The following is a 57,671-nucleotide window of genomic DNA, read 5'->3' as shown; positions in this document are numbered from 1 at the left end:
TGTAGCGTGCTACGATGACGCAAATGCCTTACTGGACGGAAAACCATTCGTTTCCAGAAAAGGCGGAACCTGGCACAGAACCTATCTGATGCAGCGTTATCTGAAAAAGAACATGAAACGACTGACATGGAACAAAACAGAAAATGACAGCATCATCTATTTCACCGCGAATAACCGGAGAATCCAATTCTATTCCAGAAAGAATCCGGAACGCCAGATTTATCATACGATACTCGTGGAGCGAAACGGATATATTCAATCTGTATTTTCCGGTACCAAGTATGAAGGAGCAAGATACCAGTTTATGGGGAAAAGGGCCTACGATGCTTATCGTCAGGACTCAATAGCGAAACCTCACATTTTCCAGTTTCCTCCCCGAAACAAAGGAGCTGTCACAGGAAGTGGGTTTGTCCGCCAAGTCATGAATATGACGGCGGAAGAACGTGATTCTGTGGCCTATAAAGAGATTATCCAAGGTAATGTTCCGACATCCTTTCGGCAGCCTATATATCTGACAGATAGTCTGCAGGACTCTAAAGGGATATGGCATGAAGTTACACTTTGCGTATTATCCGACTTTCTGGCGATAGGCACAGATACGGATTTTCTTCGTATCCCGATGTTACCGCTTACAGCCCAGAAGCTGGCAGATTCATTTGGGGCGACATTGCCCACGCGGAAACTATCCAATCTGATCCATCGTCACAGTCCGGTTAAGTTAGAGCCTCAACCTATGACTCCGGATGCTACAATGACTACGATCCCTGTATTTGCCCGCCATGATTCTATCATTGAAGCAGCCCGTCAAAAGGCCGGCGAAGACTTGGACAGACTGATTTCCGGACATAAAAAAGACATTGTCATCACTAACCGGATAGCCAATGAACCGGGCAGACTATTTATTTACGGCTGGCATTATCCTGACGGGAAGCCCATTCAACCATTGAGTGCAGCACATGGTATTGGCTATGTGGACTACAGCCACGGGGTCCGGTTAATACGTGACGAGGTCCTGGTAGATGGCAAACTATATTCATTGAAAGCCTTACTCCAGGACCCCGTATTTTACAAATTATTCAGTGATGAAACCGGTCCGATGACAATCACAAATTATATTCCTGATTAATCTTGCTCACCACCTCCAGTTTGCCGTCTTTCAGCAAAGAGCGTGCATTAAAGAAGTTCACTCCGTCTGCACCTGCTTCAACAGACAGCTTTGCAGCTTTATATAATTCTTCGGCAGTAATATCGGGAACAAATAATCCTGATACATATTTATTCTTGTGGAAAGTCTCGCGCAAACCGTTCTCAATGCTAAACGGTATCCATTCCAGGTTTTCCGAATAGAATGACTGATAATTCATCGGACAGACAATATCTATCTTCCAGGTAGGCCAGTCCTGATAAACCGTCATACGGGCACGGGTAGGGTAAGGGAATACAGCCGCTGAAACCAGTTTTCCTTCGGCATGGGTGGCTTCCACAATTTCATTCACCAGAGAAGTAACCTCATTCAGGCGGAACTGCAACCATTCCGGGCTCATCCATGGGTCCTGTAAATCCAACGGAGAATAACCGAATATTTTTTTGAACTTCTCTATCGCTACCGGATGATACCCGAAATCATACTCAGCCCGATAGGTGTCTTGCTGAATCTTGAATTTATGCTGTTGCAAACGCCGTCCCAGCACAGCATCATTATAACGGATAAAATCCAGATGCACAGAAGCCAGCCCGTCCAAAGCGGCATAAGAAGCCGCTTTATTTTTCATGAACTGCCGGGCTTCCGGCACCGAAGGGCTCAACCATTTGTAATGTTTCACATAAGGATCGTATTCATGACTGTTATACCCTATCCGGTTCACGTCAAACCATTCGGGATGTGCCAACGCCACCGAATCTCCGGGAGCGTTCACCGTAAACATCCAGGCATGTACCTTCGCTCCTTTATAAGATTTAGCCGCTTCAATATAGCGTGCTACCACTTCCGGCGAGCCACACATATAATAATTCTTGATACCAGCCTCATCAAAAGGCTTCATCCAAAGAATCAGAGATTCGACCGAGGCATTCGTGTCCACATCGTCCCAGACGCCCAAAGCAATCTTTTGTTCCTGGTTCTGAACTTTTTTCTTTTTACCGGCCGACAATGGCTGAACAGCCAAACTGAAAAAGCACACAAGTGCTACAAATAAATTAGTAAATTTCATGATGATGATTTTTTTAGGTTCACAGCAAAGATAACACTTCTTCTATATAAATAAGGTGAATGACCAATTATTTGCAAATTATTAATTATAATGCTAAAAATAATAAAATAAGTGTTTTTGATATTAAAATAAAGTCTATCTTTGTTGCAACGAACATCCCCTTAACAATAATACTATTATGAAGAAATTTCTGCTACTTATCTTTGTATTGTGCAGTGCCTCATTATGTTGTCAAGCGCAAAAAGACCGGGTTATTTTGGGTGACGAACAGACTTCCGAGTATTTTCCTCTCCTGAAGGGTAAACGGATTGCAATATTCTCCAATCATACAGGAATGATAGGAGACAAACATCTGCTGGATATTCTCCTGGAAAATAAATTTAACGTCGTTGCCATCTTCTCACCGGAGCATGGTTTTCGTGGGGATGCAGATGCAGGCGAGCATGTATCCAGTTCAGTAGATTCGAAGACAGGTGTACCCATCCTTTCCCTTTACGATGGCAAAGATAAAAAGCCAAGCAAAACATCCATGCAGAAGTTTGATATCCTGATAGTGGATATCCAGGATGTCGGTCTGCGTTTTTACACCTATTACATCACCATGTGCCGACTGATGGATGCTTGTGCGGACTACAACAAGAAAGTATTGATACTGGACCGTCCTAATCCGAACGGACATTACGTAGACGGTCCTATTCTGGACATGAAACATAAATCAGGTGTAGGCTGGCTGCCAATTCCCATTGTTCATGGAATGACTTTAGGGGAACTTGCATTAATGGTGAACGGAGAAGGCTGGCTTCCCGGCTCACGCAAGTGTGATTTATCAGTTATCAAATGTAAGAATTACACACACCAGACCAAGTATCAGTTGCCAATCCCCCCATCTCCCAACCTGCCGAATATGAAGTCGATATATCTGTATCCGGCTACTTGTTTCTTTGAAGCAACTCCCGTCAGCCTGGGCAGGGGAACTTCACTTCCATTCCAGGTGTACGGACACCCCAATATGACCGGCTACAGTTATAGTTTCACCCCGAGAAGTATTCCCGGAGCAAAGAATCCGCCTCAACTGAACAAATTATGTCATGGAGTAGACCTTAGTAATATGAGCGATGAGGAAATCTGGAAGCGTGGAGTGGATTTGAGCTACATTATCGACGCATACCGTAACCTGAATCTGGACGACCATTTCTTCCGTCCTTTCTTTGAGCTATTGGTAGGCAGGGATTATGTGCGGAAAATGATAAAAGAAGGAAAGAGTGCTGATGAAATCAAAGCAATGTGGAAAGACGATGTGGAAAAATTCAAGGTACAGCGTAAACCGTATCTCCTTTACGATGAGAATTAAATATTGAGAATTCACCAATAATAATTAATCCATAATTAACATGAGCCCGATATCCGTAATCATCACCATCGCCGCCTACTTCGTGATACTGTTCACCATATCCTACATAGCCGGCCGAAAAGCCGACAATGCAGGTTTCTTTGTCGGCAACCGTAAATCATCCTGGTACGTCGTGGCATTTGCCATGATTGGTTCCAGCATCTCCGGAGTGACGTATGTATCTGTGCCGGGTATGGTAGCCGCCAGTAGTTTCGGCTATCTGCAAATGGTGTTAGGTTTCGTTGCGGGACAGCTCATCATAGCTTTCGTACTGACGCCGTTATTTTACCGGATGAACCTGGTGTCCATCTATGAATATCTGGAAGACCGCTTTGGAATGTCCTCTTACCGGACGGGGGCATGGTTCTTCTTTATCTCCAAAATGCTGGGTGCAGCAGTTCGCCTGTTCCTGGTATGTCTGACACTACAATTGCTGGTGTTCGAGCCCTTCGGATTACCTTTCATACTGAATGTCGCAATTACGGTGGCATTAGTGTGGCTTTATACCTTCCGGGGCGGAGTGAAATCCCTGATTTGGACAGATTCATTGAAAACATTCTGTCTGGTGGTATCGGTAGTGCTCTGCATCTGTTACATCGCATCCGACTTGAACCTGTCATTCAGCAGCATGATCAGTACGATTGCAGACAGTGACATGTCCCGCATCTTCTTCTTCGACGATGTAAACAGCAAACAATATTTCTTCAAGCAGTTCTTTGCCGGAGCATTCACCATGATTGCCATGACCGGACTGGACCAGGACATGATGCAACGCAACCTCAGTTGCAAGAACTTCAAAGATTCGCAGAAGAACATGATAACAAGTGTTATTTCCCAATTCTTCGTAATCCTGTTGTTCCTGATGCTGGGCGTATTGCTCTATATCTTTGCAAGTAATCAAGGCATCCAAGTGGATAAGAGCGATGAACTCTTCCCATTGATAGCTACCGGCGATTATTTCCCGGCCATCGTAGGTATATTGTTCATCGTCGGACTGATATCTTCGGCTTACTCCGCAGCCGGCTCGGCATTGACGGCTCTGACTACTTCATTCACTGTGGACATTCTGGGAACAAAAGGCAAGACGGAAGAAGAAATCGTAAAAGTGCGTAAACGCGTACACATCGGTATGGCGGCAATCATGGGTATCACGATTTTCGTATTCAACCTACTGAATAATACAAGCGTAATCGATGCCGTATATATCCTTGCAAGTTACACTTACGGCCCCATCCTCGGTTTGTTCGCATTCGGTATCTTCATGAAACAACAGGTTCGCGACAAATATATTCCACTGGTGGCCATCCTCTCCCCCATCCTTTGCTTTGTTCTGCAAAAGAATTCGGAGGCATGGTTCAACGGTTACCAGTTCAGTTACGAACTGTTGATATTCAACGCCCTGTTCACATTCATCGGACTCTGCTTGTTGATTAAAAAAGATAAGTAGTAATAATTAACTTAATACATCATCATGAATGTAAGACTTCATTTTTTGTTCACTTTGCTCACCGCCTCCCTCATCCCCCTGACGGGAGGCGCGCAAGAGCTTTCGACGGAGGTCCGCCAGGAGATCGGTCGATTTCTGGATGCCGCCGCACGGAAAGAGGTTTCCATTGGGCGTATCCGTATCGACTCTGTTGCCGTGGAAAGAAATACCTTGCAACTGTTCGCTAATATGAACTGCGCTTATATTCCTTTCCGGGAAGATAACGTATCAGAGATTTATCAAGGCGTGAAGGCACTGCTTCCGGCAGAGTATTCCAGCTATGACTTGCAAATCCGCACGAACAAACGTAGCATTGAAGAATTAATTCCCCAGGCGCTACGCAGCAAGAAGGACAAAAAATCCAGAACATTCACCCCCGCCGGTACAAAGCCTTTAGTGACGGCTCTTTCCGTGCCATACTCTCCCACGAATGGGCTAAAGAACCGCCACATCGCTTTGTGGCAAAGCCACGGTTTCTATTATGAGTCCAAACTGACACGTTGGGAATGGCAACGTGCCCGCATCTTCCAGACAGTAGAGGATTTGTACACGCAAAGCTATGTACTTCCTTTCCTGGTTCCTATGCTGGAGAATGCAGGTGCCAATGTGTTGATGCCCCGCGAACGGGACATCCAAATGACTGAAATAATTATAGACAATGACGGATGTCTCAACAGCCGTTCCGTTTATATCGAAAAGTCAGGTGATAAAAACTGGATGCAAGGTGCAGGTAAAGGTTTTGCACACTTGCGCAATCAGTATGTTGATTTCGAGAACCCGTTCCGCGAAGGAACCTTCCGTGCCATTGAAACTGTGAAAGGCAAAAAAGACAAAGAAAGTACTGCCGAATGGATACCGGAACTTCCCGCCACCGGACGGTATGCCGTATACGTTTCCTACAAATCACTGCCTAATAGTACGGACGATGCACTTTACACCGTTTATCATAAAGGTGGTGTGTCCCAATTCAAAGTCAACCAACAGATGGGTGGCGGAACCTGGATTTATCTGGGAACATTCAGTTTTGATGCCGGAAAGCATGATGCTTACAAAGTCGTCTTAAACAACCGCTCCGATAAAGCCGGACGCATTGTCACTGCCGATGCCATAAAAATCGGTGGAGGTATGGGAAATATCGCCCGCTGCATTTCTGATGAAGGCGCCACAGAGAATATAAAAAGTTCTCAAGAATCGGGAAAAAGCGTAGCTAACCTTCAACTCCCAACTCTCAGCTCTCAACTGAATAACTACGAAGTCAGCGGTTATCCCCGCTTCTGCGAAGCTGCACGCTACTGGCTGCAATGGGCTGGGATCCCCGATAGTGTTTACTCCGAAAGCCATGGAAAGAATGACTATACCGACGATTACAAAAGCCGTGGCATCTGGGTGAATTACCTTGCCGGTGGTTCTTCCGTCAATCCTACGGAGGCAGGACTGAATATCCCGGTAGATATGGCCTTTGCCTTTCACTCCGATGCCGGGACTACATTGAACGATTCGATCATCGGAACACTGGGTATCTACTACACCAATGCCTACAACGAAGAATATGCCAACGGTGCATCCCGCTACCTAAGCCACGATATGACCGATTTGATTCAGTCAAACATCGTGCGGGATATCCGCACCCTATACGAGCCCAACTGGACACGCCGCGGCATGTGGAACCAGTCTTACTACGAAGCACGTGTCCCCCGCGTACCTACCATGTTATTGGAGTTACTGTCACACCAGAACTTCGCCGATATGCGTTATGGCCTGGATCCGCGCTTCCGTTTCACAGTGAGCCGTGCTATCTATAAAGGTATGTTGCAGTTTATCTGCTCACAGTACCATATGGACTATATCGTCCAGCCTCTGCCAGTAGATAATATGGCACTGCGCATGGTAGGCGAAAATGAAATAGAACTGACCTGGCAACCCGTTGCCGACCCGCTGGAACCGACAGCGAATGCAGAGAAATACATTGTCTATACCCGTATCGGAGATGGTGATTTTGACAATGGTGTACTGGTGGATAAGAACACCTACCGCACCGCCCTACCTGCCGGAGTGGTATGTAGCTATAAAGTGACCGCCGTCAACAAAGGTGGTGAAAGTTTCCCATCTGAAATTCTTTCTGCCGGACGTGCATTTAATAGTAATAATCGATTAGTGATGATAGTAAACGGATTCGACCGCATCAGTGCCCCGGCGGACTTCGTTGCCCCCGCTCCGGCCGAGTCTTTACTTGCAGGCTTCCTGGACGATTTAGACCACGGAGTGCCTTATCTTAACGATATTAGCTACATTGGTAAAATGAAAGAATACCGCCGTTCTATTCCCTGGATGGATGATGACGCCTCCGGTTTCGGTGACAGTTACGGCAATTATGAGGATAAGGTAATTGCCGGAAACACATTCGACTATCCCGCCGTTCATGGAGCCGCTATTTTGAAAGCCGGATATTCTTTCATATCTTGCAGCGACGAAAGCGTGGAGAACCAAACAATGAATCTGAACGACTATACATACGTAGACCTGATACTCGGCAAAGAATGCCAGACCAAGATGGGACGTGGCGGTATACGGCCTTTGGAATTCAAGACATTCAGCCAGCCCATGCAGGAAGCTATCACTGCATATTGCAGACAAGGCGGAAACATTTTCGTCTCAGGAGCTTATGTCGGTACCGACCTCTGGGACAACCGCCTGGCTCCGGCTCAGGATGCCGACAAGAAATTCGCAACAGAAGTCCTGAAATATAAATGGCGTGTGGGACAAGCGGCTACAGAGGGTAAGGTGAAATGTGTAGCTTCTCCGTTCCCCGCCCTTTCAGGCAACTATACGTATCATAACGAACTGAATGCCGACAGCTACGTGGTAGAATCACCCGACGCCATCGAGCCTGCCACTAAAGACGCGTACACCGTAATGCGTTACTCTGAGAACAACCTGAGTGCCGGAGTAGCCTACAAGGGTGACTATAAGACTTGTGTACTAGGCTTCCCATTCGAAGCTCTGCGCACTACTGCTGAAAGAGAGACATTAATGAATGCCATCCTCACTTTCTTCAGTGAAGGAACAAACCTATAACACACTAAACCAATCATCATTTATGAAGCGAAGATTATTAATAAACATTTTGCTCCTGGCTGTAGGATTTATACAAAGTGCTGCGTTGTATGCGGATCACGGAACATTCCGTTTTGCCCAGATAACGGACATTCATTTCAGCCCCAACAATCCCAATCCTACAGAAGACCTGCTGCGCACCGTAGCACAGATTAATGCGACAGACAGTATCGACTTTGTATTGGTGACGGGCGATATTGCCGAAGAAGGTGATCGCGCCACCATGCTGAAAGTAAAAGAAACGCTGGATTTGCTGAAAGTCAAATACTATATCATCCTCGGCAATCACGAAACGAAATGGAGTGATTCCGGCTGCACAGCTTTCGAAGAAATCTTCGGTGGCGAACGTTTTGAATTCGAGCATAAGGGCATCCTGTTCCTCGGTTTCAACTCCGGCCCTCTGATGCGTATGGCAAACGGTCATGTAGTTCCACAGGATATCCGTTGGATGACGGAAAGAATGAACCTGTTCAACACCGGCAACTCTCAACTTAACAAGCCCGTAATCCTCGTCACCCACTACCCGCTGATAGAAGGAGATGTGGACAACTGGTATGAAGTGACCGACGCGGTACGCCCTTACAACATCCGCCTATTTATAGGCGGACACTACCACCGCAACCGCGACTTACGATACGACGGTATTCCCGGTATCCTGATGCGCAGCAACCTGCGCGACAAAGACGGTAAACCCGGATATGGAATCTATGACATCACCCAAGACTCTATCCTCGTCTATACACAACGTATCGGCGAACCGAAACAGCAATGGGCTTCCTTCTCCCTGACCAAACAATACTACGACCACAACGGGAAGGCAGAGAAGTACCCCGATTTCTCGGTAAACAAAGAATACCCCAATGCAAAGGAACAGTGGATCGTACAGACCGGTGCAGGTATCTATTGCTCTCCTGCGGTAGAAAAGAATAAGGTATTCGTAGGAGATGATATGGGAGTCCTGACTTGCTATGCTTTGAAGAATGGTAAAAAGTTGTGGAGTTTCCAGTCCGGCAAACGCATTGTCGGTACTCCGGCAGTGGCGGAGGGTATCGTCGTATTCGGCTCTGCCGACCGCAACATCTATGGTTTGAACAGTAAAGACGGCAGTCTGCTATGGACTGTGAAAGCCGGAGAACCTGTATTGGGTGCAGTAACCATCGAGAACGGCATTGCCTACATCGGCGCCAGCGACCACACTCTCCGCGCCATCGACGTCCGCACAGGTAAAGTGATATGGACATACAACGGTGTGAAAGGGTACATTGAAACCAAACCGTTGGTAACGGCAGACAAGGTTATCTTCGGTGCATGGGACAATACCCTCTATGCGCTGAACAAGTCAGATGGCAAGGAACTATGGAAGTGGACAGGCGGACTGACCCGCATGCACTTCTCCCCTGCCGCCGTATGGCCCGTAGCTGCAAACGGCAAAGTACTTATCACCGACCCGCAACGTGCAATGACAGCCATCAACCTGGAAAACGGCGAAACCGTATGGCGCACGTTCCAGTCTATAGTACGTGAAACTATCGGCTTGTCGGAAGATGGCGAACAGGTGTACAGTAAGACGATGAACGACAGCATTGTCTGCTACGCAACCAAAGGCGACAAGCCCCGCGAATTGTGGGCAAGCAATGTCGGCTTCGGTTACGAACATGCTCCGTCCATGCAAGTTGAAAAAGACGGCGTCATGTTCGGCAGTACTAAAGAGGGACTGATATTTGCCCTGGAGCCCAAAACCGGTAAGGTACTGTGGAAACATAAAATAGGCAACTCCCTCATCAGCACAGTAGTGCCGCTGAATGCCCGGCAAGTGCTGTTCACCGCCACCAGCGGAGAGGTAGGCCTTTTGACAATTGACAATTGAGAATTGACAATTGACAATTATTTGATAGACATGGAAAATATTAATATAACAATTAGAATATGAAAAACGAAAAGACAGAAAATAGCGCAGCTTATCATCAAGCACCAATTGTCAATTGTCAATTGTCAATTGTCAATTGTTTTATTCCCTTTGCGGGAACTGCTCAAGCGGAAAAGACAGTAAAAGGGTTGCAAGAAAGCGGCTTAGTGAATAACATTTACCTAATGGCTATGCCGGATGTTACCGAGAAGTTGCCCGGATGTCGCGTCTTGCATACGGACTCCATTCTATCCAGTGGAAACATCCGTAACATTGCCGGACATGCCGATGCAAAATATACGCTGATTTATACTAAATACACTACGCTCGAACTGGGGTTGTTTGCCTTGGAACGTATGATACACATTGCCGAAGACAGTGGTGCAGGCATGGTTTATGCCGACCGTTACCAGGTGAAAGAAGGCAAACAAACGAATGCTCCGGTCATCGACTATCAGTTCGGTTCACTGCGTGATGATTTCGACTTCGGCTCTGTGCTCCTGTTCCGTACGGACGCCTTCCTGGAAGCCGCTTCCCGTATGGCCGAAGACCAATATAAATTTGCCGGTCTCTACGACCTGCGTCTGAAAGTAAGCCAGAAAGAAAGCCTGGTACACATCAACGAATACCTCTACAGTGAAATCGAAGACGACACCCGTAAGAGCGGTGAAAAGATATTCGACTATGTAGACCCGAAGAACCGTGACCGGCAGATTGAAATGGAACAGGCTTGTACGGAACATCTGAAAGAAATCGGCGGTTATCTGGCTCCTGACTTCAAACAGATAGAATTTTCCGCCGGAGACTTTGAATATGAAGCATCGGTTATCATTCCCGTACGCAACCGCATCCGTACCATCCGTGATGCCATCAGCTCAGTCCTGAAACAGAAGACGGACTTCAAATTCAATCTGATTATCATTGATAACCATTCAACAGATGGCACTACGGAAGCTATCGACGAATACAAGAACGACGAACGCCTCATCCACATCATCCCCGAACGCAACGACCTGGGTATCGGCGGTTGCTGGAACATAGGCGTACATCACCCGAAGTGCGGCAAGTTTGCCGTACAGCTGGACAGCGACGATGTATACAAGGATGAGAATACCCTGACAATCATGGTGCGCGCCTTCTACGAGCAGAATTGTGCCATGGTAGTAGGCACGTATATGATGACGGACTTCAACATGAATATGATCGCCCCGGGCATCATCGACCATAAAGAATGGACACCGGAGAACGGGCGCAACAATGCGCTGCGCATCAACGGCCTGGGTGCTCCGCGCGCTTTCTACACTCCGGTGCTGCGTGAGGTAAAAGTCCCCAATACCAGCTATGGTGAGGACTATGCGTTGGGACTGAACTTCTCCCGCCACTATCAAATAGGCCGTGTGTACGATGTGGTTTATCTGTGCCGCCGCTGGGACGACAATTCGGATGCTTCGCTGGACATTGTGAAGATGAACGGTCACAACCTGTATAAAGACCGCATCCGCACATGGGAACTACAGGCACGTGTAGCGATGAACAAGAAAATACAACTCTTATGAATCAGACCATAAACGACCTCCTGACCAGCCAACTTGACACTTGGGAAATGGCGCGTAACAATTACGCCGCCCTTTCCGGCGTGCAAGTGAGAGAACTGGACGTAAACGGTATTCCCTATAAAGTACAGTTCAACCCTGCGCGTATCGTTTCTTCGGGAGCTAAAGTAGATGCCAAGTCCATCAAGGAACGCAAATGTTTCCTCTGTCCCGCCAATTTACCGCCGGTACAGAAAGGCATCCCGTTTGAAGGGCATTACAACATCCTGGTGAATCCGTTCCCCATTTTCCCCCGTCACCTGACGATACCGGAAGTGGCACACGTGGACCAGCGCATAGCTGTCCGTTTCAATGATATGCTGGCATTGGCACAGGTGCTGACGGATTACACGATATTCTATAATGGTCCCAAATGCGGTGCATCCGCCCCCGACCACGCCCACTTCCAAGCCGGAAACAAAGGTTTTATGCCCATTGAAAAAGACTGGCGCGGACAAATAGCAGGCAAAGTAGTGGATTACAGCGAAGCCACCCTTTGGTATCTGAATGATGCACCACGGGCTACGCTTGTCATCGAGTCCGCCAATAAGAAACACGCCGCTTCGCTGTTCGATATCATCTACCATTCACTGGACACGAAGCCGGGAGATGACGAGCCGATGATGAACGTACTGGCATGGTATGAGGACGGAAAATGGATAGTATGCGTATTTCCGCGCGAGAAGCACCGCCCGGCCTGTTATACAGCCGAGGGAGAAGCAAATCTGTTAAGCAGTCCCGCATCCGTTGACCTCGGCGGAGTATTTATCACTCCGGTAGAAAAAGATTTTCTGAAGATAACAGCCGAAGATGTGGCGCAGATACTGAGTGAAGTATGTCTTTCCACCGAAGACTTCCACAGGGTACGCCAACGCATCAAGGAGAAAATATAGTCCACCTAAAATATGATTATATGATGAAAGAGCCCAAAGTACACGTAGGCATATTGTTTGAGCCGCAGATAGAGTTCGTATTGCTGAACCCTTACCAAATAACAGGGACGTACTGCGACGGAGTAGTGCCCCACCGCACCGTTGTCAGCGGCAAACAAGTCGCTACCTACAACGAAGGCAAGATACTGTGGAACGGACGCCTTTATGACGAACTCCTGTTCGAACCAATAGACGAAGCCACCGACTCTTTTGAATTGCTGGACGTCACCATCGGTATCAACTTTCACTGGGAACGCAAAGAAGACCAGCGTTTCCTGGGTGCCCTAAAGATTATTGCAGAAGACAATAAACTGACAGCCATCAACGTCATCCATGTGGAAGACTACCTGACCAGCGTGATCTCCAGCGAGATGAGCGCAACCGCCTCACTGGAATTACTAAAAGCCCACGCCGTCATTTCGCGCAGCTGGCTCTTAGCAATTGACAATTCACAATTGACAATTGACAACTCTATGCAGCACGCCAGCGCAGCATCCAATAGCGCAGCCAAGCCCAGCGCAGCCAATTGTCAATTGTCAATTGTCAATTGTCAATTGAAATGGTATGAGCGCGACGCCCACACCCGTTTCGACGTCTGCGCCGACGACCATTGCCAACGCTACCAGGGCATTACCCGTGCCTCTACCGAAATCGTAAAGCAAGCCATCGCCGCCACCCGCGGACAAGTCCTGATGTACGGTGGCAAGATATGCGACGCCCGCTTCTCCAAATGCTGCGGCGGTGCATTCGAGGAATTCCAGTATTGCTGGGAAGATGCCCCCCACCCGTATCTCCGCAAACAACGCGACTTCCGCATCTTCAACCCCAAGACCTGCGACCTCAGCTTCGGAGCCACCCAACCCGGCAGCGGATTACCCGACCTGACAGATGAGCAAGAAGCGGAAACCTGGATTCGCACCTCTCCGCCCGCCTTCTGCAACACCACAGATAAGGGAATCCTCTCGCAGGTACTGAACAACTACGACCAGGAAACTACGGATTTCTACCGCTGGAAAGTGGAGTACACCCAGGACGAGCTATCCGCACTGATCCTGAAACGCTCCGGCATTGATTACGGACAAATCATCGACCTTGTCCCCATCGCCCGCGGCACTTCGGGACGCCTCTGGAAGCTGAAAATCGTAGGAACCAAACGGACGCTTATCATCGGCAAAGAGCTGGAGATACGCCGCACGCTGTCCGCTTCCCATCTCTACAGCTCCGCTTTCGTTGTAGACAAGGAAGACATCTCTCCCGAAGGCATCCCGGGACGCTTCATCCTCACCGGAGCCGGCTGGGGACATGGCGTAGGCCTGTGCCAGATAGGTGCTGCCGTGATGGGTGAGCAAGGCTATAAGTATGACGCAATACTGCTGCACTATTACATTGGCGCGAGCCTTGACCAACTATATGACTAATCTTACCAAACAATAACCTATTCAATATCATGAACAGTACAAAAAAAATATCCCCCTGGGCATGGGTGCCTACCCTATACTTCGCACAAGGCATTCCATACTTCATTGTCAACAACATCTCGGTACTAATGTTTGCCAAGATGGGAGTTCCCAATGGAGAGATGGCCTTGTTTACGAGTCTGCTGTATCTGCCCTGGACCATCAAGCCCTTCTGGAGTCCGTTCATCGACATTATCAAGACCAAACGATGGTGGACCATCTCCATGCAAATTCTGATGTCGATAGCATTCATCCTGCTGACGTTGTCCATACCCAAACCGGATGAAGCGATGATAGCAGCCGGGACAACTCCCATCAGCCTGTTCACCATCACATTGATTTTGTTCATCATTACCGCCTTTGCCTCGGCCACGCACGACATTGCCGCCGACGGTTTCTATATGTTGGCACTGAAGCAGAGCGACCAGGCGGCATTTGTCGGCATCCGAAGCACTTTCTACCGCCTTGCATCCATCTTCGGACAAGGAGTACTGGTAGCCATCGCCGGTACCATCGAGCTGAAATACAAAGATATCCCACTGTCGTGGACCATCACCATGCTGGTTACAGCCGTCATGTTCAGTCTGGTGACGTTCTATCACCTCTTTGCAATCCCCAAACCGACGGCCGACAAGTCCGTCCTGACACCGGGAACGGCCAGTGCAAAAGCCATATTCAAAGAGTTCGGACGCACGTTCGCCACTTACTTCACCAAACCGGGAGTATGGCTCGCCATCGCCTTCATGCTGCTCTACCGACTGCCCGAAGCGTTCCTCATCAAGATGTGTATGCCTTTCCTTGTAGCTTCCAAAGAAGCGGGAGGTCTGGAACTTTCTACAGCGGAAGTAGGTATCGTGTACGGTACCATCGGAGTGATATTCCTCACCGTAGGCGGCATTCTGGGCGGACTGTTCGCATCGCGCATCGGACTGAAGAAATCTATCTGGTGGATGGCGGCGTGCATGACGCTGCCCTGCCTGACATTCGTCTACCTGGCCATCGGCCAACCCGACAATCTGTTTGCCATCTCCACGGCCATCGCCATCGAGCAGTTCGGCTACGGATTCGGATTCACGGCCTATATGCTCTATATGATGTACTTCTCCGAAGGCGAGTTCAAGACATCGCATTATGCCATCTGCACCGCTTTCATGGCTCTGAGCATGATGATTCCGGGTATGTTTGCGGGTTACCTCCAGGAAGCGGTCGGCTACGTCAACTTCTTCTGGATAGTAATCGTCTGTTGCGCCGCCACCATCGTAGTCACGGTGTTTGCCGACAGGAAGATTGATCCGGCATACGGGAAAAAGTGATAAAGTAATAAGTGATAAATCATAAATCATAAGTAATAAATCATACGAATCAGGAGTTGAAACAGATTCATAACGGTATAGAAATGAAGCAAATGATAATTTAGCGCAGCCTAAGCCTGAAAGGCTTTCATCTTATAGCCCAGGGCAACGCCCTGGGAATGAATCGTCCCCACAATCTTACGCCCTGTAAGGGCAAAAGCTGATGTGTGCTGTTATGCCCTTACAGGGCGCAGGGATAAACATTACTCAATTCCCAGGGCGTTGCCCTGGGCTATAAGATGAAAGGCTTTCAGCCTTGAGCTGCGCAATAATCACCCATTTCATTCATAACCGTTACAAGCAGGAGTTAATTCCCCCTCCCTGATTCGCATAAGTTAAATTATAAACCATGAAAAAGTATATTCTCCTCTGTGTCCTCTGCGTCCTCTGTGGTGCCATGAAGGCTCAAAAGATCAAGATAAAGACCGGCATCGAAGTCCTGAAATCCCAGAACTTCAAATGCCTGGAAGGCAAGCGTGTGGGACTGATTACCAACCCCACAGGAGTGGACAATCAAATGAAATCCACCATCGACATCCTGCACGAAGCCCCCAATGTGAACCTCGTAGCCCTCTTCGGCCCGGAGCACGGCGTGCGAGGTGACGTGCATGCAGGCGACCACGTGACAGATATCAAAGATGCCAGCACCGGCCTCCCCGTCTACTCCCTCTATGGGAAAACACGCAAAGCCACTCCGGAAATGCTGAAAGACATCGACGTACTGGTATACGACATTCAAGACATCGGCTGCCGCTCATTCACCTACATCAGTACGATGGGACTGGCCATGGAAGCCGCTGCCGAGAATGGCAAAGAATTCATCGTCCTGGACCGTCCCAACCCGGTAGGCGGATTGAAAATAGAAGGTAACCTCGTAGAAGACAATTGCATTTCCTTTGTCAGCCAGTTTAAAATTCCGTACCTTTACGGACTCACTTGCGGCGAGCTGGCACTGATGCTGAACGGAGAACGGATGATGGCAGCGCAATGCAACCTGCACGTCGTAAAGATGAAAGGCTGGAAACGCCGGATGGATTATGCACAGACCGGCCTGCAATGGGTGCCCTCTTCCCCGCACATCCCACATCCGCACTCGGCTGTGTTCTACCCCGTAAGCGGCATTTTGGGTGAGTTGGGATATATGTCCATCGGCGTAGGCTACACCATCCCGTTCCAGATGTTTGCCGCCCCGTGGGTGGAAGCCGAAAAACTGGCCCGGAACCTGAACGCATTGGCCGTGCCGGGCGTCGTGTTCCGCCCGATGTACCTGAAACCGTTCTACTCCGTAGGAAAAGGCGAGCTGCTGCAAGGCGTGCAGGTACACATCATGGACGTGCAGAAAGCGCCGTTGAGCGACATCCAGTTTCTCGTGATGCAGGAAGTGGCGGCACTCTATCCCGACCGGGCCGTGTTTGACCATGCCGACAAGGGACGTTTCCGGATGTTCGACATGGTGAGCGGCTCCGAAGAGATACGCCGACGGTTCTCCCGGCGCAACCGTTGGGAAGATGCGCGCGATTATTGGTATAAGGATGCGGACGATTTCCGACGGTTGTCGAAACGGTACTACTTATACAAATAACCGGACAAGTAAGAAGTAGTCACTGAAAAGGTCGGGACTGAAAGCAATTCAGTCGTTACCTTAATAGGGTTCAGTCGTTACTTCATTTCACCCCCTTCCACAGCATATTCTGGCAGGGGATAAAGAGAAGTTAAATTTATATACAATATGGCAAAGAGTAACTACATGGCTTTCTTGCATGATGCCTGTCAGGTCATCCCGCAAGAAAGGATATACACCGACGAACTGCGCCGGTTGGCATGGGGAACGGATGCGGGCTTCTACCGCCTCATTCCTCAAATCGTGATTCGTTCCGGCAACGAAGGAGAAATCTCCGGCCTGCTGAGGTTGGCCGACCGCTACGGTCTGCCTGTGACGTTTCGTGCCGCAGGAACCAGTTTGTCCGGACAGGCCATTAGCGACTCCATCCTGATAGTAGCCGGCAAGCATTGGGAGAAGTACAGCATCTCTCCCGACCACGAACAGATTACGCTGCAACCGGGCATCATCGGTCAGCGGGTAAACGAGATTCTCGCGCCTTACGGACGCAAGTTCGCCCCCGACCCCGCCTCGGTGAAATCGGCCATGGTGGGCGGCATCGTCATGAACAACGCTTCGGGCATGAACTGCGGCACCCATGCCAACAGTGACAAAGTGCTCATCTCCGCCCGCATCGTGCTGGCGGACGGCACCGTGCTGGACACAGGCGACGACATCTCCCGTGCCTCCTTCGAAGCCACACACCCCGATTTCCTCAACCGCATCCGTGAGTTGCGCGATGAGATACGTGCCGACGAAGCTCTCTCCGCCCGCATCCGATATAAATACTCCATCAAGAACGTAACCGGACTGAACCTCTTACCTTTCGTCCGCTTCGACGACCCGTTCGATATTATCGCCCACCTGATGGTAGGCTCCGAAGGTACGCTTGCGTTCCTCTCACAAGTCACCATGCGCACAGAGTACGACTATCCGCACAAGGCAAGCGCCATGCTCTACTTCAAGAGTATCAAGGATGCCTGCCGGGCCGTGGTGGCGATGAAGGAGTTGACAAATCGTAATTCTTCAGACACGGATAACGCGGATGACGCAGATTCTCTTTCTACCATGCAGCGTGACAACGCAGCCTTTAAATCCGCGTCATCCGTGTCATCCGTGTCTAAAAAATTAGTAAAGGGCGCCGAGTTGCTGGACTACAAGAGTCTCTCTTCCGTAGACGACCCCATATATATAAGGTATAAACAAGAAGTCTCCGACCCCTCCGGCCTCACCGCCGTGCTGACCGAGACCAAAGCCCGCACCCGTGAGGAACTGGCACAAAACCTGTCAGCCATCGAAGCCTGCCTGACATCTTTCAGCACTTACATCCCCGTACACTTCACCGACCGACCGGAGGAGTACTCCAAATACTGGGCTATCCGTTCGGGCATCTTCCCCTCCGTAGGCGGCACACGCCAACCCGGAACCACCTGTCTCATCGAAGACGTAGCTTTCCACATCGAAGACCTGCCCGAAGCCACCGCCGACCTGCAGCAGCTCATCGCCCGACACGGCTATGACGATGCCTGCATCTACGGCCATGCCCTGGAAGGGAACTATCACTTCATCCTCAACCAGTCCTTCAGCACCGATGCCGAAGTGAAACGCTACGAGGAACTGATGAATGACGTAAAATCACTGGTAGTCGATAAATATGACGGTTCACTGAAAGCCGAACACGGAACAGGCCGCAACATGGCCCCCTTCGTGAAATACGAATGGGGAGAAGCCGCCTTCGAAGCCATGAAAGCCGTAAAGCAGTTGTTCGACCCGAAAGGTCTGCTCAACCCGGGTGTCATCTTCAATGATGACCCGCAATGTCATATCAAGGACTTGAAACAGCTACCGCTGTTTCAAATTGACAATTCACAATTGACAATTGACAATTCTATGCAGAATGGCAGCGCAACGTCCAACAGCGCAGCCCAACATAGTACAGCCCAACATAGCGCAGCCAATTGTCAATTATCAATTGTCAATTGTCAATTGAACAAAGTCCATTGTCAATTGAATAAGTGTATCGAATGTGGTTTCTGCGAAGTAAACTGTTTATCTTGCGGCTTTACCCTCTCTTCCCGTCAGCGTATCGTAGTGCAACGGGAAATATCCCGTCTGAGACAGAGCGGAGAGGACGAGGAACGTCTGGCTTTACTCGAAAAGCAATACCGTTATCCCGGCAATCAGACCTGTGCGGGAGATGGCCTTTGCTCCATGTCCTGCCCGATGAATATCAATACGGGCGACCTGACCCATATCATCCGTCAGGAATCGTTGCCGAAAGGCAGCCTCGGATATAAGGCAGGCGATTTCGCCGCCAACCACTTCGCAGGTGTAAAGAGCGCCTTGCGCCCCGTACTGTCATTAGCCAATTTCGGGCATTCCCTATTAGGCACAAAAGCCATGAGCAGTATCACCAAAAGCCTGCACAACATATTAGGAATACCCTTATGGACACCTGCCATGCCTCTTCCAATTGACAATTCACAATTGACAATTGACAATTCTATGCAGCATGACAGCGCAACGTCCAACAGCGCAGCCCAACACAGCGCAGCCAATTGTCAATTGTCAATTGTCAATTGTCAATTGAACAAAGTCGTTTACTTCCCCAGCTGCATCAACCAAACCATGGGCCTTCCGAAGCGTTCCCCCGTAGTGCAGCCTTTGGTCAACAAGATGATTTCCCTCCTCCGGAAAGGCGGTTACGAAGTCATCTTCCCAAAGGATATGGACAAACTCTGTTGCGGCACCATCTGGGAAAGCAAAGGTATGCTCGACATTGCCGACCGCAAAGCCGCCGAGCTCGAAGCCGCCCTTTGGGAAGCCAGTGAGCAAGGCAAATACCCCGTACTTTGCGACCAAAGTCCCTGCCTGCACCGTATGCGTGAAACCATCAAACGGATGAAACTCTACGAACCCGCCGAGTTCATCTATACTTTCCTGCGCGACCGTCTGGTCTTCACACAGACCGACCGCCCCGTAGCCCTGCACATCACCTGCTCCATGCGCCGCATGGGGCTGGCAGACACCATCATCTCCCTGGCCAAGCTCTGCTCCACCCACGTCATCATTCCCGAAGAAGTAGGGTGCTGTGGTTTTGCCGGTGACCGGGGATTCACGTATCCCGAACTGAACTCTTATGCCTTGCGCAAGCTCCGTCCGCAGATAGAAGCCTCCGGCGTAGCCATAGGTTACTCCAACAGCCGCACCTGCGAAATAGGGCTGACTACCAACTCCGGCATTCCTTATGTCTCTATCGCCTATCTCGTAGACCAATGCACGAAAGGAATTGACAATGCCACGCAGCATGACAGCGCAGCCAATTGTCAATTATCAACTGTCAATTGTCAATTGAATAAATAACTTAACACACTTATTGCCATGAACAGTCAAACGAAAACCAACAAACGTATCCTTGCCCTCGACATCCTTCGCGGTGTCACCATTGCGGGTATGATTATGGTGAACAACCCCGGCACCTGGGGACACATATATGCCCCTCTGCGCCATGCCGAGTGGAACGGCCTCACCCCGACCGACCTCGTCTTCCCCTTCTTCATGTTCATTATGGGTATCTCTACCTATATCTCCCTGAAGAAGTACAACTTCGAGTTCAGCCATGCCGCCGCCATGAAGATATTGAAACGCACCATCATCATCTTCCTCATCGGCCTTGCCATCGGCTGGTTCTCCAAGTTCTGTTACTACTGGACGAGCCCCAGTGAGGGCATCGGCTTCGGCGCCCAATTTTGGGAATCCGTATGGACATTCGACCGCATCCGCATCCTGGGCGTCATGCAACGTCTTGCCCTGTGCTACGGCGCCACCGCCATCATTGCCCTGACCATGAAGCACCGGCATATCCCCTACCTCATTGCCACCTTGCTGATAGGCTACTTCATCCTGCTGATGTGCGGCAATGGCTTCGCCTACAACGAAACCAACGTCCTCTCCATAGTAGACCGTGCCATCCTCACCCCCGCCCACATGTACAAGGACAACGGCATCGACCCCGAAGGACTCTTAAGCACCATCCCCGCCATCGCACATGTTTTACTGGGCTTCTGCGTAGGGCGGATGATGCTGGACGGCAACAAAGCCCAAAGCCGTGAGGAGTTACTTAACTCCCACCTCATCAAACTGTTTCTGGTAGGTGCCATCCTCACCTTTGCAGGTTTCCTGCTGAGTTACAGCTGCCCCATCAACAAGAAAATCTGGTCCCCCACCTTCGTGCTCACCACTTGCGGGCTGGCATCCAGCTTCCTTGCACTGCTCATCTGGATCATCGACGTGAAAGGATATAAGAAATGGAGTACTTTCTTCGAAGCTTTCGGCGTCAACCCGCTGTTCATGTACGTCCTGGGTGGCGTGCTTGGCATCCTGTTCGGCAGCATCAGTTTCCCCTGGGGCGATGCCAGCATCAGCATACACGGATTCTTATATAAGATAGTCCTGATGCCGGTATTCGGCGAAACAGGCGGTTCATTGGCTTATGCCCTACTCTTCGTTGCCCTCAATTGGTGCATCGGTTATCAACTGTACAAAAGGAAGATATATATCAAGATATAATGAAGAGTAACGAAGTTATCAACAGAGTAAACAATTAAAATTGAACGATATGATATTAATAGCAGACAGTGGCTCTACAAAGACTGATTGGTGTGTTGTAGAGAAAGGTAAACTCATCCAGCAGATTTTTACGAAAGGCACCAACCCTTTCTTTCAGTCGGAAGAGGAAATCAGTAATGAAATCGCGACAGCGCTTCTGCCCCAGTTAACAACCAATGCTTTCGATGCTGTATACTTTTACGGTGCCGGCTGTGGCTTCCCCGACAAGATAGCTATGGTATACCGCGCCATCACCCGGCATCTTCAGGTACCGGAAGGCAAAGTAGAAGTAAACACCGACATGCTTGCCGCTGCACGCGGGCTCTGCGAACATGAGCCGGGCATCGCCTGCATCATGGGCACAGGTTCCAACTCGTGCTATTACGACGGAGAACACATAAAAGCCAACGTTTCGCCCCTGGGCTTCATCCTCGGCGACGAAGGTAGCGGCGCTTACCTGGGTAAGTTGCTGGTAGGCGACATCCTGAAAAACCAGATGACTCCGGAACTGAAAGACAAGTTCCTCAAACAGTTCGATCTGGAACCGGGAGACATCATCGACCGCGTATATCGCAAGCCATTCCCGAACCGTTTCCTGGCAAGCCTGTCACCTTTCCTTGCACAGAACCTGCATGACCCCTGCGTGCACACGCTTGTGCTGAACAGCTTCAAGGCTTTCCTCAAAAGGAATGTCATGCAATACGATTACGAACACAGCAAGGTACACTTCATCGGTTCCGTAGCGTTCCATTACAAAGAAGTGCTTGCCGAGGCTACGCAGGAGATGGGCATCCAATTAGGCACTATACTCAAGAGCCCGATGGAGGGATTAATCAGATATCACAGCTAAAACCATACCCCATCAACCCATAAATCATAAATTATAAATCATAAATCCAAGCATCATCATTATGGCATTCATTAAAATATCAGAGCAACCTTCGCTCTACAACGACTTAGAAAAGAAATCTGTCCGCGAAATATTGGAGGACATCAATACAGAGGATCAAAAAGTGGCATTGGCTGTTCAGAAAGCCATTCCACAGATTGAGAAACTGGTTAATCTGATTGTTCCGCGTATGAAACAGGGCGGGCGCATCTTCTATATGGGCGCCGGAACCAGCGGACGTCTGGGAGTGTTGGACGCATCGGAGATACCTCCCACGTTCGGTATGCCGCCGACGCTCGTGATCGGACTGATAGCAGGTGGTGACACCGCCTTGCGCAATCCGGTGGAGAATGCGGAAGACGACACCCGCCGCGGCTGGGAAGAACTTATCGAGCGTAACATTACCGACAAAGATACCGTCATCGGCATTGCGGCTTCCGGTACCACTCCCTACGTCATCGGTGCCATGCAGAAAGCCCGTGAACACGGCATTCTCACAGGGTGTATCACCAGCAATCCCGATTCGCCGATGGCTGCGGAAGCAGATGTGCCTATCGAGATGATTGTCGGTCCGGAATATGTGACCGGAAGCTCACGCATGAAGTCAGGTACCGGACAGAAGATGATACTGAACATGATTACCACCTCGGTCATGATACAACTGGGCCGTGTGAAAGGCAACAAAATGGTGAATATGCAATTGAGCAACCAAAAGTTAGTGGACCGTGGCACACGCATGATTGTAGAGGAACTCGGTCTGGACTATGGTAAGGCGAAAGCACTGCTGCTGATGCACGGCTCGGTGAAGAAGGCGGTAGATGCCTACAGAGGAAAATGATTCCTTTTCTCACCTACCACCCCATCATTAATTCTCTGATTCATTGATAACACCCAATATTATGAAGCTAATCCCCTCCTTCCTTTTCCTTGCATTGCTTGCCCTGCAAGCCAACGCACAGCCTTTGCAACGCATAGCCCCCGAACAAGTCGGCATGGACTCCCGTAAACTGATGTACGCTGACGAAGCGATAGAAACCGCCATAGCGAACAAAGACATCCCCGGTGCCGTACTTGCCGTAGTACGCAACGGAAAAATGGCCTACCTCAAAGCCTACGGTAACAAGCGCATATACCCCAATGCCGAGCCCATGACCGTAAATACCATCTTCGACATGGCTTCATGCAGCAAATCCATGTCCACCGCTATCTGTACCCACATCCTGGCAGAACGTGGAAAGCTCCGTCTCCTGGATCCGGTCAGTCTCTATATCCCCGGATTCAAGAACTGGGCAAGCGAAGACGGCAAAGACAAGAAAGTCATCCGTATCGCTGACCTGCTGACACATACCTCCGGCCTCCCACCTTATGGTCCAACATCCGAACTGGAAAAGCAATACGGCTCCCCCAGTCCCGACGGATTAATAGAATACATTGCCAACTGCCGCCGCGACTTCAAACCGCAGACCGACTTCCAATACAGTTGCCTCAACTACATCACCCTGCAACGCATCATCGAAACCGTCAGCGGACAATCATTACGTGACTTCGCCCGCGAAAACCTGTTTGATGTCCTGGGCATGAACCATACCGACTACCTCCCCTGCAAGCGCGATAAAAACAGAAAATGGATAAACACCTCCCTCCCCTACTGGGCAAAAACCGATACCCACAGCGCAGCCAATCGTCAATTGTCAACTGTCAATTATCAATTGAAAGAAGTTGCCCCCACCGAAAAGCAGCCTGACGGCAGCGTCCTCTGCGGACAAGTACATGACCCGCTGGCCCGCGTCATGAATGGCGGCATCTCCGGTAATGCCGGTGTATTCTCCTGTGCCGAAGACATTGCACTTCTCTGCGCCGCCCTGCAAAACGGCGGAGAGTGGAACGGACACCGTATTCTCAGCCCGTTGGGTGTCAAGGCCATGCGTACTGTTCCCCGCGCCACTGCCTCATTAGGGCGCACTTTAGGTTGGGACAATTTCACAGCCTATGCTTCCAACAATGGAGACTATCTGGGACCCAACACCTACGGCCACACCGGATATACCGGAACATCCATCGTGATAGACCCTGATAATGACACTTCAGTTATCCTGCTTATCAACGCCGTGCATCCCGAAGACGGGCACAGTGTGGTACGCTTGCGTTCTCTGGTTTCCAATGCCGTAGCCGCATCCATTTATCCGGCTCCACGCATTTACACAGAGCATTACTACAAACGTTTCCTTCAATTCATGGATGAACCCGCCATCACCTCCAAAGATATCGTCATGGTAGGTAACAGCCTTACAGAAGGCGGCGGTGACTGGAACGCCCGCCTCAACAAAAAGAACATCCGCAACCGCGGTATCATCGGTGACGAGGTAATGGGCATATACGACCGCCTGCACCAGATACTCCCGGGACATCCTGAAAAGCTCTTTCTCCTTGCCGGTGTCAACGACATTTCGCACGATCTGACTGCCGACAGCATCGTCAGCATGATACGCATGACCATAGAGCGCATCCAACGTGAATCTCCTGATACGAAACTCTACCTGCAAAGCCTCCTGCCTTTCAACGAAAGCTTCGGACGCTACAAAAAGCTGACAGGGAAAACCAATATGGTTCCCGAAATCAATGCCCAACTGGAAACCTTAGCCAAAGAGCACAAAATCACATTCATCAATCTGTTCCCGCTGTTTACTGAAAAAGGAACGAATGTATTACGTAGTGAACTAACCAGCGACGGACTGCATCTGAATGAAGAAGGATATAAGATTTGGGTAAAGGCATTAAAGAAGAAAATATAAATCGTTATCTCAAATCTGACAGATAACTGTACCTTACGAAAAAAGGCTGTCCATTCCTTCCGGGAACAGACAGCCTTTACTATTTTCATCAAAAAGAACTCTATTCTACGCTTACCAGCTCCATGTCGTATATCAAAGCTGTATAACCGGGAATGGAACCGCGACCACTTTCTTTATATGCACATTGATAAGGAACATACACCATCCAACGCTCATCCGTATGCATATATTGCACGATAGCCGTCCATCCCGTAATTACACCGGTCACAGAAAAAGTACTTGGAGAGTCAAAATCTGTCGGTCCCTTCTCTTTAGCATCTAATGTGCCCCGATCTATTGCACTGTAGCCCGTAAAATTACCGTCAAACTTCTCACCTGTTATTATCGTACCATAATAATAGGCTGAGAAAGACTGAGTGTAGAGCGGACGCTGTCCTTCCCGATTATCCCCCTTAATCTTCTTGCAATAGATATATTGAGGATTACCGTCTGTACTTGCATAAGTATCTTTAATAGCGAACAGCTCACCAACAGGAATCTTAGCCAACTTAGCGGAGTCACCGTTATCACCTTCATACACTCCCCCTTCTATGATTCTATCAATTCTGCCATTTACGATTAAGCTCAACGAATCGATATAAGTTTCATTGCGTTCTTGCCAGTTGTCATACTTACCAGCTTCTTCCACTTCTTCACAAGAAGTGAATACACCTGCTACGAACAACAGGAAAGGCAGAAATACCAAGAGTTTTTTTTTCATTCTAATCATTTATTGTATTACTTACTGCAACGTTTTCAGCAAGGATGTAATGCTGACACGGTCTGCAATGATGTTATTCAGTTCAGCAATAGCCACGCGTTCCTGCTGCATCGTATCACGGTTACGCAGTGTCACGCAGTTATCTTCCAGAGTTTGATGGTCAACGGTCACGCAGAACGGAGTACCGATGGCATCCTGACGGCGGTAACGCTTACCGATACTATCTTTTTCATCATACTGACAGTGGAAGTGGAACTTCAATGAGTCGATGATTTCGCGGGCCTTTTCGGGCAGACCGTCCTTCTTCACCAACGGCATCACAGCCAACTTCACAGGAGCAAGCGCAGCAGGCAATTTCAGCACTACGCGGCTTTCTCCACTCTCCAGTTGCTCTTCGCAATAAGAAGCGGACATGATGCTGAGGAACATACGGTCAACACCGATAGAAGTCTCGATGACATACGGAGTATAGCTCTCGTTCGTTTCGGGGTCGAAGTATTTAATGTTCTTACCGGAGAACTTCTCATGCTGAGACAAGTCGAAGTTCGTACGGCTATGGATACCTTCCACTTCCTTGAAGCCGAAAGGCATCAGGAACTCGATATCTGTAGCAGCATTGGCGTAGTGGGCCAACTTGTCATGGTCATGATAGCGATAACTACCATCACCAAAGCCCAATGCCTTATGCCATTTCAGACGGATTTCTTTCCACTTCTTGAACCAGTCCAGTTCTGTGCCCGGCTTCACGAAGAACTGCATCTCCATCTGTTCGAACTCACGCATGCGGAAGATGAACTGACGGGCAACGATTTCGTTACGGAAAGCCTTACCGATCTGTGCAATACCGAAAGGAATCTTCATACGACCGGTCTTCTGTACATTCAGGTAGTTCACAAAGATACCCTGAGCCGTTTCCGGACGCAGATAAATCTTCATGGCACCATCTGATGTAGAGCCCATTTCAGTAGAGAACATCAGGTTGAACTGACGAACTTCCGTCCAGTTCTTTGTACCGCTGATGGGGCAAACGATTTCTTCATCCAGAATAATCTGGCGAAGTTCGTCAAGGTTATTATCATTCAGAGCCTTTGCAAAACGTTCGTGCAATGCGTCACGTTTAGCCTGGTGTTCCAGTACGCGGCCGTTTGTGCTACGGAACTGTGCTTCGTCAAAAGCCTCTCCGAAACGTTTGGCAGCTTTGGCTACTTCTTTATTGATTTTATCATCGTACTTAGCCAACTGGTCTTCAATCAGCACATCGGCACGATAACGTTTTTTAGAGTCACGGTTGTCAATCAATGGGTCATTGAATGCGTCTACGTGTCCGGAAGCCTTCCAGATGGTGGGGTGCATAAAGATAGCGGAGTCAATACCGACAATGTTTTCGTGCAGCAACACCATGCTCTGCCACCAGTATTGTTTAATGTTGTTTTTCAGTTCCACACCCATCTGACCATAGTCATACACTGCTCCCAATCCGTCGTAGATATCGCTGGAGGGGAATACGAAACCGTATTCCTTACAGTGTGATACGAGTTTCTTAAAAACGTCTTCTTGTGCCATTTTTTTGTTATATCTATTAATTTTAATCCTGTTCTTTGTTAAAAAGCGCCACAAAGATAGGGATTTATATCATAAGTCGGGCAGGCGGGGTATTAATTTATCTTATCGTTGCACGTTGTTACACAAACTGGGGGAGATACTACATTTTATAAAGCAATGCAAAGTAAAGAAGCAAGGTCTTCATAACTATAAGAAAAGAAGCAATAGATACGTATCTTCAGAAATTGAGGAAAAGCGATACAGTTTTTATCCGGCACATCAGCAAAGGTTAAATTATCAATGGTTATGTGCGAATAACCCTCCATCATTATTCGCATGATTCATGTATCAAAAGATATAGAGATTATGAAATACTTAGATCCCAAAGCCGACCTGACGTTCAAACGCGTCTTCGGCGAACACCCCGATTTGGTAATGAGTTTGCTGAACGCCTTGCTTCCACTTGACCCCGGTCAGGAAGTGATCGAGATAGAATACCTGCCAGTAGAGCTGGTGCCAGACAACCCGTTGCGCAAAAACAGCATCGTTGATGTGCGTTGCCGTGACAACCGGGGACGCGTCTTCCTGGTGGAGATGCAGATGATCTGATCACCTGAATTTAAACAACGGGTATTGTTCAACACTTCAAAAGCCTACGTGCGCCAGCTGAAGAGCGGCGAACAGTATGAACTGTCGCAACCCGTATACTCACTAAATCTGGTAAACGATATCTTTGAACCGAACCTGAATAATGAATACTATCACTACTACCGTCTGGTACATATGGAACATACGGACAGAGTGATAGAAGGGCTGCATCTGGTATTTGTGGAACTTCCCAAATTTACGCCCCATAACTATAGCGAGAGAAAAATGCAAGTGCTATGGCTACGATACCTGACCGAAATCAATGAACAGACCAGGGAAGTTCCCGAAGAGTTGCTTGCCAACCCCGAACTAAAAAAGGCCGTGAATGCCCTCGAAGAATCTGCTTTTACGGATGCGCAATTAGCCGGATATGAAAAATTCTGGGATATTATAAGCGTAGAAAAAACATTGTATGGCAGCGCCAAAGAGGCAGAAAAGAAGGAATGGCAGAAGGACGCAAAGAAATAGCTTGTAACCTAAAAAAAGCCGGAATCCCCATTGCCCTCATCATGCAAAGCACTAACCTCTCGGAAAAAGAAATAGAAGAACTGTAAAAGTAACCGAAAAGCCCCCTATTCTCCATCTACAAGAAGTTGGGAGTTTGTCGACAAGGAGTTAACTTCTTGTCGACAAACTCCCAACTTCTTGTAAACAGGTAATTAACACTTTGCAACTTTCTGATATTCAACCGCAAGTATTCCTTATATAGAGAGATAGATTGTATAGAAATATCACTTATCTCATAAATATCCCCTTTCTTGCTTCTCCCCTTTCCAGTTTTCCCTCGAAGAAATATGGTCAGAAAACCTTTGGGCACACCAAAACTTAGTTCTGAGATTTTCCCACATAATCCATCAAAAAGTCATTATATCCAGTTATAAGAACAAATAACCTATTTTTTGTCCTTTTTCAAACAAGAAATAACACATATTAGTCCTAAAATCAATAAAAAGTAAATACATTGCAAATCTTGTAACGGAAAACCATTACTTTGTCCAGCTTTTTAAAATTTTTACTACTAATTTAAAGAATATTTCGCAAAAGGTATTTTTCTTATAAAATAAATACATAAGTTTGTGGTGTCAACAACAGAAAACATGCGATGGAAACGCTATTTACGAAAAACACCGATAAAAAGCTATTTGAGAGAGATATACAAGATATTCTCCCAGAACGGATAGTTTATGCAAAAAAAGATGAGGCGAATCACGCTTCCGGTAGAATGAAAGAAATCTACGAGAACATTTTATACTGCATAGAGAACAAAATGATTTACTTAGACTCTACTATCAATTTAAGTAAATTCAGTCTTTTACTATGTACTAATACTACTTACTTATCAAAAGTAATAAACATGTTCTTTAAATGTAATTTAAAGACCTTATTAAATAAGCATCGCATAGAATATGCCAAAGAATTGCTAAAAATGGAACAATGCGACCTCAAAACTCTACCCAAAAGATGTGGTTTTGCTTCCAGAAGTTCTTTTTATGCCGCTTTCATGAAGTACGAGCATATAGCGCCAACGGACTTCAGAGCCCATCACATGAGCATAGAAATCAGAAAGAGAATAGATATGGAAATAGATAATTTATTAACCATCTAGTAATTAATTAATCAATTTTTTTATTGTTATGAAAAAGTGGACTTACTTAGTCGCAGCCGGTATGATGCTGGGAGCGACGCCGGTATTTACCGGGTGTATTGACAATGATGAGCCGGAAGGGATCACCATCTTACGTGGTGCAAAGGCTGAATTGCTGAAGGCTAAAGCTTCTGTTGCAGCAGCTAGCGTGGAGCAAGTTAAAGCAGAGGCTGCTCTAAAGTTAGCTGAAGCAGAAGTAAAGAAAGCTGAAGCAGCAAGAATTCAAGCTATTGCCGATTATGAAGCTGCGAAAGCAAAAGAAATGGAGTATAAGGCAGAATTAGCTAATATTCAAAATGAAGAAGCAAGAGCTGACCTTGAAAATAAGATCAAGATGTATGCAGAACAACGTGCCGCAGCTGAAAGAGCTGCTCAAGAAGCTGCTGCTCAATTGGAAGTAACATTGATGGGATTAAAAGCACAATTAGTTCAACAAGAAGCTTTATATGAACAAGCATTAAAAGACTTAGCTTTAGCAAAAAACACTTTGACAGAAGCACAAAATGCATACCTCGAAAAATGGACTACTGCGCTTAATACTGCTCAAAATGAAGTTAAACAGAAAGCTGCAACTTACGAAAGTGCCGTAAAGGAACTCGCACGATTGACAAAAATCATGGAGAAAACAGAAGCTAAAGAAAGCTACTTGAGAACTCAACAAAAAGCAGTTGATGATGCAAAAGCTGATCTTGATGCCGCTATTGAAGCTCAAAAGCTTGCCGAAGAATACACTGGAAAAACCTTCGAAGCCGCTGAAAAATGGGAAGAAGAGATGCTAACGTTAGAAGCAGACCTAAAAGCATTAGATAAAAAATTAGCGGATCTTGCTGCAGAAAGAACCAAGGTAGAAACAGCTACTGCAGGAGAATATGAAGCAGTCCTTAAAGCTAGACAAACCTATATGGATTTAACCGGCTATGAATGGGATAATGATTTAGAAGATTTCAGCGTAAATATCAATCAATCAAAAGAAGAAATTAAACTTAATGATATTATCATTTCAATTAATGAGCCAACTCTTGGATTAGCAATAGATCAAACCATAACAGACAAATATTATTACTCCGACTATCTGAAAGCATTGCAAAATGGCGATGAATTTCAACTGAATTCGGTTAGTACAATCAATAGTCTGAAAGAGACAATTAACGGTTGTGCACTAGATCCGAATGATAAAGCATGGACAGAAGAAAATGTTGCTCGTTATACCAGAGAGTTAGAAAAGACTCAGAATAATAAAGATTTAATAAAAGAACAATGGGAACAAGCCGTCAAAGCATTCAAAGGGTTAGAGTATGGAAATCCATCCAGCTTTGAAGGTTTTGATATAGTGGAAGAAGCTGTAGCTGCCTACAACGAAGCTATCAAAAAATACAATGCGGACGTAGAAGCCCTGAATACCTTCCGTACTGATAAATTGGATAAGGCATGGAATGCACATCAAGACAAGTTAGCCGAAATTGAAGCCAACTATGAAAAAGCAAAAGCTGCCAATCAAACTGAATTGGAAGAAACCTATAGAGGGATTGAAAAAAACACAGGTGCTTTAGAAAAAGCAATGAATGTGGCATGGGCTAATTATGACAAGCTTAAAACCCAATACGACCAGATTGAGAACCCGACAGCAGATGATGCAAAAGCATATAAAGCTGCCGAAGCAGACTATAATAAAGCAGTAACTGCATATCAGAAAGCTTATGATGAGGCTAACGGATACTTAAAAGACAATGGAGATGGAACTACCACTTGGATAAAAGGCTCTTATGAAAAAGCACAAATTCTTCGTGATAACAAAAATACAATTGCCGAAAAAGATAAAATTCTAGCTGAAGCTAAGGAGACAGAGGATTATTTCAAAGTTAATCCGAATAACGCTTTAGAAAACGAGAGTAACAAATTATGGAATGCTATATACGGGTACGAGGGTTCATTTAGTATTAAAAACACAGCCTACCAAAACGTATGCCAAGCACTAAGTGACTTTAACAATAATTTCGGCTTCTCTACCAACTATACAGTTATAAACGAAGCTTATAATTATTATGACTCAGAAAAGCAACAGTTCATACCACAAGAAGTAAAAGCCGAAGATGTAGCGAGAATAAATAAAAACGATTTAAGAAGCAGCATCAGCAACTTGTCAAGACAACTTTATGGCTATACTAATGCAAACCGTTTAGTAGAACTGACCGCAGAAGAGATTAAACAAGAAATCGAAAACGAATGGGCTTCAATGCATCCGGACGCATCTTTCGTTCCTTACGATTATTATAGTAACAATTATACTAGATACGGACTGGTAGGTAATATTGAGTATTATAAAGCTCTTATCGCTCAAGGTACTGCTGCTCTGCAACCTGAGACAAAGACCAAGATTGAAAACCTTGTAAAAGAGATGGATACTCATCTGGCAGATATTGACGCTCAATTCACAGCTTACATTGCCGATGTTATTGAACCCGCTGAAACAGCCTATACTACGGCATACACTACTTTGATGGATAAATTTACAAAGATAGACACCGATATCGCTGAAGCAGAATCACAGAAATTTGCCAAGAAGCCAGTTCTTGATAAAATAAATGCAGCTATTGAAGTTTATTTAAGCCAAGAGATGACATCTGAAGGCAAGCCCGTTAATTCTAAGACTCTAGCCGATTTAAGAGAAGAATTACAAAGCATCTATGAAGCAGCAGTAACTACTGCTTATGAGAAGGAAACTGAATACATCAATGCTAAAGAAGCACTGCAGGCTGTTATTGACGGTACAAAAGAACCGGTTGCAGCTCAGCAAGAAATCGTAGCCGATGCTCAGAAAGCGTTGGAAGCAGCTCAAGCAGAACTGAAAGCAGCAAGTGAAGCTCTGCAAGCTGAGATAGAACGTATTTCTGCAACAGATGCTGAATAATTCTTAGTAACAACTACTTTAATAAAAGTAAGATGATTAGAAAACTTTGCACAATCTTATTGTTAGCCGCCTTTGTTGCGCCCACATGGGCGCAACAAACCCGCGGCGACAAAGAGGGTGTAGTGTTTGCTCCCCGCAAAGGTCAGTGGCAGGTGTCATTGGTATTGGGCAATAGCGGACAATCGTACAACGATAACGCCAGTTACCTTTTACCCAAATACACCAACACAGAAGGCTCGATAGGACTTCCAAACGGAGGTACAGATGAATCGGGCAATCTGAACGGCTACCTGAACATCAGCGGACTCAATGACAATAGCTTAATCAACATCGCCGGTCTGCAAGCCAAATACTTTGTAAGCGACTGTTGGGATATCAACTTCTCTTTGGGCATGAACATCAGTATCACCCCGAAGAAGGACTACATAGAGGGCGACTATGAATCAGTGCCCGACATGATTATCCCAGCCCAAAAGTATGTGAACGCGCAAGTTACCAATAATTGGTACGTATCGGTAGGTTCAAACCGCTATTTCAAAACGAGCAATCCACGCATACACCCATACATAGGAGCCGTAGCTGGTTTCCAGATGGCGCGCATTGAAACCACGGAACCTTATACAGGCAAAACGTATAACGACGGAGAAGACGAAGACAGTGAAGAAGGACTGCCGGAACACGTATATCTGGCAGCCGGAAAAGCTGGACAAATGTTCGGTATCAAAGGCGCTGCCGTAGCCGGACTGGAATACTGTCTCGCCAAAGGTATGATTGTCGGTCTGGAACTCCAGCCGGTAGCTTACCGCTACGACGTGATACAAATCTGCCCAAAGGGTTTCGATAAATATAGCATAGGACATCATAACATCAAGTTGTTCGACATGCCTGTATTGAAATTTGGTTTCAGATTCTAAAAAAGAAACTACGTTAAATTAGATATTAACGTATGTAATGCAGGGAAGGCGGTTCTGCTAACACGATTAGCCGAACCGCCTTTATTCTAAAAACCAGTTAACGCAATGAAGAAATATATATTGCTTTTACCTCTTGTCATCATAGCAATGGGGTTAGCCGCTTGCTCAGGAACTTCCAGTAAATCAGAATGTACCATCAAAGGGTTTCTTTCTTTGCAAGAATACAAGAAAGTATATCTGATAGACAATGCCGGTATCCGGATAGACAGTTGCGAAGTTAAAGACGGCCGCTTCTATCTTGAAAAGAAAAATAATATTGGCGAACCGTATGTAGCCATCATACATATGACGGCAGAGCAGGACTCTACCGACCAGTTGGATATGCCGGTCGCCATTGAAAAAGGCATTGTAAAAGTAGAGTTAGGGGAATACATCAAACTGTCCGGCACTCCACTGAATGCACGGATCAAAGAATTCCTTGACGCCCTGCAACATTGCAAAGACGGAGTCGGCACAAAACAGGGAATCACACCCGAAGACATCGACAAGGTATTCTCTGAGTTTTATAAGCAGCAGATTCTGTCCAACAAAGACAATGCCGTAGGAAAATACATCTACCAGAATTATGGTATACACCTGAATGCAGACGACAAAGCTCAGGTAAAAGCACAAATGGGTAACTAACAAAACAGTAAAAAAACAGTTTACTATGAAACTCAAATTTATCATTACCGTCATGGCACTGACGGCTGTTTGTATAAGTGTCCATGCACAGGAAAAGAAAGCAAATCCGAATCCCTGGTTCATTCAGGGGCAAATGGGTGCCTCCTACTCCACCGGAGACGCCGCTTTCGGAAAACTAATAGCGCCTACCGGAGCTATAGCCGTCGGAAAATACTTCTCACCCGTATGGGGAGCCAGACTCGCTATCAGTGGCTGGCGTGGGCGCGTAGGCTCGGAAGTCAGTAAGCAAGCTCATGGTTTCTATTATGGCGCAGCCACCGTAGACGGATTGATGAACCTCAGCCAACTCATCAAGAAATATCCGGAACGGTTATTCGATCTCAGCATTATCGCCGGTATAGGCTTCAACCGCACTTACACCCACAGTGCCAGCAGTTTCATGGGACGCCTCGGCTTACAGGGAGCCATCCGTCTGAATGATGCACTGGACTTTAACATCGAAGCCTTAGCCAATGGTGTCTCTGACCGCTGGAACGGACGCGACGATCACTCGTTCGATACTTACTTCACCGTATCACTGGGACTTACCTACAAATTCAGAACGGGATACAAGTGTATCACCTGCATCTCCGAAGAATATCCGGAAGTACTTTATACTGAAGAAGAAGTGAACCAACTCGTCAACGAGCAACGGGCACAAGTGACGGAAGAAGTGAAAGAAGTGATAGCGCAAAAAGCCGACACCATATTTATAAAGCCCGACTGCCCACCTGCCAAAATAGTGAAAGGCATCAAAAGCCATGTCGCTTTCGGATTGGCAAAGACTAACGTCGACCCTAATCAAGAAATGAACGTGCTTGCCATTGCTGACTACATGAAACAGTTCCCCGACTCAAAAGCCACCGTCACAGGATATGCCGACAGCGGAACGGGAAGTCGAGAAATCAACCTCCGCCTTGCCAAGCAACGCGCAGAAAGCGTAGCCAAGCAACTGACGGAAAAGTATGGTATCAGCCGTGACCGCCTCACCGTATCGAGCATGCAAGACAATGAACAGCCATTCCAAACCAATGACTGGAACCGTGTAGTCATCATAATCGCCGACTAACCAGTATATATTTAGAAGAGACAATCATTTCATCTCAATGATTATCTTTGTTTGCTTTCCAAAAGGGTGTTGTGAAATAGTATCTATTCGCAGCACCCTCATTTCATATCTACTTTATTGGGCTGTACGAACTTCCCGAAGCTGTGGTATTCTGCAACGAGAATTTGCGGGTGGAAGGCAAATTAGTGTATGCACCCATTTATATGGTGATGTTTCTTGAGAAGAGCAATGCGGCCCAACTTATTACAAGGTCGATTTGTCGATGTTACAGTAACAAAAAGGCGAAAGTCATACCACTTGCATACCCTCCCGAACCTAACGGTCAAATAAGTAGCAGTACCTGCAAATCGGAGTCCGATAATTTAAAGACCTTCATTTGCAGGATTTACCGAGAAATTTTGTATTTTTGCGTTCGACTGATAAATTCAGTGATTATTCAGAATAGATATTCCCGAAACAGATATGAGCGAAGACTTTGAAGCACCGAAAGATGACTTGGAAAATGAACTCCCGGCAGGGAGCGAAGGGCATTCGGATTACAAACCCGCTGACACGAAAGACGTAAAAGCAAAATACCAACTTAGCGGTATGTACCAGAACTGGTTTCTGGACTATGCTTCGTACGTTATCCTGGAGCGTGCCGTACCCCACATTAATGATGGTTTGAAGCCTGTGCAGAGACGCATCCTGCACTCCATGAGGCGAATGGAAGATGGACGTTATAACAAAGTAGCGAACATTGTGGGACACACCATGCAGTTCCACCCTCACGGCGACGCCTCCATTGGTGATGCGTTGGTGCAATTGGGCCAAAAAGATTTGCTTGTGGACTGTCAGGGAAACTGGGGTAATATACTTACCGGTGACGGTGCTGCTGCTCCCCGTTATATCGAAGCACGCTTGTCGAAGTTCGCCCTCGATGTAGTGTTCAATCCCAAAACCACCGAATGGAAACTGTCTTATGACGGACGAAACAAAGAACCGGTAACCTTGCCCGTAAAATTCCCTTTGCTGTTGGCACAGGGAGTAGAAGGTATCGCGGTAGGCCTTTCGTCCAAGATACTTCCCCACAACTTTAATGAACTTTGCGATGCATCCATCCACTATCTGCACGAAGAGGAATTCAAACTCTATCCGGATTTCCAGACGGGCGGCAGTATCGACGTATCCAAATATAACGACGGCGAACGCGGCGGTGCCGTACGCGTGCGCGCCAAAATAGAGAAGATAGACAACAAGACGCTTGCCATCAAAGAAATCCCTTACGGCAAGACGGTAGCCAGCGTTTGCGACTCCATCGTGAAAGCAAGCGAAAAAGGTAAAATCAAGATAAAGAAAGTAGAAGACCTGACCTCCCGCAACGTGGAGATATTGGTTCATCTTGCCCCGGGCGTATCTTCGGATAAAACAATCGACGCCTTATACGCCTTTACGGATTGCGAAGTCAGCATATCACCCAACTGCTGCGTCATCGACGACCAGAAGCCGCACTTCCTCACCATCAGTGATGTGCTGAGAAAATCAGTAGATAATACTTTGTCTCTGCTACGCCAGGAACTGGAAATCCGCAAAAATGAGATACTGGAAAGCCTGCACTTCGCCTCACTGGAGAAGATATTCATCGAAGAGCGCATCTACAAAGACCAGGAATTTGAACAGGCCAAGAATATGGATGCGGCCTGCGAGCATATCGACGAACGACTGACGCCTTTCTATCCGCTGTTCATCCGCGAAGTGACCAAAGAGGACATCCTCAAACTGATGGAAATAAAGATGGGACGCATCCTCAAGTTCAACTCCGACAAGGCGGAAGAACTCATTGCCCGCATGAAAGCGGACATAGAGGAAATAGACCACCACCTCGCCAACATCATCGAGTACACGGTAGACTGGTATCTCATGTTGAAAAACAAATATGGCAAGAACTTCCCGCGCCGCACCGAACTGCGTAACTTCGACACCATCGAAGCAAGCAAAGTAGTAGAGGCCAACGAAAAACTGTATATCAACCGCGAAGAAGGCTTCATCGGCACAGGTTTGAAGAAAGATGAATTCCTCTGCAACTGCTCGAACCTCGATGATGTCATCATCTTCTTCCGCGACGGGCGGTATCTGGTCACTCCCGTAGCCGACAAGAAATTCGTGGGCAAGAACATTCTATATGCCAACGTATTCAAAAAGAACGATAAACGCACGATATACAATGTGGTTTACCGTGATGGGAAAGAGGGAACGCACTTCATTAAGCGTTTTGCCGTAACAAGTATCATCCGCGACCGCGAATATGATGTGACCCAGGGTACACCCGACTCACGCATCATGTATTTCACAGCCAATCCCAACGGCGAAGCGGAAATCATCAAGGTAACTCTGAAACCCAACCCACGCGTGCGCCGCATTATCTTCGAAGAAGATTTCAGCGACATCGGCATCAAGGGACGACAGTCACGAGGCAATATGCTGACCAAGCTTCCGGTACACAAGATCGCCCTGAAACAACGTGGCGGTTCCACACTGGGCGGACGTAAAGTCTGGTTCGACCGTGATGTGCTCCGCCTCAACTATGACGGGCGCGGTGAATATCTGGGCGAATTCCAGAGCGATGACAGCATCCTGGTGGTACATGACAACGGAGATTTCTACATCACCAACTTCGACCTCAGCAACCACTACGAGCCCAACATCCGCATATTGGAGAAGTTCGACCCGAACAAGATATGGACTGCCGTGCTTTACGATGCAGACCAGCAGAACTTCCCATACATCAAACGCTTCTGCATGGAGGCCACCAACCGCAAGCAGAACTATCTGGGAGAAAACAAGAATAACCGTCTGATTTTACTGACAGACGAATGTTATCCCCGTCTGGAAATCATATTCGGCGGACATGACAGTTTCCGTGAACCGATGATTATAGAAGCGGATGAATTTATCGCCGTGAAAGGTTTCAAGGCAAAAGGTAAACGCATCACCACCTTCACGATGGAAACCGTTAATGAGCTGGAACCGACACGCCAGCCGGAAGTGCCGCAAGCTACGGAAGACCGGGAAGAAGAGGAACCGGAAATTCTGGATCCCGACCACGGCAAGAGTGAAGACGACATCCGGGATGAGATAACGGGACAGATGAAACTGTTCTAAGTGAGTAACAGTTAGTGATTAGTGATAAGCAACTATATCAATGAATTTATATAAAATAGGTATATTAGCCGCATGCCTGCTCGGACTGGGCGGAAGTGTAAAAGCGCAAAGTGTTGAAGACAGGGCGCTGCAAGAACTGAGGGCCGATTCTTCGGCAAGGACACGCTTTGTAACCCGGGCCACCATGTACGGTATAGGTTATACCAATGTGTTCGACACTTACTTGTCGCCACAGGAATATAAAGGTATTGATTTCCGCATTTCGCGCGAGAGCATGCGCATGACCAAATGGATGAACGGCAACATATCCCTGCAAAGTTTCTTCCAGGCAGATATCGGTTACACCCACAACCGTGTGGACAATAACAATACGTTCTCCGGTCTGGCAAACTGGAACTACGGATTGCACTACAATTTCCCCATCACTTCAAACTTTAAGTTACTTGCCGGAGGACTTATCGACCTAAATGGTGGTTTTGTTTACAACCTGCGGAACGGAAATAACCCGGCACAGGCACGTGCTTATATCAACCTGGATGCATCCGGAATGGCTATATGGGATTTACGGATCAAGAACTACCCGATTTCTCTGCGCTACCAGATCAACCTGCCTTTTATGGGTGTCATGTTCTCTCCCAACTACGGACAGTCGTACTACGAAATATTTACGCTGGGCAACTGGAATGGAGTCATCAACTTCACTTCCCTGCACAACCAGCCGTCCCTGCGCCAAATGCTGACCGTGGATTTCCCGGTAGGAAGAGCTAAAATGCGTCTCGCTTATTTATGGGATGCACAGCAATCCAAGGTTAATGATATAAAGACACATACTTATTCGCATGTGTTCATGGTAGGCTTTGTGAAAGAATTGTTCCTCATTCGTGATAAAAGGAAAAAGTGATTATCAGAATGAGTGATAAGATGATAGAATGATGAAAAGAAAAGGAATATATCATATTAAATTAGGGTGGCTTGGAGCACTTTTCATGTTGCTACCCTTGTTGTCGGGTTGCATCCGGGAAGAAGAATTCAGCAACTCTCCGCAAGGCAATTTCGAGGCTCTGTGGAAGATTATCGACGAGCAATACTGCTTTCTGGACTACAAGCAAATAGACTGGGATGCCATCCATGACAAATACAAGCCACTCATCACTGCCAATATGCCTAACGATGGATTGTTTCAGGTGCTCGACAGTATGCTGGCGGAGTTGAAAGACGGGCACGTCAATCTGTACAGTTCTTCAAATATAGCCCGTTACTGGGACTGGTACCTGGATTATCCACGCAACTTCAACGAAGGGATTATCGAGCGGACCTATCTCGGAAAGACTTATCGCATTGCCGGTGGCCTTAAATACAAGATTCTTGATGATAATATCGGATATATCTACTATGAGTCATTCTCCAGTGGTGTCGGTAACGGTAACCTGGACGAAGTACTCTCCTACCTGGCCCCGTGCAACGGATTGATTTTCGACGTACGCAACAACGGCGGAGGCAACCTCACCTATTCCACCCGCATTGCCGCCCGTTTCACGAATGAGAAGGTACTGACGGGATATATCCAGCACAAAACCGGAAAAGGACACAGTGACTTCTCCGATCCTGAGCCGATTTATCTGGAACCATCCAACAGTATCCGTTGGCAGAAGAAAGTAATGTTACTCACTAACCGCCACTCTTACAGTGCTACGAATGATTTCGTAAATGCCATGAGTTATTTTCCTAATGTCACATTGGTAGGTGACAAGACCGGTGGCGGTTCGGGATTGCCTTTCTCCTCAGAGCTTCCTAATGGTTGGGGAGTACGCTTCTCTGCAAGTCCGCATCTGAATGCAGAGAAAGAGCATATAGAGTTTGGCATTGACCCGGATGAAGAAGTGGATATGGATAAAGAGGACGAAAACAACGGAATTGATACGATTATCGAACGGGCCCGTGAACTTTTAAAAGTAACTCAATAACCACTTTCTGCATCAAACTATTTGCCGGAAAGAAAAATCTTCCTATCTTTGCCGTCGCTTAACAAGAAAGCCACTGCGGGTGTGGCGTAATTGGCAGCCGCGCCAGACTTAGGATCTGGTGCCGAGAGGCGTGTAGGTTCGAGTCCTATCACCCGCACTACTAACAAGGTATTTACAGTCAAAAACCCACTAAAACTGCAATTTTAGTGGGTTTTTTGTTGCTTTTAGGCTGTCACCTCGAAAAAAGCAGACAGGTATCATCTTCTATATATGAAGCAAATAGATATCTCCGAACAAATAATAAACCTATGTAACTTACGTTATTTATCAGAATGATATGTTTATATTTGAATCTCAGAAATAACATAAAAGACAGATAATCACATGGGAATTAACATGATAACCGACCAGAAATGGAGTATAACCCGCTACTCGGCAGAAGATAAAGAACGCTGGGACCGCTTTGTGCGCCGCTCCAAAAACGGCACTTTCCTGTTGCAACGCGATTATATGGATTATCATGCCGACCGTTTCCGGGATTGCTCCTTACTGATTTTCTGCAACCAAAAACTAATGGCACTGTTGCCGGGTAACCTTTCCGGCGACTGCTTTTATTCCCATCAGGGACTGACCTATGCCGGAATGCTTTTCTCTCCCTCCATTACTTTACAACAAGCAGAAAGCGTATTCCACACTACATTGAATTACCTACAAACGGAATGTGGTGCAAAGTCACTGGTTTACCGGAGCATCCCCCATATTTACCATCGTTACCCGGCAGAAGAGGATCTATACATACTCACCCGCCTGGGAGCCACACTCACCGCCCGCAGCATCTCGTCCGTCATACCACTAGACGACCGTCTGCCTTTCCGCACCCTTCGCCGCCGCCAACTGAAAAAGGCACAGACATACGCTCTGACAATTGTAGAAGATGAAGACTTCGCATCCTTCTGGAATATATTGGAAGAAAACCTGCGCGAACGGTATAGTGTCTCTCCGGTGCATACACTGGAAGAAACCCTCCGGCTGCACAAGAATTTTCCCCGGCAGATTTCTCTCTTCCGGGTATGCGACGGAATAGAAACATTGGGTGGCTGCGTAGTGTATGAAACTGATGAAGTAGCCCATGTGCAATATATCGCCGCCTCCCCACGCGGAAAAAAATGCGGCGCACTCGATTTGCTTTTTCATCAACTGATATACGACCGTTATGCCCAAAAGCGTTACTTCGACTTCGGCATCTCCACCGAACACGGCGGACAGATACTGAATAAAGGACTACTCTTTCAGAAAGAAGGTTTCGGAGCAAGAGCAATCATGTATGACGTTTATGAATTGAAGTTATAACGACGTTCACGAAGCAAAGATTATGATAAAGTATTTAGACCTGCAAAAAATCAACGCCTCTTTCGAACCGGAACTTTCGGATGCTTTACTGCGCATCTCCCGTTCCGGATGGTATCTGCATGGTGAAGCTACAGCCCGTTTCGAACAGGAATTTGCCGATTACTGCGGTACGCCCCATTGCATCGGTACAGGAAATGGTCTGGATGCTCTTACCCTGATATTCCTCGCCTACCGGGAATCTGGAATGATGAATGCGGGAGACGAAGTGATTGTTCCTGCCAATACTTACATCGCCACCCTGCTTTCCATTCTGCGTACCGGACTGAAACCGGTGCTTTGCGAACCTTCTTCCGAAACATGTAATATAGATGTCGCTCATGCTGAAACATTGATTACCCCTCGCACACGTGCTATACTGCCGGTTCATCTGTACGGACGTTTAGCGGATATGCAAGGAGTGCATGATTTAGCCACCCGTTACGGGTTAAAAGTAATAGAGGATGCAGCGCAGGCACACGGTGCCATTTACAATGATAGCCTGCAAGGAAGAGAAAACCGGTCTTTGCGTGCCGGAAATCTGGGTGATGCCGCCGCCTTCAGCTTTTATCCCGCCAAGAATCTGGGGGCATTGGGAGACGGGGGCGCTATAACAACCCATGATGCAACCCTTGCCGCCATTGTCCGTTCCATCGCCAATTACGGCTCTACGGAGAAATATATCCATCAGTATCAAGGGATAAACAGCCGTCTGGACGAATTGCAGGCAACCGTTCTTTCTGTGAAACTTTCCCGTCTGGATAAAGACAATGCCCGGAGAAGGGAAATAGCACGGCTATATCAGGAAAACATTCATTGGAGTCGTCTGGAGTTACGAAGCACCGTCAACATAGGAGGCATAAACGAATCAAACGTATTCCACATCTTCCCCGTTTTTTCTTCCCGCCGGAACGAACTGCAACGTCATCTGGCGGCGCATAATATCAACACTCAAATCCATTACCCCATTCCACCCCACCACCAGGAAGCGTTGAAGCAAGAGTATGGAATGCAACAACTCCCCATCACAGAACGTATCCATAATGAGGAGTTAAGTCTTCCCATCTATCCGCTACTGACAAATGAAGAGGCCGGACAAATCATCGATTGTATAAATACCTTTGCCTGACATGGAAGGTAAAAACAAGGTGAGTGCCACCTATGGAATAACAGAAGATTATGATGAATGTTTCTCCCAGAAATCGAGATATTGACGGGCTACTTTAACGTGATCGTGGTGCTTGATCACATATTCGATGCTCTGCGCAGACAGTTCCGGAATACGTTCCTTATGAAGAACGATATCTTCCAGTTTCCGATAGATATCCTGTTCGTCCGGCAACACGTTGATGATGGGGCGGAGTTCTGTTTCGTTTATGATTTCATAATTTTCCGGCTCTCCGCCACCCACTACGGTCAGTCCCTTTGCCATAGCGAGCAATGAATTCATGGAGGGAGTATAAGAATAGAGTTGGTCCAACTGGACGTCAGCATCATCCATTAGTTGCTGGTAACGCGCATAGGGCACATCGTGGACTTCGGTGATACGGCAAAGTTCAGGATACTTACGCTGTACTTCTTGCAGGACGGGAAGCATGACATCGGTTCCCTTCAAATTACTGCGTGCAGACTGAACGCCAATAAAAAAGTTCAGAATGTCCGGCACGCCACGAACCCGGGAAGTTATTTCGCGCAAATCTATCGGCAAAGGGATGAAAGCCGTTTTATCGGGGAAATAAGGTTGATAAGACACGTAGTATTCCCATAAACAGGCAATTATGCCACTACAAGTTTCAGCAATAGCACGAGTGGCACGCGCGGCACCGCCATAGTACCAATCCTGAAGAGTAACTTGGTTAAAAGGGGTATCACGATAACGGTCACCAATCTTAAAATCTGAATAATGGAAGACATCAGTCTCCATACAGGCACGGATATAGTAATAATCTGTCCCGAAAGCTCCCAAAAAAACCTTGCCGTTATGCCGTTGCAAATAACGGTAAACAGGCAATGTACGCTCACTACGCAAACGCAGGAAATAGGGGCTGATAATCTGCACCACATCATATCCACGGAAACTTGGCAAATGGCGTAATATGCGGAGTATACAGGATATGCCATCGCGAAAGCTATCCGTGGGACGGTCAAGTGCTATGTCACGCGGATAATTCCTCCAACCACAACCATCGGAAGCTACACATACATCGTGTCCTAAAACCCGAAGCCCCTCGGCAAGATTCCAATGCAAGCCGCTAAATTCTCCAAGCAACAGTATTTTCATAAGTACTCAATCTAAATTAACTTGTACTATAAATGATAATTTACCAGCGTGCATTTCCTAAGTCTGTAAGGCTTTTATCTTATAGCCCAGGGTAACACCCTGGGTAATGGATGCTCCCACAGTCTTACGCCCTGTAAGGGCAAAAGCCCATGCGTGCTGTAATGCCCTTACAGGGCGCAAAGAGAAACACATGGTAATCCCCCAGGGCGTTGCCCTGGGCTATAAGATAAAAGGCTTTCAGCCTACCAGGTACTATCACGTCAATGAGTATGCCGAAAGGAAACCTTGATTCAGCGCTACGCTGCTAAATTATCATTTAACTATCTGTTATTATATAAACTAATTATGAACATTTATTTATGAACAAACACACATAGGCATTAATAACAGGAACCACCAAACGGTATTTCCAGCTATACCCTTCATTGGGCAAAGGCAAGAACCCTTCCTGTTTCAGAATAGACAACCGTTGGTTTATCTCTTTTATGCCGCACTTGTTGCGCCGCATCTGACGAATATAGTCAATAGTCAGAAAATGTATTCTCCGATTCAATGCTTTAGATTTTAGGTCTAAAGCATAAGGGCAAGAAACAGATTCGAATACTTTCAGCCGAAGAAGCATTTCTTTAAAAGCCGGTATCCGCCGACGGCATTCTTCTTCTGTGAAAACTTGAGTTAAAGAAGATGGAGAGTGATAGTATGCATACCCTTTCCATGAAGTCACTATCATCTTTCCCGAGTAGAAATAGGCCTTAGCTATAAACTCCTCATCATCATAATAACTCGTTTCATGGAAACAAACTTGATTAACTTCCAGATAATCCCTACGGAAAAAGTGCCCCCAAATCACTCCCAGGAAGTTGTTCGAGAACATATAGTCATTACCTGAGGGGTATTCGACGTAAGGCAACAAACTTTCCGACAGCCTGTCTCTTCCGGCAGGAAACCGCCCGGAAAAGCGCAGAAAATCAAACTTCAATATATCCGGAACATACTGTTTCAAAATGGGCAGGCAGGAAAGAAGTGTATCAGGCAACAACATATCGTCTGCATCAACAAAAAGAATATACTCACCTTGTGCCTGTCGCATACCATTGTTACGCGCCCCGCCTGTTGTCTCCTTACTGTCCGTAGCAATAATAATTTCATAGCTTCCCTCTTCCATTCCCTGTTCACGTATAGAGCTAACGCATCGTTGCAGCAATGCCTTGTCTGCCGCACCAAAGAAAGGAATTATTATGCTGATAAAAGGATTCATGCGGCAAATATACAGAAAAATCCTCCCTCAGCCTTGCAGCCAAAGAAGGATTTTAGAGAGAAACACGCTGAAAAATTATTCGATAGGCACTCCTTTGTAGAAGTCCAGTATCTTTGTGCGGAACAGATATTCATATTTAGCCTGTAATTCATCTGATTGGGCTTTCATTAAGTTCTGTTTCGCCTCGTTATATTCTACGGCAGTGGCTTTGCCATTGTCATACTTCTCACTCATCAGTCTGAAAGATTCCTCGCTGGCATCAGCAGCCGTGCTACTGCTGGTATATTTGCTTTCGGAAGCAAGTGCAGTGTACCAAGCCTGTTGGATTTCCTTATAAAGCGTCTTCTTCGTATTATCCAATTGCAACGCATAATTTTCCTGTTGCAAGCGTGCCGTGCGTACACGGTTACGGGTGGAAAAGCGGTTAAAGATGGGTACACTCAAACTTAAACCGACATACTTACTAAAGTTATCCTGCAACTGCTGGCTGAAATTACGATCGATAGTAGAATAATAGTTCGTTCCAAGACTACCGTTCAAATTCAGTTGAGGATAGAAAGCACTCTGAGCAATACGAATACTGTGTTTACTGCCTTCCAAACGATATTGCGCCGCTTGGACCGCAGCCTTTGTCGTCAAAGCAGTCTGGTATACTTCATCAGGCGGGGTAAGGGGAAGCAATTCCAACGTCACAACAGGAGCTGATAACGTGAATCCTTCCGGTGTCTCCAACTCAATAAGCTGGCTAAGATCGAGCAAGGCCAACTGATAATTATTATCAGCCTGCACGGCATTCATCTCGTCCTGAGCTACACGTGCTTTGGCTTCAGCTACTTCGGCAGGAGATGCTTTGCCCAACTCGGCAAGGCGGGAGATACGAGCCAACTGCTCTTTACTCAACTCTACCTGTCCAAGGGAAACCTGATGCAATTCTTTATTGAACAGTACTTGCAAATAAGCAGAAGCAATATTTATGGAAATATCTTCTTTCGCTTTTTCCAAATCTGCCATAGCAGCTTTTAGATTCAACTTTGCCAACGCATACTGATTAGGAATTTCCAGACCTGTAAATATGGGAATGCTGGTAGATACCGACATATTGGTGCTATTGCTATTTGTATTAACATAAACCGTAGAATAGTCACCGGTAGCCTCATCTTTTATAGCCGTCTGTGTACGTCCCCAGTTCCAGCTCTGTCCCGCACTACCATTCAGATTCGGCAAGCGTGCCCATTTAGCCGTGTTCACACTTACCTCGCTCTGTTCCGCCGCATTGGCCGTCCGGCGTATATCTATATTATGTTCGATAGCGTAGTCAATGCATTGGCGCAGAGTCCAGCCCTCCTGAGCCTGGGCAGAAAGACCTCCCAACATAAGACAGGCTATGATTAATTTATTTTTCATATTCAATGATAATATTGAGTTATAACAAATGATTCATTAAAGCTTACTTATCTTTCTTCTCGGCACCACGCACCTTAGCCTTGCCATCCACACCGTCCTTGATGACAATCTTGATGCCGTCGCTCATGCCTACCTTCACCTGTTTGCGTTCAAACTTTTGGGCAGGTACACTATCCGTCATCACATATACGAATGTACTGTCACCGCTGAACTCAATAGTACTCTCCGGCAAAGTGAGCGCTTTTTCAGCACGTTCCAATACAATTTCCGCATTGGCAGAATAACCCGAACGGATCATCACCGTGTCCGGCACCTGAATAGCCGCCTTAATCTCAAACTGATTGGCACCGTTCTCTTCCACCCCTTTCGGAGAGATATATTCCAATACAGCCTCAAATGACAGATTCTGCAAAGCACCAATCGTCAGCTTCACCGGCATCCCTTCATGTACACGCCCTACTTCTGTTTCGTCAATCTTGCCTTTGAAGATCAAGTCGTTCATGTTGGCAACCGTAGCGATTGTAGTACCATCATTGAATGTATTACTCATAATCACCGAGTTACCCGCTTTTACAGGAACATCCAGTATCAGACCGTCGATAGTAGAACGGATAAGCGTACTTGAGAAAGAAGCACTGCTTTTTGTAATACCTTCTTTCACAATTTCCAGATTATCCTTAGCTGTCTGCAATTCCTCACGTGCCTGTTTCACACTCACCTCAGCCTTCTCGTATTCCTCGCGGCTGACCAGCTTGTCTTCAAACAACTTCTCTATACGGGCAAAATCTGTTTCACCTTGTTTGGCATTGAGTTCCGCCAGGCGCACACGACTTTCGGCAGAGTTCAGCGTACCCAATTCGGGAATCACTTTCACCTTGGCAATCACCTCTCCCTTGCGTATGCTCTGTCCCGCTTCCTTATACAACTCGTCAATGATACCCGAAATCTGGGGTTTGATAAGAATCTCGTCTCTCGGTTCCACCTTTCCGGTTGCCACGGTTGTCTTTTCCAAGTCAGCTACCGCCGGAGTTATCGTTTCATAAACCGTAATCTTCGGTTTCGACTTCTGGTAAAGGAACACAAACGTGAAGATGAAAATGGCAGCTACAACTACCAACAATGCGATTTTCAGATACTTTTTCATACTATTATTATATTATTGTTTTTTTATTTCTGTTTTATATCCCGCCCACAGGCTTCTTTTAATTACCAATTATTAATTACTAATTAGTAATCTGTAACCAGTAATTATCATTCGTCCCTGATAGCCTCAATAGGTTTGATAGCCATAGCACGATAGGCCGGAGCCAGACCGGCAAGTACTCCCAGAGCAATCAGCAATGCGCAGGTACCGATAGCCAATCCGAATGAAACCTGATAATGCGTAGTAATATGTCCCGGATCATTGGCAGCGACTTCCAACACCTGCAGCACAAGCACGGCAAAAGAAATACCTGCCATACCGGCAATAGTGGTCAGCACCATACTTTCCGAAAGAATCTGCTGCAAAATGTCCCGCGGACGTGCCCCGATGGCCCGGCGAATACCAATCTCCGTGGTACGTTCACGCACTGTCACCATCATAATATTCGATACTCCGATAGCTCCGGCAAACAAAGTTCCCAAACCTACCATCCAAATCAGAATACGAGTCCCGGACATCAGATTATCCACCATCGAGAACATGGCTTCCGCATTCAGCATCATCACCGCCTGCTTATCATCCGGAGATATGTAATGAGCCGCCTTCACAATGCGCTCCACTTTGTCCTGAATATCCGTCACCTTAATACCCGGTTTCACAGTGAAACATACCACATGTATCCGGTTACCCAGATTATATGCCTGTTTCATGGTGGTATAAGGCAAAGTCACAGCTTCCGACGCTTGTCCCTGTATATTCATGTTGCCCTCGGACGAGCACATACCGATGACCTGATAGTAAATGCCGTCCACCCGGATATATTTTCCACAAGGGTCTTCTCCCGGACGGAACAAACTTTCATACACACGTTTACCGATTACGCACACTTTACGCGCCTCCTTAATATCCACATCATTGATGAAACGCCCATACGCCATCTCCTGATGCTCTATATGCTCATATTCGGGATATAATCCCTTTACGCTGCAATCATACTTCTTATCTCCGTGTATGGCCGTTCTTCCCCAATAGGCGATGGAAGGCGTGATGACATCTATTTCATCCACTCCATGACGCAGACGCTCAATATCCGAAAGTTCCAGATCCCACCAGCGTCCCTTACGGAAGCCTTTATACGCCTCTCCCGTCTTCTGCGAAACCAGGAAAGCCGAATTGGTGGCAAAGCCTTCAAACTGAGCACTCATGGCCTGCTGCATCCCCTGTCCGCCGCCGATAAGTGCCACCAACATGAAGATACCCCAGAATACACCAAATGCCGTCAGCAAACTCCGCGTCTTGTTTCTTGTAATCGTGATGAGGATTTCCTCACAAGAGTCTATATCTATTCTCATAATTTCTATTTACGATTTACGTTCGACTTAATCCGCTCTCAACGCTTCTATCGGACTGATACTAACAGCTTTCTTTGCCGGGAAAAATCCTGCCAGCGTACCCGCTATAATCAAGGTAAGCGTGGCCTGGACGGCAATGCCCAGATCGACGGTCGGATTCGAGAACATGGTCTGCTGGAACATACCCGCATCCATAGTCTGGTTTCCGAAAGCCGAATTCATCCACTCCGTGACGGCAATGCCGGCCACCATGCCTATATATCCGAATAGAGTGGTGATGGTGACACTTTCCACTATAATCAGCCACAGAATAGACAACGGCTTCGCTCCAAGCGCCTTGCGGATACCGAATTCGCGGGTACGCTCTTTTACCGTAATCAGCATGATGTTCGACACTCCGACTATTCCACTCAACAAGGTGAAAATACCAATCACCCAGATAGCCGTGCGGAGCATTCCCATCGCATTTTGCGTCCGCATATAGTCAGTGAAGCGGTTCCATATCCAAATAGCACTGTTATCCTGAGGATCAAAACGACGATTGGCGCCAATCACCTTACGATAATTAGCCTCGAAAAACTCATTGCTCTCTATTGTTTCCAGATTTTTAGTAGTAAAGATGATATTGTTCAGCTGTTCACCTTTATTATAGATGGTCTGCAAAGTAGAAAAGGGGATATAGGCCTCACTGGCTTCACGGTCTCCCTGGTCGTTATAAATACCAACCACCTGATAGGCTACACCACTTGCATTGACAAACTGCCCGATAGGTTCGGTATGCGTCTTGCCAAACAGAATTTCAGCAGTCTTCTTATGCAGAACAATAACTTTCCGACGCTCTTTCAAGTCATTCTGATTAATGAAGCGCCCGTCCGCAGTCTTCACGGTCTCTACCTCCGTATAGTTAGGATGTACCCCCATCAGGGAGATGTTCACATACTCCTGCCCGAAGCTGACGTTTACATTGCCCTGCCTCACAGTAGCACCGGCACTGATTACCTGATTCGGAAAATACTTTTCCGTCGCTTCCAGGTCGCTGTTCTCCAAACGGACACGACGCCCTTCCTTCAACCCCGCATAAGGCTTGGAAGTCCATCCCGGAAAAATGCGGATAGAGTTCAATGCACGTTCTGACGACGACTGGTCGAAAGCATGGATGATGCCGTTTCCGGCACCCAACAGCACTATCAGCATGAAAATGCCCCATGCCACGGCAAACCCCGTCAGGAATGTACGCAACTTATTCCGTTTGATGGTTCCGTATATTTCTTGCCAAATATCAAACATATATTCATTTACTATTTGACAATTTACAATTTACAATTTGCCTTCCGGAATGTTGGCGAAGCTTCAATTGTACGTTGTAAATTGTACATTGTACATTCTTTTATTTCATGATTCCGTCTTTTCCGAACGGAGAAGCATCATGATTCAGATTCTCTTCGATACTGCCGATGATGCCATCCTTGATATGGATAATCTTATCCGTCTGATTGGCTACACCGCTTTCGTGGGTAACTACGACAATCGTCATACCCGTCTTGTGCAAGTCTTTAAGAATCTGCATCACTTCAACGGAAGTCTTACTGTCGAGGGCGCCGGTCGGCTCGTCGGCAAGGATTATCTGTGGCTGGGTGATAAGTGCGCGGGCTATGGCAACACGCTGTTTCTGTCCGCCGGACATCTCATTAGGCATATGGTGCGCCCAATCCTTCAATCCCAAGCGATCCAGATATTCCAGTGCCAAGGCATTGCGTTTGCGACGGCTTACTCCCTGATAGAAAAGCGGAAGCGCCACATTCTCTACCGCATCCTTAAAGGAAATCAGGTTAAAAGACTGGAAGATGAAACCAATCATACGGTTCCGGTATTCGGCAGCCTTGGTCTCGCTGAGGTTTTTAATCAGCGTGCCGTTCAGATAATACTCACCGGTATCGTAGCTATCCAAAATACCTAATATATTAAGCAAGGTGGACTTACCGGAACCCGAAGCTCCCATGATGGAAACAAACTCACCCCGCTTGATGTCGAGGTTGATGCCTTTGAGCACATGTAGGGGTGCTCCGTTGTTGTAGGTCTTGTTAATGTCTTTCAGTTGTATCACGTATCTCTCCTGTTTTTAGTCTGTTTACTTATTAATTTTCACTATTAGACGCAGCTATGTTACAAAAAGTTGCAAAGAGGGTGAACTTTTTTTAAAAAAGATTTTGAAGTGTCGTTTTTCTTTGTGTAATTTGTAACCATAAAACTAATTAACTAACCCTTTAAACAAAACTTTAATATCATGAATTCAAGCATGGAAAAACCCTACGTAGTAGGTATTGACATAGGCGGTACAAACACTGTCTTTGGCATTGTGGATGCACGCGGAACTATCATCGCAAGCGGTTCTATCAAGACTGGCGCTCACCAAGAGGCAGATGCCTACGTAGACGACGTTTGCAAAAATCTGTTGCCTTTGATTATCGCTAACGGCGGTGTAGACAAAATTAAAGGTATCGGTATCGGTGCTCCTAACGGTAACTACTACAGTGGTACAATCGAATTTGCTCCAAACTTGCCCTGGAAAGGTGTTATACCTTTGGCAGCCATGTTTGAAGAGCGTCTGGGTATTCCTGCCGCACTGACGAATGACGCCAATGCCGCAGCTATCGGTGAAATGACTTACGGCGCAGCACGCGGCATGAAAGATTTCATCATGATTACCCTGGGCACAGGTGTAGGCAGCGGTATCGTCATCAACGGCCAGATGGTTTATGGTCACGACGGTTTCGCCGGAGAACTGGGACACACCATCATCCGCCGCGAAAACGGACGCCTTTGCGGATGCGGACGTCACGGCTGTCTGGAAACGTATTGTTCGGCTACCGGTGTAGCTCGCTCAGCACGTGAATTTCTGACTGCACGTACCGAACCCAGCTTGCTGCGTTCCATCCCTGCCGAAAACATCACTTCAAAAGATGTATATGACGCAGCTGTTCAAGGTGACAAGTTAGCACAAGATATCTTTGAATATACAGGTACTATTCTGGGCGAAGCCATTGCAGACTTCATCGCATTCTCCAGCCCTGAAGCTATCATCCTGTTCGGTGGATTGGCCAAATCCGGTGATTACATCTTCAAACCTATCCAGAAAGCTATCGATGCCAATGTATTGAATATCTTCAAAGGCAAAGCCAAACTGCTGGTGTCTGAGTTGAAAGACTCTGATGCAGCCGTACTGGGCGCCAGTGCATTGGGCTGGGAACTGAGAGACTTGAAATAAGATAGTCCATCATAATTTTAAGGGAAATCCTCCTTTTGCCGGTAAAACGGGAAAGGAGGATTTTTGTTGCTAAGCTACCGCACCGCCACTTTTATCTCTCGGCCTTGCGGCTGCTAAGAAAATTCATAGTAGAAGCTTATTCTTTCCTCCACGGGAAAACTTTCTTTCCATCATGGGGATTCTTTCTTTCCATCATGGAGGAAAGAAAAAATCCTCACGGAGGAAAGAATAAGTATTCGGATGAAAAGGACTAAGCATCCGAAGGAAAAAACAATAAGAATGCCTAAAAAAGAAGTTAGCTGTCGGAAATGGTGTTCATTTCGGCAGAGATAACCATCTCCCAACACTCTAATCCCAACCTCTCAACTCCCTGTATACAAGGAGTTAACTCCTTGTAAGGCACTGAATATCAGCTACCATATATTGCAATAAAAAAGGGAAACCAACGAATCGGCTTCCCTTTTTTATCTCGAAATCAGAGTATAACTGATTAGTTATTAACTCTTTTTTCTTTAATTCTTGCTTTCTTACCGGTAAGAGCACGCAGGTAATACAACTTAGCGCGACGAACTTTACCTACCTTGTTCACCTCGATGCTATCGATAGCCGGTGATTCAATCGGGAAAATACGTTCTACACCTACAGTACCGGACATCTTGCGTACAGTGAAACGCTTTTTGTCTCCGTGACCGGCAATCTTGATAACAACACCACGGTACAACTGTACACGCTCTTTGTTACCTTCGACAATACGATATGCTACTGTAACAGTGTCACCTGCTTTGAAGCTCGGGTGTTGTTTACCGGTAGCAAATGCTTCTTCTGCAATTTTAATTAAATCCATTGTTATTGTTCTTAAATTGTTTGATCGTTACAACGCAACATACCAGGCTTCTCTCTATGTCCTGACAGCGATTGCGCGAAAGCGGTGCAAAGGAACGAATTATTCGGAAGATACACAAATAATTCGCTCATTTTTTGCTTAACGACGGTCGCCTGAAGAACGGGTGGAACTGCCAGAACTACTGCTTCTTGTAGAAGAAGTGCCGCTGCTGCGAGTGCTGCTTCCGGAGGAACTCCGCACACTGGAGGAACTACTTTCTTTGCGTTCTGCACCCGACGATTTACCGGTAGTGCTACGACGGGAAGAATTCGTATTGCTCTTCGTATCACTATTGCTACTGCTGCGTGTACTACTACTTCGTGTGCTACTATTGCTACGCGTACTGCCACTGTTGCGCGAACTACTGCTATTCGTACGTTCGCTATTAGTGCGTGAGCTGTTAGTGCCGTTTGTAGCATTGCTATTCGTACTTTCGCGACGAGTAGTGCCGGTAGTAGTAGAACGGTTACTGCCCGAACTGCTACGGCGCGTTGTGTACACATCATCTCTTGACGGTTCACGGCTGGATCCAGGACGCACAGTCACAGAGCCGAAGTCTGAACGGCGGTGCGTGGTATAGGATTTATTATCACGGATGCGGTAAGCACCATTATAGTGTGGATGTTTGTAGCGTCCGCGGTAATAACTTGTATTATTATAATGTGTGCGATAGTGTCCGCCCACATACGTGCGGTAGTGATAGGGACGGGGGAAGTAGAAATGGTTATGATTGGTATATGTGATGTAAACACGGAAGTACCAACGATTGCCACTGGTATAAATAGGCCTGTAGAAATACTCGGCCTGCATAAAGCGGTTGTACTGGCGACTACTCAACACCCAGCGAAGGTCATCATTGCGCACATCCAGATAGTCATAATAGCGGTTGAGCGCCCATTCGTATCCAAGCAGCACATCATCCATCACATAGCGTACACCGGAGATGAAGTCATAATTGATTTCATATACATCATTGTATTGCTCGGTGTTCAAGTTCAGTTCATAAGCCATCTTATCGGTGAGGAAACGGGTTTCCTTACGTACTTTGCTATTACTCATAGCGTCCGTGCCCGCGCTGCAAACAGCAGTACTCAAAGTGGCAAGCAGGATAAATAATATTCGTTTCATGGTAGCGTTTTTTACTTAGTTCATGAATGTCTATTCTTTGTTGGAAACAAAAATAGGGGAAGTTTATCCCCTATCCGCTTGTTTCTCTCTATTCTTATATAGGGATTTCCCTAATCCATTTAGGAATTCAGGGGCTTTGCCAATAGGATTCCATCTCCTTGCAAGATGATGAGATGCTTCTTATAAAGATCGCCCACTCCTTTTTTGAAGGTCTTCTTGCTGACCCCAAAGGTAGAGTAGATTTCATCCGCCGGACTTTTATCATTCAGAGAAATCCGCCCGCCGTTATCCTTTATATATTGAAGCAGAGTTTTTGAGAAATCATCCACTTTCTCAAATCCCGGTTTCTGAAGTATCAGGTCAATCTTGCCATCTTCACGCACCTGCTTGATGAAAGCCTTCACCTTGTCACCCGTATGGAGAGACTGGAAGATTTCACTATCATACAACAGACCGCTATACTTACTTTCAATGATTGCCTTGAAGCCCAAATCCGTCTTCTGCCAGATAAGTATGTTCACCTCATCTCCCGCCTCATAAGAAGCAGGTTCTTTCGAAAGATAACGGTCCACTTTGGCAGAGGCGACGATACGGTAGCTTTCGTCATCCAAATGAGCGTGGATAATATACTTCTTCCCCACTTGCATTTTCATCTTCTGCTCACGGAAAGGAACGAAAAGGTCTTTCATCAATCCCCAATTCAGGAATGCCCCGTACTCGTTGACCCATGCCACTTCCAGACAAGCAAACTCGCCCACCTGCACCAGCGGCGTCAGCGTTGTGGCAACCAAGCGTTCCTCACTATCCAAATATATGAATACGTTCAGTTCATCTCCCGGTTGGCAGCCTTCGGGCACGTAACGCAATGGAAGCAGGATTTCTCCATCTTCACCACCATCCAGATACATGCCAAACTCCACTTCCTTGACTACTTTCAATAAATTGAATCTTCCTAATTCGATGCTCATAACTTATTTCCTTTCCGGCAAAGATAATGCAAACCGAAAGCAGTACAAAATAAGCTTGCTTATTTTTAATGCTGAGATGCAGCTTATCTTCGCTTTTAAGCAAAGATAATGCAAACCAAAGGCAGTACAAAATAAGCTTGCTTATTTTTAACGCTACAGCATAGCTAATCTTCGCTTTTAAGCAAACTTAGGTATAAAGAATAACTTTTCAATCTAACCCATAACTTTTTTCTATGAACAAATCTCCTTGAAAACAGTTATTTTTGTACCCGGAAATCAAAAACGGAAAATACTATTCACCCTTAAATACATAAAAATTATGGAATTTCTGACAAACGAAAAGCTAACAATTGTAGGAGCTGCCGGCATGATCGGCTCAAACATGGCGCAAACTGCCATCATGATGCATCTGACACCTAACATCTGTCTGTACGATCCTTACGGGCCGGGTCTGGAAGGTGTAGCGGAAGAAATGTTCCACTGTGGTTTCGAAGGATTGAACCTCACTTACACTTCTGACATCAAAGAAGCGCTGACCGATGCCAAGTATATCGTATCTTCAGGTGGTGCCGCCCGCAAAGCCGGCATGACTCGTGAAGACCTGCTGAAAGGCAATGCCGCCATTGCTGAAGAATTCGGTAAGAATGTAAAAGCATACTGCCCGGACGTGAAACACGTGGTAGTTATCTTCAACCCTGCCGACATCACCGGATTGATTACTTTACTGTATTCCGGCCTGAAACCTTCACAAGTGACCACACTTGCCGCTCTTGACAGTACACGTCTGCGCAGCGAACTTGCCAAACATTTCCACATCTCTCCGGATAAAGTTGAAAACTGCCGTACGTATGGCGGACACGGAGAGCAGATGGCTGTTTATGCTTCCACTGCAAAAGTAGACGGCAAACCGTTGTTGGACATCATCGGTACTCCCGCCCTGAGTGCTGAGCAATGGGCTGAAATCCAGACTAAAGTAACCAAAGGCGGTGCGAACATCATCAACCTCCGCGGACGTTCTTCTTTCCAAAGCCCGGCTTATGTCTCTATCGAGATGATCGCTGCTGCTATGGGTGGCAAACCGTTCCGCTGGCCTGCCGGCACTTATGTGCACAGTCATGGTTTCGACCACATCATGATGGCCATGGAAACGGAAATCAACAAAGACGGTGTACATTACAAAGAACTGAAAGGTACTCCGGAAGAAGAGGCTAAGCTGAAAGAAAGTTATGCTCACCTCTGCAAGTTGCGCGATGAAGTCATCGAAATGGGAGTGCTTCCCGCCATCAAAGACTGGAAGAGCATTAATCCGAATATTGATTAATGTGACGTTCGAAAAATAAAGTGGTATAAATGTGTGTGTTCCAGTAAGAGAAATATATTTTCCCAGTAGGAGAAAAAAAATTGGGCAATAGGCCAATAAATTATTGGGAGATAAACACAACCCTAACCAGAGATTCCCTCTTGCATTCAGTTTCTGCTGATGCAAGGGGGAATTTTCTTTTATTTTTTCAGAAATCCTTTGGCTGTATTAAAAAAACTATTTATCTTTGCACCCGCAAACGGAGAAGGTGTCATAGCTCAGTTGGTAGAGCAAAGGACTGAAAATCCTTGTGTCCCCGGTTCGATTCCTGGTGGCACCACATTTCCCCCTCCGTCGGCAAGTATCGGAATGTAGCGCAGTTGGTAGCGCACTACGTTCGGGACGTAGGGGTCGGGCGTTCGAGTCGCCTCATTCCGACACAGAAAAGGTCTGATTCTCAAAAGGAGTTAGACCTTTTTTGTTATACAGGCTTTCGATAAACAACATTTCCCAAATTCCACTACATCATGATTGACATTATACTTATCACACTGGGAGGAATATGGGGTCAGTCCGAAAACCCTGTGGGTATGTTAAATTTACGCTGTCAGTTTGCATAATCTAAAAATAAAGAATGGTATATCTCCGACTCCCCTAAAC

At 46.8% G+C, this 57,671-nt stretch carries 41 protein-coding genes, 3 tRNA genes and 1 pseudogene (1 of these 45 running past the window's edge); 32 read left to right on the top strand and 13 right to left on the bottom strand.

The features are described from left to right. A protein-coding gene (locus BUC01_RS07005) for a hypothetical protein (protein ID WP_025833464.1) crosses the window boundary here: on the top strand, positions 1–1,126 show its 3' portion. It extends 632 nt beyond the left edge of the window; the window shows 1,126 of its 1,758 coding nt (coding positions 633–1,758); its start codon lies beyond the left edge, outside the window; its stop codon occupies positions 1,124–1,126. Here BUC01_RS07005 and BUC01_RS07000 read toward each other — a convergent pair. After that, a complete protein-coding gene (locus tag BUC01_RS07000; protein ID WP_073313111.1) occupies positions 1,104–2,210 on the bottom strand; it encodes a family 10 glycosylhydrolase in 1,107 nt (368 codons plus the stop codon). The genes BUC01_RS07005 and BUC01_RS07000 overlap by 23 nt on opposite strands. A 178-nt stretch (positions 2,211–2,388) precedes the next feature. Here BUC01_RS07000 and BUC01_RS06995 point away from each other — a divergent pair, with 178 nt between their 5' ends. The 14 genes from BUC01_RS06995 (at position 2,389) to BUC01_RS06930 (ending at position 25,328) form a co-directional block, all read left to right on the top strand. Continuing rightward, on the top strand, positions 2,389–3,561 hold the full coding sequence (locus tag BUC01_RS06995; protein WP_025833463.1) for an exo-beta-N-acetylmuramidase NamZ family protein: 1,173 nt from the start codon (positions 2,389–2,391) through the stop codon (positions 3,559–3,561). Positions 3,562–3,601: 40 nt separating this feature from the next. Further along, the gene (locus BUC01_RS06990; RefSeq protein WP_025833461.1) at positions 3,602–5,047 is read left to right on the top strand and encodes a sodium:solute symporter; all 1,446 of its coding nucleotides are present in this window, start codon (positions 3,602–3,604) and stop codon (positions 5,045–5,047) included. 24 nt (positions 5,048–5,071) lie between these two features. Further along, a complete protein-coding gene (locus tag BUC01_RS06985) occupies positions 5,072–8,161 on the top strand; it encodes a golvesin C-terminal-like domain-containing protein (RefSeq protein WP_073313109.1) in 3,090 nt (1,029 codons plus the stop codon). Positions 8,162–8,183: 22 nt separating this feature from the next. Next, the gene (locus BUC01_RS06980) at positions 8,184–10,067 is read left to right on the top strand and encodes an outer membrane protein assembly factor BamB family protein (RefSeq protein ID WP_025833459.1); all 1,884 of its coding nucleotides are present in this window, start codon (positions 8,184–8,186) and stop codon (positions 10,065–10,067) included. Positions 10,068–10,126: 59 nt separating this feature from the next. Next, on the top strand, positions 10,127–11,662 hold the full coding sequence (locus tag BUC01_RS06975) for a glycosyltransferase family 2 protein (protein ID WP_394363903.1): 1,536 nt from the start codon (positions 10,127–10,129) through the stop codon (positions 11,660–11,662). After that, entirely contained in the window at positions 11,659–12,591 is a 933-nt protein-coding gene (locus BUC01_RS06970) for a DUF4922 domain-containing protein (protein ID WP_073313107.1), read from the top strand. Before BUC01_RS06975 ends, BUC01_RS06970 begins: the two co-directional genes overlap by 4 nt. 23 nt (positions 12,592–12,614) lie before the next feature. After that, entirely contained in the window at positions 12,615–14,048 is a 1,434-nt protein-coding gene (locus tag BUC01_RS06965) for a SpoIID/LytB domain-containing protein (protein ID WP_073313211.1), read from the top strand. A 29-nt stretch (positions 14,049–14,077) separates the two neighbouring features. Beyond that, on the top strand, positions 14,078–15,400 hold the full coding sequence (locus BUC01_RS06960; protein WP_073313104.1) for an MFS transporter: 1,323 nt from the start codon (positions 14,078–14,080) through the stop codon (positions 15,398–15,400). A gap of 388 nt (positions 15,401–15,788) precedes the next feature. Next, entirely contained in the window at positions 15,789–17,021 is a 1,233-nt protein-coding gene (locus BUC01_RS06955) for an exo-beta-N-acetylmuramidase NamZ family protein (RefSeq protein WP_025835633.1), read from the top strand. A gap of 147 nt (positions 17,022–17,168) precedes the next feature. Beyond that, positions 17,169–20,402, top strand: a complete 3,234-nt coding sequence (locus BUC01_RS06950) for an FAD-binding and (Fe-S)-binding domain-containing protein (RefSeq protein ID WP_244895736.1) — start codon at positions 17,169–17,171, stop codon at positions 20,400–20,402. An 18-nt stretch (positions 20,403–20,420) separates the two neighbouring features. Then, positions 20,421–21,608: an acyltransferase family protein gene (locus BUC01_RS06945; RefSeq protein WP_073313103.1), complete on the top strand. Its 1,188-nt coding sequence runs from the start codon at positions 20,421–20,423 to the stop codon at positions 21,606–21,608. A 49-nt stretch (positions 21,609–21,657) separates the two neighbouring features. After that, positions 21,658–22,497, top strand: coding sequence for a BadF/BadG/BcrA/BcrD ATPase family protein (locus BUC01_RS06940; RefSeq protein ID WP_025835634.1), 840 nt, complete (start codon positions 21,658–21,660; stop codon positions 22,495–22,497). Between the two features lie 61 nt (positions 22,498–22,558). Beyond that, a complete protein-coding gene (murQ, locus tag BUC01_RS06935; RefSeq protein WP_073313101.1) occupies positions 22,559–23,374 on the top strand; it encodes an N-acetylmuramic acid 6-phosphate etherase in 816 nt (271 codons plus the stop codon). 61 nt (positions 23,375–23,435) lie between these two features. After that, on the top strand, positions 23,436–25,328 hold the full coding sequence (locus tag BUC01_RS06930) for a serine hydrolase (protein ID WP_025835637.1): 1,893 nt from the start codon (positions 23,436–23,438) through the stop codon (positions 25,326–25,328). Between the two features lie 100 nt (positions 25,329–25,428). Here the strand turns inward: BUC01_RS06930 and BUC01_RS06925 are convergent, their stop codons facing one another. Beyond that, positions 25,429–26,088, bottom strand: a complete 660-nt coding sequence (locus BUC01_RS06925; protein WP_073313099.1) for a BamJ family beta-barrel-assembly machinery protein — start codon at positions 26,086–26,088, stop codon at positions 25,429–25,431. Positions 26,089–26,109: 21 nt separating this feature from the next. After that, entirely contained in the window at positions 26,110–27,651 is a 1,542-nt protein-coding gene (locus tag BUC01_RS06920) for a glycine--tRNA ligase (RefSeq protein ID WP_025835639.1), read from the bottom strand. A 345-nt stretch (positions 27,652–27,996) separates the two neighbouring features. Here BUC01_RS06920 and BUC01_RS06915 point away from each other — a divergent pair. The 12 genes and pseudogenes from BUC01_RS06915 (at position 27,997) to BUC01_RS06860 (ending at position 43,157) form a co-directional block, all read left to right on the top strand. Then, positions 27,997–28,832, top strand: a pseudogene (locus BUC01_RS06915) (Rpn family recombination-promoting nuclease/putative transposase). A 548-nt stretch (positions 28,833–29,380) separates the two neighbouring features. Next, positions 29,381–29,884, top strand: coding sequence for a helix-turn-helix domain-containing protein (locus BUC01_RS06910; RefSeq protein ID WP_025834786.1), 504 nt, complete (start codon positions 29,381–29,383; stop codon positions 29,882–29,884). A gap of 28 nt (positions 29,885–29,912) precedes the next feature. Further along, on the top strand, positions 29,913–32,831 hold the full coding sequence (locus tag BUC01_RS06905; RefSeq protein WP_139261821.1) for a coiled-coil domain-containing protein: 2,919 nt from the start codon (positions 29,913–29,915) through the stop codon (positions 32,829–32,831). A gap of 32 nt (positions 32,832–32,863) precedes the next feature. Beyond that, the gene (locus BUC01_RS06900) at positions 32,864–33,745 is read left to right on the top strand and encodes a BT1926 family outer membrane beta-barrel protein (RefSeq protein ID WP_073313098.1); all 882 of its coding nucleotides are present in this window, start codon (positions 32,864–32,866) and stop codon (positions 33,743–33,745) included. Positions 33,746–33,850: 105 nt separating this feature from the next. Then, complete coding sequence (locus BUC01_RS06895) at positions 33,851–34,429, top strand: DUF4369 domain-containing protein (protein WP_025834782.1); 579 nt, start codon at positions 33,851–33,853, stop codon at positions 34,427–34,429. A gap of 25 nt (positions 34,430–34,454) precedes the next feature. Next, positions 34,455–35,537, top strand: coding sequence for an OmpA family protein (locus BUC01_RS06890; protein ID WP_025834780.1), 1,083 nt, complete (start codon positions 34,455–34,457; stop codon positions 35,535–35,537). 462 nt (positions 35,538–35,999) lie between these two features. After that, entirely contained in the window at positions 36,000–38,678 is a 2,679-nt protein-coding gene (locus BUC01_RS06885) for a DNA gyrase/topoisomerase IV subunit A (RefSeq protein WP_034524679.1), read from the top strand. Between the two features lie 40 nt (positions 38,679–38,718). After that, positions 38,719–39,579 (top strand): DUF3316 domain-containing protein, encoded by an 861-nt coding sequence (locus BUC01_RS06880; RefSeq protein WP_025834776.1) that lies wholly within the window; start codon positions 38,719–38,721, stop codon positions 39,577–39,579. A 31-nt stretch (positions 39,580–39,610) separates the two neighbouring features. Then, positions 39,611–40,642, top strand: coding sequence for a S41 family peptidase (locus tag BUC01_RS06875; RefSeq protein WP_025834775.1), 1,032 nt, complete (start codon positions 39,611–39,613; stop codon positions 40,640–40,642). Positions 40,643–40,717: 75 nt separating this feature from the next. Continuing rightward, positions 40,718–40,799: transfer RNA gene (locus tag BUC01_RS06870), tRNA-Leu, on the top strand. 227 nt (positions 40,800–41,026) lie between these two features. Then, a complete protein-coding gene (locus tag BUC01_RS06865) occupies positions 41,027–41,992 on the top strand; it encodes a GNAT family N-acetyltransferase (protein ID WP_025834774.1) in 966 nt (321 codons plus the stop codon). 22 nt (positions 41,993–42,014) lie between these two features. Then, entirely contained in the window at positions 42,015–43,157 is a 1,143-nt protein-coding gene (locus BUC01_RS06860; RefSeq protein ID WP_025834772.1) for a DegT/DnrJ/EryC1/StrS family aminotransferase, read from the top strand. 48 nt (positions 43,158–43,205) lie between these two features. On the opposite strand, the gene BUC01_RS06855 is transcribed toward BUC01_RS06860, so the two are convergent. Continuing rightward, positions 43,206–44,309, bottom strand: a complete 1,104-nt coding sequence (locus BUC01_RS06855; RefSeq protein ID WP_025834770.1) for a glycosyltransferase family protein — start codon at positions 44,307–44,309, stop codon at positions 43,206–43,208. Positions 44,310–44,415: 106 nt separating this feature from the next. Between BUC01_RS06855 and BUC01_RS06850 the strand changes: the two genes are divergently transcribed. After that, positions 44,416–44,598, top strand: coding sequence for a hypothetical protein (locus BUC01_RS06850; protein ID WP_073313097.1), 183 nt, complete (start codon positions 44,416–44,418; stop codon positions 44,596–44,598). A 54-nt stretch (positions 44,599–44,652) separates the two neighbouring features. On the opposite strand, the gene BUC01_RS06845 is transcribed toward BUC01_RS06850, so the two are convergent. The 6 genes from BUC01_RS06845 to BUC01_RS06820 form a co-directional block, all read right to left on the bottom strand. Then, entirely contained in the window at positions 44,653–45,567 is a 915-nt protein-coding gene (locus tag BUC01_RS06845; RefSeq protein WP_073313096.1) for a glycosyltransferase family 2 protein, read from the bottom strand. Positions 45,568–45,642: 75 nt separating this feature from the next. Further along, a complete protein-coding gene (locus BUC01_RS06840; RefSeq protein WP_025834769.1) occupies positions 45,643–46,971 on the bottom strand; it encodes a TolC family protein in 1,329 nt (442 codons plus the stop codon). Positions 46,972–47,014: 43 nt separating this feature from the next. Continuing rightward, positions 47,015–48,115 (bottom strand): efflux RND transporter periplasmic adaptor subunit, encoded by a 1,101-nt coding sequence (locus tag BUC01_RS06835; RefSeq protein WP_025834767.1) that lies wholly within the window; start codon positions 48,113–48,115, stop codon positions 47,015–47,017. A 107-nt stretch (positions 48,116–48,222) separates the two neighbouring features. Then, the gene (locus BUC01_RS06830; RefSeq protein ID WP_025834765.1) at positions 48,223–49,467 is read right to left on the bottom strand and encodes an ABC transporter permease; all 1,245 of its coding nucleotides are present in this window, start codon (positions 49,465–49,467) and stop codon (positions 48,223–48,225) included. A 27-nt stretch (positions 49,468–49,494) separates the two neighbouring features. Beyond that, positions 49,495–50,754 (bottom strand): ABC transporter permease, encoded by a 1,260-nt coding sequence (locus tag BUC01_RS06825; RefSeq protein WP_025834763.1) that lies wholly within the window; start codon positions 50,752–50,754, stop codon positions 49,495–49,497. A gap of 100 nt (positions 50,755–50,854) precedes the next feature. Then, on the bottom strand, positions 50,855–51,571 hold the full coding sequence (locus BUC01_RS06820) for an ABC transporter ATP-binding protein (RefSeq protein ID WP_025834761.1): 717 nt from the start codon (positions 51,569–51,571) through the stop codon (positions 50,855–50,857). Positions 51,572–51,751: 180 nt separating this feature from the next. On the opposite strand from BUC01_RS06820, the gene BUC01_RS06815 reads away from it, so the two are divergent. After that, positions 51,752–52,732 (top strand): ROK family protein, encoded by a 981-nt coding sequence (locus BUC01_RS06815; RefSeq protein WP_073313095.1) that lies wholly within the window; start codon positions 51,752–51,754, stop codon positions 52,730–52,732. Positions 52,733–53,222: 490 nt separating this feature from the next. Here the strand turns inward: BUC01_RS06815 and rplS are convergent, their stop codons facing one another. The 3 genes from rplS to BUC01_RS06795 all read right to left on the bottom strand — a co-directional run bounded on the left by rplS (position 53,223) and on the right by BUC01_RS06795 (position 55,711). After that, entirely contained in the window at positions 53,223–53,576 is a 354-nt protein-coding gene (gene rplS / locus BUC01_RS06805) for a 50S ribosomal protein L19 (protein ID WP_025834759.1), read from the bottom strand. A gap of 138 nt (positions 53,577–53,714) precedes the next feature. Further along, positions 53,715–54,743: a hypothetical protein gene (locus BUC01_RS06800; protein ID WP_073313093.1), complete on the bottom strand. Its 1,029-nt coding sequence runs from the start codon at positions 54,741–54,743 to the stop codon at positions 53,715–53,717. 119 nt (positions 54,744–54,862) lie between these two features. Next, positions 54,863–55,711, bottom strand: coding sequence for a CvfB family protein (locus BUC01_RS06795; protein ID WP_025834757.1), 849 nt, complete (start codon positions 55,709–55,711; stop codon positions 54,863–54,865). Between the two features lie 319 nt (positions 55,712–56,030). On the opposite strand from BUC01_RS06795, the gene BUC01_RS06785 reads away from it, so the two are divergent. The 3 genes from BUC01_RS06785 to BUC01_RS06775 all read left to right on the top strand — a co-directional run bounded on the left by BUC01_RS06785 (position 56,031) and on the right by BUC01_RS06775 (position 57,449). Further along, on the top strand, positions 56,031–57,032 hold the full coding sequence (locus BUC01_RS06785; RefSeq protein WP_025834755.1) for a malate dehydrogenase: 1,002 nt from the start codon (positions 56,031–56,033) through the stop codon (positions 57,030–57,032). A 246-nt stretch (positions 57,033–57,278) separates the two neighbouring features. Next, positions 57,279–57,351, top strand: a tRNA-Phe gene (locus BUC01_RS06780). Between the two features lie 25 nt (positions 57,352–57,376). Then, a tRNA-Pro gene (locus tag BUC01_RS06775) sits at positions 57,377–57,449 on the top strand. Positions 57,450–57,671: the final 222 nt, after the last annotated feature.

It is taken from the genome of Bacteroides stercorirosoris, from assembly GCF_900142015.1.
Classification (GTDB): domain Bacteria; phylum Bacteroidota; class Bacteroidia; order Bacteroidales; family Bacteroidaceae; genus Bacteroides; species Bacteroides stercorirosoris.
Note: the sequence above shows the minus strand (reverse complement) of the source record. Positions and strands in the feature narration are given on the sequence as shown.

What these genes read in the sequence shown, in the direction of transcription:
- BUC01_RS06900 (WP_073313098.1), top strand. Translation starts at nt 32,864, where the DNA reads ATGATTAGAAAACTTTGCACAATCTTATTGTTAGCCGCCTTTGTTGCG.
- BUC01_RS06905 (WP_139261821.1), top strand. Translation starts at nt 29,913, where the DNA reads ATGAAAAAGTGGACTTACTTAGTCGCAGCCGGTATGATGCTGGGAGCG.
- BUC01_RS06815 (WP_073313095.1), top strand. Translation starts at nt 51,752, where the DNA reads ATGAATTCAAGCATGGAAAAACCCTACGTAGTAGGTATTGACATAGGC.
- BUC01_RS06940 (WP_025835634.1), top strand. Translation starts at nt 21,658, where the DNA reads ATGATATTAATAGCAGACAGTGGCTCTACAAAGACTGATTGGTGTGTT.
- BUC01_RS06945 (WP_073313103.1), top strand. Translation starts at nt 20,421, where the DNA reads ATGAACAGTCAAACGAAAACCAACAAACGTATCCTTGCCCTCGACATC.
- BUC01_RS06825 (WP_025834763.1), bottom strand. Translation starts at nt 50,754, where the DNA reads ATGTTTGATATTTGGCAAGAAATATACGGAACCATCAAACGGAATAAG.
- BUC01_RS06910 (WP_025834786.1), top strand. Translation starts at nt 29,381, where the DNA reads ATGGAAACGCTATTTACGAAAAACACCGATAAAAAGCTATTTGAGAGA.
- BUC01_RS06920 (WP_025835639.1), bottom strand. Translation starts at nt 27,651, where the DNA reads ATGGCACAAGAAGACGTTTTTAAGAAACTCGTATCACACTGTAAGGAA.
- BUC01_RS06955 (WP_025835633.1), top strand. Translation starts at nt 15,789, where the DNA reads ATGAAAAAGTATATTCTCCTCTGTGTCCTCTGCGTCCTCTGTGGTGCC.
- BUC01_RS06925 (WP_073313099.1), bottom strand. Translation starts at nt 26,088, where the DNA reads ATGAAAAAAAAACTCTTGGTATTTCTGCCTTTCCTGTTGTTCGTAGCA.
- BUC01_RS06985 (WP_073313109.1), top strand. Translation starts at nt 5,072, where the DNA reads ATGAATGTAAGACTTCATTTTTTGTTCACTTTGCTCACCGCCTCCCTC.
- BUC01_RS06785 (WP_025834755.1), top strand. Translation starts at nt 56,031, where the DNA reads ATGGAATTTCTGACAAACGAAAAGCTAACAATTGTAGGAGCTGCCGGC.
- BUC01_RS06875 (WP_025834775.1), top strand. Translation starts at nt 39,611, where the DNA reads ATGAAAAGAAAAGGAATATATCATATTAAATTAGGGTGGCTTGGAGCA.
- BUC01_RS07000 (WP_073313111.1), bottom strand. Translation starts at nt 2,210, where the DNA reads ATGAAATTTACTAATTTATTTGTAGCACTTGTGTGCTTTTTCAGTTTG.
- BUC01_RS06840 (WP_025834769.1), bottom strand. Translation starts at nt 46,971, where the DNA reads ATGAAAAATAAATTAATCATAGCCTGTCTTATGTTGGGAGGTCTTTCT.
- BUC01_RS06995 (WP_025833463.1), top strand. Translation starts at nt 2,389, where the DNA reads ATGAAGAAATTTCTGCTACTTATCTTTGTATTGTGCAGTGCCTCATTA.
- BUC01_RS06980 (WP_025833459.1), top strand. Translation starts at nt 8,184, where the DNA reads ATGAAGCGAAGATTATTAATAAACATTTTGCTCCTGGCTGTAGGATTT.
- BUC01_RS06990 (WP_025833461.1), top strand. Translation starts at nt 3,602, where the DNA reads ATGAGCCCGATATCCGTAATCATCACCATCGCCGCCTACTTCGTGATA.
- BUC01_RS06970 (WP_073313107.1), top strand. Translation starts at nt 11,659, where the DNA reads ATGAATCAGACCATAAACGACCTCCTGACCAGCCAACTTGACACTTGG.
- murQ (WP_073313101.1), top strand. Translation starts at nt 22,559, where the DNA reads ATGGCATTCATTAAAATATCAGAGCAACCTTCGCTCTACAACGACTTA.
- BUC01_RS06895 (WP_025834782.1), top strand. Translation starts at nt 33,851, where the DNA reads ATGAAGAAATATATATTGCTTTTACCTCTTGTCATCATAGCAATGGGG.
- BUC01_RS06960 (WP_073313104.1), top strand. Translation starts at nt 14,078, where the DNA reads ATGAACAGTACAAAAAAAATATCCCCCTGGGCATGGGTGCCTACCCTA.
- BUC01_RS06795 (WP_025834757.1), bottom strand. Translation starts at nt 55,711, where the DNA reads ATGAGCATCGAATTAGGAAGATTCAATTTATTGAAAGTAGTCAAGGAA.
- BUC01_RS06830 (WP_025834765.1), bottom strand. Translation starts at nt 49,467, where the DNA reads ATGAGAATAGATATAGACTCTTGTGAGGAAATCCTCATCACGATTACA.
- BUC01_RS06950 (WP_244895736.1), top strand. Translation starts at nt 17,169, where the DNA reads ATGGCAAAGAGTAACTACATGGCTTTCTTGCATGATGCCTGTCAGGTC.
- BUC01_RS06835 (WP_025834767.1), bottom strand. Translation starts at nt 48,115, where the DNA reads ATGAAAAAGTATCTGAAAATCGCATTGTTGGTAGTTGTAGCTGCCATT.
- BUC01_RS06930 (WP_025835637.1), top strand. Translation starts at nt 23,436, where the DNA reads ATGAAGCTAATCCCCTCCTTCCTTTTCCTTGCATTGCTTGCCCTGCAA.
- BUC01_RS06855 (WP_025834770.1), bottom strand. Translation starts at nt 44,309, where the DNA reads ATGAAAATACTGTTGCTTGGAGAATTTAGCGGCTTGCATTGGAATCTT.
- BUC01_RS06865 (WP_025834774.1), top strand. Translation starts at nt 41,027, where the DNA reads ATGGGAATTAACATGATAACCGACCAGAAATGGAGTATAACCCGCTAC.
- BUC01_RS06800 (WP_073313093.1), bottom strand. Translation starts at nt 54,743, where the DNA reads ATGAAACGAATATTATTTATCCTGCTTGCCACTTTGAGTACTGCTGTT.
- BUC01_RS06880 (WP_025834776.1), top strand. Translation starts at nt 38,719, where the DNA reads ATGAATTTATATAAAATAGGTATATTAGCCGCATGCCTGCTCGGACTG.
- BUC01_RS06885 (WP_034524679.1), top strand. Translation starts at nt 36,000, where the DNA reads ATGAGCGAAGACTTTGAAGCACCGAAAGATGACTTGGAAAATGAACTC.
- BUC01_RS06975 (WP_394363903.1), top strand. Translation starts at nt 10,127, where the DNA reads ATGAAAAACGAAAAGACAGAAAATAGCGCAGCTTATCATCAAGCACCA.
- BUC01_RS06890 (WP_025834780.1), top strand. Translation starts at nt 34,455, where the DNA reads ATGAAACTCAAATTTATCATTACCGTCATGGCACTGACGGCTGTTTGT.
- BUC01_RS06860 (WP_025834772.1), top strand. Translation starts at nt 42,015, where the DNA reads ATGATAAAGTATTTAGACCTGCAAAAAATCAACGCCTCTTTCGAACCG.
- BUC01_RS06965 (WP_073313211.1), top strand. Translation starts at nt 12,615, where the DNA reads ATGAAAGAGCCCAAAGTACACGTAGGCATATTGTTTGAGCCGCAGATA.
- BUC01_RS06850 (WP_073313097.1), top strand. Translation starts at nt 44,416, where the DNA reads ATGGATGCTCCCACAGTCTTACGCCCTGTAAGGGCAAAAGCCCATGCG.
- BUC01_RS06845 (WP_073313096.1), bottom strand. Translation starts at nt 45,567, where the DNA reads ATGAATCCTTTTATCAGCATAATAATTCCTTTCTTTGGTGCGGCAGAC.
- rplS (WP_025834759.1), bottom strand. Translation starts at nt 53,576, where the DNA reads ATGGATTTAATTAAAATTGCAGAAGAAGCATTTGCTACCGGTAAACAA.